This window comes from Streptomyces sp. NPDC087215 (assembly GCF_044744885.1).
Lineage (GTDB): Bacteria > Actinomycetota > Actinomycetes > Streptomycetales > Streptomycetaceae > Streptomyces.
Window position 1 is genome coordinate 458,452 of sequence record NZ_JBIUZD010000001.1, and the last position, 57,404, is coordinate 515,855.

Annotated in this window: 47 protein-coding genes, 3 pseudogenes and 1 CRISPR repeat array (1 of these 51 running past the window's edge); of the genes and pseudogenes, 28 read left to right on the top strand and 22 right to left on the bottom strand. The window is 72.3% G+C overall.

All coding sequences use genetic code 11. From position 1 onward, the window contains the following. The 5 genes from ACIO92_RS01925 to ACIO92_RS01945 form a co-directional block, all read left to right on the top strand. On the top strand, positions 1-168 hold the final stretch of the coding sequence (locus ACIO92_RS01925) for a DNA cytosine methyltransferase (protein WP_366444338.1). The gene continues 1,131 nt to the left of window position 1, outside the view; the window shows 168 of its 1,299 coding nt (coding positions 1,132-1,299); its start codon lies off the left edge, out of view; it ends in the stop codon at positions 166-168. Beyond that, positions 168-1,277, top strand: a complete 1,110-nt coding sequence (locus ACIO92_RS01930) for a DnaB-like helicase N-terminal domain-containing protein (RefSeq protein ID WP_366444337.1) — start codon at positions 168-170, stop codon at positions 1,275-1,277. The genes ACIO92_RS01925 and ACIO92_RS01930 overlap by 1 nt, the downstream gene beginning before the upstream one ends. 18 nt (positions 1,278-1,295) lie before the next feature. Beyond that, positions 1,296-2,582, top strand: coding sequence for a DUF317 domain-containing protein (locus ACIO92_RS01935; protein ID WP_366444336.1), 1,287 nt, complete (start codon positions 1,296-1,298; stop codon positions 2,580-2,582). Between the two features lie 303 nt (positions 2,583-2,885). Beyond that, on the top strand, positions 2,886-3,119 hold the full coding sequence (locus ACIO92_RS01940; RefSeq protein WP_366444335.1) for a DUF397 domain-containing protein: 234 nt from the start codon (positions 2,886-2,888) through the stop codon (positions 3,117-3,119). Positions 3,120-3,208: 89 nt separating this feature from the next. Continuing rightward, positions 3,209-4,138, top strand: coding sequence for a DUF5753 domain-containing protein (locus ACIO92_RS01945; protein ID WP_366444334.1), 930 nt, complete (start codon positions 3,209-3,211; stop codon positions 4,136-4,138). On the opposite strand, the gene ACIO92_RS01950 is transcribed toward ACIO92_RS01945, so the two are convergent. The 4 genes from ACIO92_RS01950 to ACIO92_RS01965 form a co-directional block, all read right to left on the bottom strand. Beyond that, positions 4,119-4,946 (bottom strand): SAM-dependent methyltransferase, encoded by an 828-nt coding sequence (locus tag ACIO92_RS01950; protein ID WP_366444429.1) that lies wholly within the window; start codon positions 4,944-4,946, stop codon positions 4,119-4,121. The two genes, ACIO92_RS01945 and ACIO92_RS01950, sit on opposite strands and share 20 nt — an antisense overlap. Positions 4,947-5,129: 183 nt before the next feature. Next, positions 5,130-5,645 (bottom strand): hypothetical protein, encoded by a 516-nt coding sequence (locus ACIO92_RS01955; RefSeq protein ID WP_366444333.1) that lies wholly within the window; start codon positions 5,643-5,645, stop codon positions 5,130-5,132. 169 nt (positions 5,646-5,814) lie between these two features. Further along, positions 5,815-5,976 (bottom strand): hypothetical protein, encoded by a 162-nt coding sequence (locus ACIO92_RS01960; RefSeq protein WP_366444332.1) that lies wholly within the window; start codon positions 5,974-5,976, stop codon positions 5,815-5,817. 798 nt (positions 5,977-6,774) lie between these two features. Beyond that, complete coding sequence (locus ACIO92_RS01965) at positions 6,775-7,653, bottom strand: DUF5655 domain-containing protein (protein WP_401236276.1); 879 nt, start codon at positions 7,651-7,653, stop codon at positions 6,775-6,777. An 813-nt stretch (positions 7,654-8,466) separates the two neighbouring features. On the opposite strand from ACIO92_RS01965, the gene ACIO92_RS01970 reads away from it, so the two are divergent. Continuing rightward, a complete protein-coding gene (locus ACIO92_RS01970; RefSeq protein ID WP_366444330.1) occupies positions 8,467-9,171 on the top strand; it encodes a hypothetical protein in 705 nt (234 codons plus the stop codon). A 35-nt stretch (positions 9,172-9,206) separates the two neighbouring features. Then, positions 9,207-9,294, top strand: a pseudogene (locus tag ACIO92_RS01975). Positions 9,295-9,965: 671 nt separating this feature from the next. Here the strand turns inward: ACIO92_RS01975 and ACIO92_RS01980 are convergent. Continuing rightward, positions 9,966-10,565: a hypothetical protein gene (locus ACIO92_RS01980; RefSeq protein ID WP_366444329.1), complete on the bottom strand. Its 600-nt coding sequence runs from the start codon at positions 10,563-10,565 to the stop codon at positions 9,966-9,968. A gap of 389 nt (positions 10,566-10,954) precedes the next feature. Continuing rightward, positions 10,955-12,691: a CRISPR direct-repeat array (repeat unit 29 nt; unit sequence GTGGTCCCCGCGCGAGCGGGGGTGTTCCG). 62 nt (positions 12,692-12,753) lie between these two features. Here ACIO92_RS01980 and ACIO92_RS01985 point away from each other — a divergent pair. Further along, positions 12,754-13,008: pseudogene (locus ACIO92_RS01985) on the top strand (hypothetical protein). Positions 13,009-13,105: 97 nt separating this feature from the next. Here the strand turns inward: ACIO92_RS01985 and ACIO92_RS01990 are convergent. Beyond that, positions 13,106-13,450 (bottom strand): DUF1870 family protein, encoded by a 345-nt coding sequence (locus ACIO92_RS01990; RefSeq protein WP_402280440.1) that lies wholly within the window; start codon positions 13,448-13,450, stop codon positions 13,106-13,108. 243 nt (positions 13,451-13,693) lie between these two features. Here ACIO92_RS01990 and ACIO92_RS01995 point away from each other — a divergent pair, with 243 nt between their 5' ends. Further along, complete coding sequence (locus ACIO92_RS01995) at positions 13,694-14,128, top strand: hypothetical protein (RefSeq protein WP_402056081.1); 435 nt, start codon at positions 13,694-13,696, stop codon at positions 14,126-14,128. A gap of 381 nt (positions 14,129-14,509) precedes the next feature. On the opposite strand, the gene ACIO92_RS02000 is transcribed toward ACIO92_RS01995, so the two are convergent. The 3 genes and pseudogenes from ACIO92_RS02000 to ACIO92_RS02010 form a co-directional block, all read right to left on the bottom strand. Then, positions 14,510-15,316, bottom strand: coding sequence for a hypothetical protein (locus tag ACIO92_RS02000; protein WP_402280439.1), 807 nt, complete (start codon positions 15,314-15,316; stop codon positions 14,510-14,512). A gap of 654 nt (positions 15,317-15,970) precedes the next feature. Then, positions 15,971-16,822 (bottom strand): annotated as a pseudogene (locus ACIO92_RS02005) (helix-turn-helix domain-containing protein). Between the two features lie 14 nt (positions 16,823-16,836). Beyond that, on the bottom strand, positions 16,837-17,580 hold the full coding sequence (locus ACIO92_RS02010) for a DUF6879 family protein (protein WP_402280437.1): 744 nt from the start codon (positions 17,578-17,580) through the stop codon (positions 16,837-16,839). Positions 17,581-17,766: 186 nt separating this feature from the next. Here ACIO92_RS02010 and ACIO92_RS02015 point away from each other — a divergent pair, with 186 nt between their 5' ends. Genes ACIO92_RS02015 through ACIO92_RS02025 form a run of 3 tightly spaced genes read left to right on the top strand, consistent with a single transcriptional unit; the run spans position 17,767 to position 18,364 of the window. After that, positions 17,767-17,961 carry a hypothetical protein gene (locus ACIO92_RS02015; RefSeq protein ID WP_402280435.1) on the top strand — a complete coding sequence of 65 codons (195 nt, stop codon included), beginning with the start codon at positions 17,767-17,769 and terminating at the stop codon, positions 17,959-17,961. Further along, a complete protein-coding gene (locus tag ACIO92_RS02020; protein ID WP_402280433.1) occupies positions 17,958-18,185 on the top strand; it encodes a hypothetical protein in 228 nt (75 codons plus the stop codon). Before ACIO92_RS02015 ends, ACIO92_RS02020 begins: the two co-directional genes overlap by 4 nt. Beyond that, positions 18,182-18,364 carry a hypothetical protein gene (locus tag ACIO92_RS02025; protein WP_402280431.1) on the top strand — a complete coding sequence of 61 codons (183 nt, stop codon included), beginning with the start codon at positions 18,182-18,184 and terminating at the stop codon, positions 18,362-18,364. The genes ACIO92_RS02020 and ACIO92_RS02025 overlap by 4 nt, the downstream gene beginning before the upstream one ends. Before the next feature lie 167 nt (positions 18,365-18,531). On the opposite strand, the gene ACIO92_RS02030 is transcribed toward ACIO92_RS02025, so the two are convergent. Beyond that, positions 18,532-18,777: a helix-turn-helix domain-containing protein gene (locus tag ACIO92_RS02030; RefSeq protein WP_402280429.1), complete on the bottom strand. Its 246-nt coding sequence runs from the start codon at positions 18,775-18,777 to the stop codon at positions 18,532-18,534. 15 nt (positions 18,778-18,792) lie between these two features. On the opposite strand from ACIO92_RS02030, the gene ACIO92_RS02035 reads away from it, so the two are divergent. From ACIO92_RS02035 to ACIO92_RS02045, 3 genes are all read left to right on the top strand, one after another. Continuing rightward, a complete protein-coding gene (locus ACIO92_RS02035; RefSeq protein WP_402280427.1) occupies positions 18,793-19,374 on the top strand; it encodes a hypothetical protein in 582 nt (193 codons plus the stop codon). Position 19,375: 1 nt separating this feature from the next. Further along, positions 19,376-19,714 (top strand): 4a-hydroxytetrahydrobiopterin dehydratase, encoded by a 339-nt coding sequence (locus ACIO92_RS02040; RefSeq protein WP_402280425.1) that lies wholly within the window; start codon positions 19,376-19,378, stop codon positions 19,712-19,714. An 842-nt stretch (positions 19,715-20,556) separates the two neighbouring features. Then, positions 20,557-21,750 (top strand): Clp protease N-terminal domain-containing protein, encoded by a 1,194-nt coding sequence (locus ACIO92_RS02045; RefSeq protein ID WP_402280423.1) that lies wholly within the window; start codon positions 20,557-20,559, stop codon positions 21,748-21,750. A gap of 48 nt (positions 21,751-21,798) precedes the next feature. Here the strand turns inward: ACIO92_RS02045 and corA are convergent, their stop codons facing one another. Beyond that, complete coding sequence (gene corA / locus ACIO92_RS02050; protein ID WP_366444427.1) at positions 21,799-22,881, bottom strand: magnesium/cobalt transporter CorA; 1,083 nt, start codon at positions 22,879-22,881, stop codon at positions 21,799-21,801. Positions 22,882-23,229: 348 nt separating this feature from the next. After that, positions 23,230-24,297: a polysaccharide deacetylase family protein gene (locus tag ACIO92_RS02055; protein ID WP_366444321.1), complete on the bottom strand. Its 1,068-nt coding sequence runs from the start codon at positions 24,295-24,297 to the stop codon at positions 23,230-23,232. Between the two features lie 639 nt (positions 24,298-24,936). Here ACIO92_RS02055 and ACIO92_RS02060 point away from each other — a divergent pair. The 5 genes from ACIO92_RS02060 to ACIO92_RS02080 all read left to right on the top strand — a co-directional run bounded on the left by ACIO92_RS02060 (position 24,937) and on the right by ACIO92_RS02080 (position 40,531). Then, positions 24,937-28,134 carry an AMP-binding protein gene (locus ACIO92_RS02060; protein ID WP_402280421.1) on the top strand — a complete coding sequence of 1,066 codons (3,198 nt, stop codon included), beginning with the start codon at positions 24,937-24,939 and terminating at the stop codon, positions 28,132-28,134. 319 nt (positions 28,135-28,453) lie between these two features. After that, on the top strand, positions 28,454-31,555 hold the full coding sequence (locus tag ACIO92_RS02065; protein ID WP_366444319.1) for an amino acid adenylation domain-containing protein: 3,102 nt from the start codon (positions 28,454-28,456) through the stop codon (positions 31,553-31,555). Between the two features lie 53 nt (positions 31,556-31,608). Next, positions 31,609-37,956 carry an amino acid adenylation domain-containing protein gene (locus ACIO92_RS02070; protein ID WP_402596678.1) on the top strand — a complete coding sequence of 2,116 codons (6,348 nt, stop codon included), beginning with the start codon at positions 31,609-31,611 and terminating at the stop codon, positions 37,954-37,956. Positions 37,957-38,881: 925 nt separating this feature from the next. Then, positions 38,882-40,108 carry a cytochrome P450 gene (locus ACIO92_RS02075; protein WP_402280415.1) on the top strand — a complete coding sequence of 409 codons (1,227 nt, stop codon included), beginning with the start codon at positions 38,882-38,884 and terminating at the stop codon, positions 40,106-40,108. A 99-nt stretch (positions 40,109-40,207) separates the two neighbouring features. Further along, complete coding sequence (locus ACIO92_RS02080; RefSeq protein ID WP_401236296.1) at positions 40,208-40,531, top strand: hypothetical protein; 324 nt, start codon at positions 40,208-40,210, stop codon at positions 40,529-40,531. A 152-nt stretch (positions 40,532-40,683) separates the two neighbouring features. On the opposite strand, the gene ACIO92_RS02085 is transcribed toward ACIO92_RS02080, so the two are convergent. The 4 genes from ACIO92_RS02085 to ACIO92_RS02100 form a co-directional block, all read right to left on the bottom strand. Further along, positions 40,684-41,352 (bottom strand): response regulator transcription factor, encoded by a 669-nt coding sequence (locus ACIO92_RS02085; RefSeq protein WP_366444315.1) that lies wholly within the window; start codon positions 41,350-41,352, stop codon positions 40,684-40,686. Next, positions 41,349-42,530 (bottom strand): histidine kinase, encoded by a 1,182-nt coding sequence (locus ACIO92_RS02090; RefSeq protein ID WP_366444314.1) that lies wholly within the window; start codon positions 42,528-42,530, stop codon positions 41,349-41,351. Before ACIO92_RS02090 ends, ACIO92_RS02085 begins: the two co-directional genes overlap by 4 nt. 20 nt (positions 42,531-42,550) lie before the next feature. Further along, positions 42,551-43,087, bottom strand: a complete 537-nt coding sequence (locus ACIO92_RS02095) for a hypothetical protein (RefSeq protein WP_401236299.1) — start codon at positions 43,085-43,087, stop codon at positions 42,551-42,553. A 462-nt stretch (positions 43,088-43,549) separates the two neighbouring features. Beyond that, positions 43,550-45,244 (bottom strand): RICIN domain-containing protein, encoded by a 1,695-nt coding sequence (locus tag ACIO92_RS02100; protein ID WP_402280412.1) that lies wholly within the window; start codon positions 45,242-45,244, stop codon positions 43,550-43,552. Between the two features lie 210 nt (positions 45,245-45,454). Here ACIO92_RS02100 and ACIO92_RS02105 point away from each other — a divergent pair, with 210 nt between their 5' ends. The 3 genes from ACIO92_RS02105 (at position 45,455) to ACIO92_RS02115 (ending at position 49,271) form a co-directional block, all read left to right on the top strand. Then, entirely contained in the window at positions 45,455-45,838 is a 384-nt protein-coding gene (locus tag ACIO92_RS02105) for a hypothetical protein (RefSeq protein ID WP_366444310.1), read from the top strand. Positions 45,839-46,453: 615 nt separating this feature from the next. Continuing rightward, entirely contained in the window at positions 46,454-47,191 is a 738-nt protein-coding gene (locus ACIO92_RS02110; protein ID WP_402056133.1) for a VOC family protein, read from the top strand. A gap of 868 nt (positions 47,192-48,059) precedes the next feature. Further along, on the top strand, positions 48,060-49,271 hold the full coding sequence (locus ACIO92_RS02115; RefSeq protein WP_366444308.1) for a hypothetical protein: 1,212 nt from the start codon (positions 48,060-48,062) through the stop codon (positions 49,269-49,271). A gap of 175 nt (positions 49,272-49,446) precedes the next feature. Here the strand turns inward: ACIO92_RS02115 and ACIO92_RS02120 are convergent, their stop codons facing one another. The 4 genes from ACIO92_RS02120 to ACIO92_RS02135 form a co-directional block, all read right to left on the bottom strand. Continuing rightward, positions 49,447-49,602 (bottom strand): DUF4157 domain-containing protein, encoded by a 156-nt coding sequence (locus tag ACIO92_RS02120; RefSeq protein WP_402280409.1) that lies wholly within the window; start codon positions 49,600-49,602, stop codon positions 49,447-49,449. 90 nt (positions 49,603-49,692) lie between these two features. Continuing rightward, positions 49,693-50,325 (bottom strand): TMEM175 family protein, encoded by a 633-nt coding sequence (locus ACIO92_RS02125; protein WP_402056135.1) that lies wholly within the window; start codon positions 50,323-50,325, stop codon positions 49,693-49,695. Between the two features lie 289 nt (positions 50,326-50,614). Beyond that, a complete protein-coding gene (locus ACIO92_RS02130) occupies positions 50,615-51,016 on the bottom strand; it encodes a peptidase inhibitor family I36 protein (protein WP_366444306.1) in 402 nt (133 codons plus the stop codon). 106 nt (positions 51,017-51,122) lie between these two features. Further along, the gene (locus ACIO92_RS02135; RefSeq protein ID WP_402280406.1) at positions 51,123-51,500 is read right to left on the bottom strand and encodes a hypothetical protein; all 378 of its coding nucleotides are present in this window, start codon (positions 51,498-51,500) and stop codon (positions 51,123-51,125) included. Positions 51,501-52,104: 604 nt separating this feature from the next. Here ACIO92_RS02135 and ACIO92_RS02140 point away from each other — a divergent pair. The 3 genes from ACIO92_RS02140 to ACIO92_RS02150 all read left to right on the top strand — a co-directional run bounded on the left by ACIO92_RS02140 (position 52,105) and on the right by ACIO92_RS02150 (position 53,688). Further along, complete coding sequence (locus tag ACIO92_RS02140) at positions 52,105-52,776, top strand: DUF998 domain-containing protein (protein WP_366444304.1); 672 nt, start codon at positions 52,105-52,107, stop codon at positions 52,774-52,776. Beyond that, positions 52,773-53,417, top strand: coding sequence for a TetR/AcrR family transcriptional regulator (locus ACIO92_RS02145; protein ID WP_366444303.1), 645 nt, complete (start codon positions 52,773-52,775; stop codon positions 53,415-53,417). The genes ACIO92_RS02140 and ACIO92_RS02145 overlap by 4 nt, the downstream gene beginning before the upstream one ends. Positions 53,418-53,517: 100 nt before the next feature. Then, the gene (locus ACIO92_RS02150; protein WP_402280404.1) at positions 53,518-53,688 is read left to right on the top strand and encodes a hypothetical protein; all 171 of its coding nucleotides are present in this window, start codon (positions 53,518-53,520) and stop codon (positions 53,686-53,688) included. Between the two features lie 167 nt (positions 53,689-53,855). Here ACIO92_RS02150 and ACIO92_RS02155 read toward each other — a convergent pair whose 3' ends face one another. After that, positions 53,856-54,326, bottom strand: coding sequence for a MarR family winged helix-turn-helix transcriptional regulator (locus tag ACIO92_RS02155; RefSeq protein ID WP_401236311.1), 471 nt, complete (start codon positions 54,324-54,326; stop codon positions 53,856-53,858). A gap of 201 nt (positions 54,327-54,527) precedes the next feature. On the opposite strand from ACIO92_RS02155, the gene ACIO92_RS02160 reads away from it, so the two are divergent. Then, positions 54,528-55,154 (top strand): isochorismatase family protein, encoded by a 627-nt coding sequence (locus tag ACIO92_RS02160; protein WP_402280401.1) that lies wholly within the window; start codon positions 54,528-54,530, stop codon positions 55,152-55,154. 328 nt (positions 55,155-55,482) lie between these two features. Here the strand turns inward: ACIO92_RS02160 and ACIO92_RS02165 are convergent, their stop codons facing one another. After that, on the bottom strand, positions 55,483-56,547 hold the full coding sequence (locus ACIO92_RS02165) for an alpha/beta fold hydrolase (protein ID WP_366444299.1): 1,065 nt from the start codon (positions 56,545-56,547) through the stop codon (positions 55,483-55,485). A gap of 100 nt (positions 56,548-56,647) precedes the next feature. On the opposite strand from ACIO92_RS02165, the gene ACIO92_RS02170 reads away from it, so the two are divergent. Then, positions 56,648-57,232 (top strand): TetR/AcrR family transcriptional regulator, encoded by a 585-nt coding sequence (locus ACIO92_RS02170; protein WP_366444298.1) that lies wholly within the window; start codon positions 56,648-56,650, stop codon positions 57,230-57,232. Positions 57,233-57,404: the final 172 nt, after the last annotated feature.

Below are 57,404 nucleotides of genomic sequence, written 5' to 3' on the forward strand. Positions count from 1 at the left end.
GAGGCTGGGGTCTTGCAGACCTTCCCCGCCGACTATCCGTGGGTGGGAAACAAGGGCCAGCAGTTCAGTCAGATCGGCAACGCGGTCCCTCCGCGGCTCGCCGCGCACCTGCTCGCCCCACACCTCGGTGTCACCCTCACCCGCGACGACTTCGACCTGGCCGCCTGATGCCGCACGGTCCTGATCCCGACGGCACGGCGCCGTACGAACCGGCAGCCGAACGCGGTCTCGCACACTACGCCGAGCAGGCTCTCCTCGGTGCCCTCCTCCTCGACCCCGGTCTCCTCAGCCAGACCACCAGCCTCTCCCCGGACCTCCTGGAGCACCCGGCGCACCAGGCCGTCCTCGCCGCAGTCCTGCGGGTGCCCGCCCCGGCCAACGGGACCCCCTTGGCCGGGGCGGAGTGGCTGCGAGCCGTTGAGGCGGAGGCGCGTACGCGGGTGCGGGGGCTGACGACTGTGTATCTTCATCAGCTGATCTCCGCCTGTCCCCGGACCGGGCACGTGGGCGCCTACGCGTCGATGGTCCGGTCCGAGCACGCCCGGCGCACTCTTCGTCTCGGTGCCGGGCTGCTCGCCCGGGCCGCCGGTGACGCCACGGTGCCCGACCGGGCCCGGCACGTCCTGGCCACGGCCGACGCCCTCACCCGCGAGCTCGACGGCCTCGCGTCCCGGTTCCCCCCGCACGCGGGCTCCCTTCCCCGCACCCAGGTCCCGCCGCCCCCGGTTCCGGACAACGCCGACGAAGCCCTCGACGAGGAACAGCTCCTTCTCGCGAGCGCCATCGCGACACCGGCCGCGGGCGAGATCCGCTGGCTCACACCCGACGACTTCACCCATCCCCCGTTCGGGGGCCTGTGGCAGTGCGTGACCGCGCTCATCCGCCGGGGCGAGCCCGTCGACCCGCTGACCGTGCTGTGGGAGGCGACGTCACGCGGGGTGCCCGGCATCGTCCCGTCGGATGTCCTGGCACTTCTGTCGGACCCCTTCGGCGACCCCCACTACTGGGGCACCCGGGTCGTCGAGCGCGCCCTGCTGCTCCGGGCCCGGCACACAGCCGCCCAGATCACGGCCTGCACCGACAACCCGGCGACCACCGGCCACCAGCTGATCACCGTCAGCCGCCGGGCCCTTGCCGACCTGACCTCCCTGCGCCACCGATGGGAAGCGGCCGTCCGACCGGCCGCCGCCCGCGCCGGCCCCCGCCACCCCTCGCCCTTCACCTCCCCCACCACGTCTCCCCCCAGCACCCGCTCCCCCGCCGGGCGCACCCTGTAGAACGAAGGAACCGCCGCGTTGCCCCACGCTCCCGCCGACGCCCACATCCGTCTCGCGCTCCACCCCGACCGCCCGCCCGCCGTGATCGCCACCTGCTCAGGGACGACCGCCGACGCCGCCGAACAGCGGCTGCACGGAGCCGGATTCCGTAAGGTAGGCGCCACGATGGTCCTGGCTCGCATCGACCAGGACGAGCCGTACTACGCCGTCCGTACCGCCGAGGTCCTGCGTTCCTACGGCTTCACCGTGACCGTCGACCCGGCCCTCCAGGAGGAGGCCGACACCGAGTGGGAGTGGGCCAACCACCCCTTCCCCTGGTGCACCCAGGAAGAGATCCGCGAGGTGAGCGCCGCCGCACAGGCCATCCACGACGACATCGCCGCAGGACGTCTGATCATCCGCTTCCACGCCCACGACGGCCACACCACCGTCGCCGTCGGCACCTACACGGCCGGCGTCCAGCGGCACATCCACCTCCACGGCGAGAACCACGTCCGCCAGGTGACGGAACGCTTCACCGACGAGACGCAGGCCATCGGCCTGTTCCACCGCCTCAACGGCGCCGCGGTACGCCCCGGCCCCGCCCCCCTCACCGACCAGGAGAAGGCTCTCCGAGACCTTCTCGCGCCCGCCCCTGAGCCAGCCTCCACGGAGCCGACCCCGCACCTCACACCCACGGTGGCTGTCGCCGGACCGGGCGATCACGAAGCGCTTCTCGCGACTCTCTTCGAGACGGGCTCCCCGTGGGAGCGGTACCGGCCCTTCGACGAGACAACCATCGCCTCTCACGAATCACTCACCGTGCGCGTCGAGTTCGACCACGAAGCCCTGCACCGCGCCGACATCGCCTGGACCATCGCCGAGTACGACGGGCCCGTCGGCGAACGGCTCTGGCACGCCACCATCACCGCCGGCACACCCGTAGCCTTGATCGAAACGATCCTCAGACACCTCGACAGGCCGCCGCACACCATCGCCGACCCGGCCACGGTCCTCCGGACCGCCTCGTGGACCCAAGCCGGGCACCACAACCACGAAGCCTGGACAGCACCGACCGGGCAGGCCACCGTGGCATGTCACGTGCTTCCCGCGCCGGAAGGCCGGTGGATCCTGCACGCGGGAGCAGACCTCGACCGGGCCGCCTGGACGATCCGCCTCTCCAGGAACGCCCCGCAAGACCTGGTCGGCGAGCTCATCAGCACGGTCGTCGACCTCGCACCTCTGGCGCCCGCCCCAGCACTACAGACACCCCCCGCTCTCCGGCTCCCGCCCGCCGGAGCCCAGAGGCACACCCATCACCGCTGACTACGTACTGTCGCTGCGGAGGGCATTCGTCGACGGCACCTCAGCACGGCTCACATCGACGCCCTTCGGCCATTCTTCATGGCCCACCCCCCTCTCGGTATTATTTTCATATTTATTATTTCCACCTCCCAGGGAGCGCCCATTCGAGGGACAGCGAAATCCCTCTCGCCGAGGCTAGAATCCTGATCACTTTCACCAGGCCGGGAAATTTTCGCCACCCGGTGAAAGTAGACGGACGGCCACGCATGCGGCCGTCGCGGGCAGAACATCGCTGCAGATCAGCAGCAGGAAGACGGGTGCGATGTGAGCAAGATCCCCAACGGTATTGCCGCCACCGAACTGACGGGCGTGCACTGGGTGAAGGCCAAGGCGAGCGATGCGATCGGCGAGTGCGTTCTACTTGCCGAGGTCGGCGAAAGTGTCGCCATGAGCAACTCTCGGGACCCGCAGGGCCCGGCCTTGATCTTCACAAAGGGCGAGCTTTCTGCTTTCCTGGACGGAGCGTCCAAGGGAGAATTTGACTGGATGACTGACTGAAATTCTCTGGCCAGGGGTTGCACTGGGCCGAACGGACGAATAATGCTGCTCGCAGGACGGCGAGAACGTCGGCCACGAGGAGTGAACACATGTCCGGACAACTGGCCCACTTTCCTGGCGGACAGGGAAAGAAGGCACCGAAGGCCGCGCCACACCCAGTGGCGCGGTCTGTCGGCGCCATGATGCGGTTCCATCGCAGGAACATGGGCTGGAGTCAGAGCGACGCCCTCCAGAGGGTGCCCAAGATGGGTTCCGTACCGACGCTGAGCAAGTACGAGACGGGCGCCATAAAGCAGGATCCCGCGAGGGTCACGGAGTTTCTCCGCGCGTGCGGCGCGCCGCCCTGGGCCATCGAAGAGGCCGAGCGCAGCCTCCGGCGTATCGACGGTGCGCCGGCCTGGGCGCAGTCGTCGGACATCGTGGACGAGCCGCTGGCTGGCCTGTTGGCCATGGAGGCCGTCTCCAAGGTGATCCGCACCTATCAGGAGAGCGGTATCCCCGGGATGCTCCAGACCCGCCTCTATGCCAAAGCCGTCATGACGGATTTCACCCGTGCCCAGCACAACCCCGAGCGCAAGCGCATACTTGAGAGCCTGATCGCCCGGCGGCTGGATGTCCGACTGCAGCGCCAGACCCTCCTGGAGGAGGAGGACGGCCCGATCTTCGAGGCGATGATCGCGGAGACCGTGCTGGCGATGGAGGTCGGCGGCAGGACGGTGTTCCGGGAACAGCTCCGGCACCTGTTCAACCTCGCCGAGAACCGGGCGGACGTCCATGTGCGGATCGTGCCCGGCTCGGGCGGAGCCCTCCATCCCTCGATCGTTCTACTCAAGCCGCACGAGGACTCGGACAGCCGCGCGGTCTACCTGGAGGCCAGGAACCGCGGCGGCGAGCTGCTCCTCGAAGAGGATGATGTCGAGATGTACCAGGCAGCTCTCGACGACCTGTGGGGGCGGGCTCTGGGCAAGCAGGACTCGATGGACACCATCGAGCGGTACATCAAGCGCCTCGTCGACTAGCCGCCGGGCCCCGTCGGCCGATTCTCGCGACTCCGCCGTACTCCACCCACTCCTTGCCTCGCTGCCTGGGCGTCAGGTCGCTGTCGGGCTTCCAGAGGGAGACTTCACGCGGCTGCTCATCGTCCAGCAGCTCGAAGCCTTCGAAGAGACGGTTGACCTCGCTTATCGAGCGGACCTGGCCCCATTTGCCTCCGGTGGTCTGCGCCATGAAGTCGGTGATCTGGGAACGGAGCTGAGCATCGTCGCTGGCGAGCTGCGAGACGACGAGGAAGCTGCCTGCGGGGAGGCGTTCGGCCACGCGCCGGACCAGGGCCCAGGGGTCGTCGCTGTCGGGAATGCAGTGCAGCACCGAGACGAAGAGCGCGGCCACCGGTTCGTCGTCCCGCAGCAGGCGCCTGGCCTCGGGGCTGTCGAAGATCTCGTCGGTATCGCGGAAGTCCGCCTTCAGTACGGCCGTCGTGGCCGGGTCCTCGGCGAGCATCCCGCGGCCGTGGGCATGGACGGTGGGATCGTTGTCGATGTAGACGACCTCACTCGACGGGTCGACCTCCTGGGCCACCTGGTGGACGTTGGGCCGGGTGGGTAACCCGGAGCCGTGATCGAGGAAACGGCGGATGCCGTGCGCGCGGGCGAGATACCGCACCACCCGCACGAGGAAGGCCCGGTTCACGAGCGCCAGTTCGCGTGTACTGGGCGCCATCGCGAGCAAGTCCCGAACGGCATCGCGGTCTACCCGGTAGTTGTCAGTGCCACCGAGAAGATGATCATACATCCGCGCGACGCTGGGCTTACTGATGTCAAGAATGATCTGCTCCCCACACTTACCCGGCCGCGCGCACCCCGCTAGTGCCGCCGTTTCCCGAGGGTGGAAGCGCCCATGCTAGGAGGCCGGTCCGGTCGACAGCTACCCGCTTTCGCCGACCAGTGAAACTTTAGGGAGCGGATCACTCTCCGGTCTGGCCGGAAGTGCTCCGGCGCACAACTCACCTGCTCAGAGCGCATCCGACGGAGGCATATGCGCAGTGGCGGGTATGGTCGCGGCTCGGCGCAGGGCACTGCGCCTGAGCAGTTCGAATGCGGCGGGGGTGAGTCCCATCGCGTGGGCCGCCTGTTGGGAAGTCAAGCCCAGCCGGTGACGCAGGACGAGGGCGTCCACCTGGCGTGAATCAAGGGCTCGCTCAAGCGCTCGCATGGTGACCGTTCGACTAGTCGCCGAGGTGGCGCACAGCAGGGTCCAGGCGAGAGCTGATGGCGCCGGGCTCCGCAGCGCGGTGAACCACTGGGCGCGGAGTTCAAGGAACGCCGCACGGACCACGCGCTCACCCGTCGCAGGATCGCCGGTGACGGCATCGGCATAGCGGCGGTAGACCTCTTCGTGCTCGCGGCAGAAGGTTGCGAAGGCAGCCTCGGCACCAGGCACCCGGCCGACACCGGGCAGGAGCGGACCGAGCCTCGGATACGGCGCAGTACCGGGCTGGAGGGAAGCGGGTCGCAGCATCGTGGTCATCTCGCAGCTGAGTAGGGCACGGAATGCAGGCCGGCGACGCAGGAGCGAGCGCCCGCGCGAACAGGCCCGACGCCTCGCGCGGGCAGAAGAGGGCGAGCGGAACCCGGCGGCGGGCCGCCGCCCCTGCGTTCGGGGCGACGGCCCGCCGCCGTGGACGAGCGAGGAGGCGTCAGCTGGAGCGCCGCACCTTGAGGCGCACCACCCCGCTGCGGTCCAGCGCGGCAGCGCAGCTCAGCCCGAGCAGGACCTGCGTGGGGACGGCCTGCTGCCAGTACACGGGGGCCACGATGACGCCGAGCGTCAGCAGAGAGCCGAACCGGAGCGTCGTCATGGTCACGCTCGCGCTCGCCACGCCTGTTTGCAGGACGACAGAAAGCGGAATGCTAATGTCTGGCGCCGCCGGGAGAATCCACGCGAGCTTTCGGCGGACGTGTTGCATCATGCCCTTTTCCTAACGTCAGGGTGCGTTGCGGCACGACGGCAAGGGCTCCGGTGCTGACACCACACCAACCCGGGGCCCTTTCCGGTGCCGCAACGAACGCTAGTCCCGCCCTGCGGAGCCCATCACGGGACAGAAACCATGAAAGTGGAGTCTGGAAATCCGCAGGGAGGCGTCCGCAACTCGCCCCCCGCCTTTTCATTCGAACCCACCGCGAACAAAAGGCATCACAATGCGAACCATTCTGGCCGCACTCCGTCACGAAATTATTCACTCACCACTGAAACAGGAATCAACACGCCGCACAGCCTTCACCCTTTCGAGTCTCCTGCTCGGATTGTTGCCGGAGGCATAGAAACTTTCCGCGCCTGCCCGTCGGATGCGAGCCCGCACCAGAGGTCGGTCTCGATCGTCCGAGCCCCCTCTCGGACAAGGCCGACGTCGGGCTCGCCATCCCGGATCCTCAGGAATTACGCCAGCACCCGTTGCACACGGGAGCGGTTCGCCACTCCCAGATTTCGTGAGCGGCGAAGGGTAGCGGGTAATCCCCGGTTAGCCTAACCGGGGATTACCCGGATGCTGGATACTCCACCGCCGTGTCCTGCCCGCACTCCGAAAGGACCCCATACAGCACAGAATCCGAAAACGGACAGCACCGAGGACGCTGTGCGCCCACACGGCTTTCGGTCTTCAGGCCGCCGTGTAGCTGGCGCGGAACAGTTCCCGGGCGCGCTCCAGGTCCGCTTCGGTTCGCAGTCGTACCTCCAGGTCGCCCGTTCCGTGATGGCCCAGGCCCCGCACGTTCCTGGTGAAGTCGGGGACGAGGTCGATCTCGGCCGGGTCGAGCGTGAGATAGACGTGGACCTTGGTCCGCTGGGGCGGGCAGACGCTCGCGAAGTTGCGCAGCCGCCGGTAGGCGTTGTAATGCTTGCGCTGCACCTTGGTGATGCCGTCACCAAGGCCGAGGAGGACTTCGTCCGCCGCTGCCGCCAGATCGGCCATCCTGCCACGCAGCGCACGCTCCAGGCCGGTACGCCGGACCGGTCTGCTCTGCGTCGGGCGCCCGGTGGCTGCGGCCAGGGTCTCCAGGCCGATGAAGTCGGCGCCGAAGAAACGGTAGCGGACGAGGTCGATGCTGCGCCTGTGCTCGCGTACGGCGTGGAGGTCGTAGCGGGTGTAGTCGCCGGCCACGCAGATCAGCCGGGGCCCGCTCCACAGCACCTGTGCCGCGGCGGTCGCCCCGAGCCGATCGCGGACCAGGTGCTCGAACTCGCTCCGGTGGTCCATCAGCCAGCTCAGGTAGAACAGCCCCTGGTTGATCACCCCCGGGTCCGTGCCGCGCTTGTACTCGACCACGACGGGCGCCCCGTTCGCGTCCAGACCCAGCGAATCGATCCTGCCCGCATGCACAGGGCCCGTGCTGTACTCCGACGCAAGAAACGTCACGCCGAGCAGCGTCTTCATGCTGGCCTCGACGAGCCGCTGCACGCAGGCCTCCGTGGCAGCGAGACGGGGCGCGATCTCGCGCGCTCCGCCATCCATCGCGTGGAACAACCGCAGCTCCAACACCTCCCCCTCGGTACGGACCAGGCTCAACGCCGAAGGGAGCTCGCCTATTTCCGCAGAGGTCACCCCGCAAGGCCATCACACCCCCGATGCCCTGCTACCAGTCACGCCTCCCGCCCGGATCCCCTCGTCACACACGAAGCGATCTCACAGCAGCCATGGGCCTCGCCACTGATGCCCCAGCCCAATCCCGACCAGTCCGCGTGCAAGTCCGCACTGACTGCGCCAGAAGCGGCTGCGAGCCAGATCCAGCACGAACCCAGCACGGTAGAGGTGAGCAGGGGTGATGACAGGTGACGAGGGGTCAGCCATCCCAGCACCATCCCAGCACGGGGAAAACAAAGGGGCCCGACCCCGAAGAGCCGGACCCCATTTGACCTGCATGTTTGCCAGATCAACAACGTGGTGGTATGTCAGCCACTACACATTGAAGCGGAACTCGCCGACGTCCCGCACAGGACAGTGCTTCACGTCACTCTGTGAGGTTCCACCAACGCCAGCAGGCGGCCCGCAGGCCGACACCAAGGCCCACGCCTTCGTCCACCGCCCAGCCTGCGAACCTGTCGCCGGTTCGTGTGAGCCCGCGCTCGACCCCGAACAGCACCACCGGGCCGTTCTCGGACTCACCGAGGAACTCGACGCCCGCACCCGCGTCCTGATCAACCCACCGCCCTCACCCCCGAACTCCGGAGACAATTTTGAGACGAGCCTCGCCGAGGCGAGGGCTCCAAGTTGATGTTCTCGCAGGTCAGACAGCTCGCACCAGCCTGAAGCGAATCACGCGATTCTCGAACGTCTCCGAACCAGATCATCGCCGTGGAGAAGGGCGTCAAGTCCCGGGCGCACCAGGATCTGACCTCGGCTCATCACGGCCTGCAGAAGCCCGCGTTGCTCGCGGGCATCTCCCGTACGTACCAGCCGAAGGACGAGGACGGCGAGCAGCTGCCGCCCGAGTCGACGCTGGTGCAGGTCAAGGCCGAGGACGCGCTGCGGGACACCGCGCGGGCGCTGACCCGGCTGTTCGACGTGACGGCCACCAAGGACTGGGCGAACTGCGACGCGCGGGCGGACGTCTCCGTGGACGGGCGCGTGCTCGTCGAAGGCGTACCCGTCTCGTATCTGCTGTTCCTGGAGAAGCAGTTGACGGACATCAACACCTTCGTCCGCAAGCTTCCGGTGCTCGACGCCGCCGAGTCGTGGACGCAGGACCCCTCGACGGACGCGTGGAAGACCGAGGTCGTCCGTACGGTCCGTACGAAGAAGGTGCCGCGCAACCATGTGAAGGCGGAGGCGACGGAGAAGCACCCGGCGCAGGTCGACGTGTACTACGAGGACGTGCCCGTCGGTTACTGGACCACGGTGAAGTTCTCGGGGGCGCTGCCCGCTCGCCGGGTCAACGAGCTGTTGGAACGGGTGGAGAAGCTCCAGCAGGCGGTGAAGTTCGCCCGCGAGGAGGCGAACGGCGCCGAGGTCACCGACCAGCGGGTCGGCGACGCCGTCTTCGGCTACCTCTTCGGGTAGCCGGGACACCACAGACTCCCCGGCCACGGATGACGGCCGGGGTGCGCGAGGAGCGCAAAGCTGAAGCTGAGCCTTGTCGTGACATCCGCGGTTCCAGTGGAGGTTCGAGTCCTCCTCCCGGCACTTCCCGCCGGGATGGCCCAACCAGGCAGAGGCAGACCGCGGTCAATCTCAGACTATTGCTCCAGACTCAGATGCGCCGCTCATCGCCGGATCGACCGGGCCCGGGCCCTGGTGCGTCGAAATGCCAGTTCGAATCTGGTCCGCCGAGCTCGATCGGCGGTGGTCCAAGGGCAGGACGCGACGCAATGACGAATGACCCGGGTCCTCAAGTGTGCCGGCGTGTGATGTGAGCGGCACCGACAGGGTCCGGGGGCAGGCTACGCCCCCGGACCCGCTCCTTTTCTCTCAGCCGACGCCACACTCCAGGTGAGCGCCCTCACCCTCACCCTCGTTCGCTCCGCGACCTCGAACAGATCGAGCAGATCGAGCAGATCGGAATGCCTCGGCGGGCCGCCATCCGCCGTATCGGCCGAGGACCGTCCTCAGCCGGTCCCAAGGTCGTCCCGTAGGGGTTCAGGACCCCATCAGAGCAGCCCTTGGAGCGGGTGCGTGCAGGTAGCGTCCAGCGCATCAGGCGCGCGTGAAGGATCCCTGCCGTATACGGGAGCAGGCACCCACCCCGTAATGCGGGATTCGGCGCCGGTCACCGGCCGGTGTCCGGGCGACGGGCCCCGGAAGGCCCGCACCCGGGTGGCACATCCGCCAGAGCCGGAGACGGACGAAGCAACCCGTCAACGCAGCTTGTTGACGGCCGTCCGCACGGTCTCCTTGAAGTCGGCGACCGGCGGGGCACCCCAGCCGCTCTCCCAGGTCACGAACGTCACGGTGTCACCGTCGCGCCCGACGCCGATCAACTGGTTCTGGTACCCCCAACCGCCTTGGAAACCGAGGCCGTAGACATGGGCGCCCTCTTCCACGACGACCGCACCGTGATCGGTGAACGTGTACGCGACACCAGGGTTCTCCTGCTCGCGGCGCGCCGCGCAGCCCGCCACCACCTGGTCGGCCTGCGCGGCGAACGCGACGGCCTCCGCCTCGGACGGCAGGACCACCGAGACCTGCCTGCCGCTCCCGGTCTCCGGGGTGGAGTAGGCGGCGCTCCACACACCTTGCTCGGGCAGCGGCAGGGTGTCCGTACAGAGGGCCTGGGCGAATCCCTCCGAGGGGTACCCCGACCAGTACCAGGCCGAGAACTGATCCGGCGGCATGTCGGCCGGGTCGAGGAACCCGGGCGCCACGACCGCCGAGGCGGGCCAGGCTCCGCCGAGCACGGCCGCGAGGGCGGCCACCCCCACGGCGGCCTTCCGCCATCCACCACGTCGACGCGTCATCCCGTACGTCCCCTCAATGATCGAAACGACCCCCGCCGCCCGGACGCCGCACGTCCACCGACCCTGCGGGGACTCCAAGCTCGGAGCAACCCGCCCACCGTCAGAATGTCTGATTCCGCACCCCACTTCTGCCGGAAACCATGCGGCTCAGCGCGGCTGCGACCGGACGACAGCATGAACGAACGAACGCGGAGGCGACATGTGCGCTCCCGCGAACACTCCAGGCCGCTACCCCCGGAGGCGGCCGAACCAACCGCCGCCAACCCGCGAGAGGCCTTCCCGAGCGGCCCACGACGAGACATCGAGTCTGCGAGGATAGCCACATGACCACCAGAGACCTCAAAAGCAAAGAACAAGCAAAGGCCCCCTGAAAGCCCAGCTCAGAAAGGGTGGTCCCCGCGCGAGCGGGGGTGTTCCGGAGCCCATGAGTTCCAGGCGGGTGGACTGGACGTGGTCCCCGCGCGAGCGGGGGTGTTCCGTTGCCCCCCTTGCAGGTCCAACACCGTATCTCGTGGTCCCCGCGCGAGCGGGGGTGTTCCGGGCATCGTGTGGTCCGGCGCCACTTCCGTTGCGTGGTCCCCGCGCGAGCGGGGGTGTTCCGCGGCCCGGCGGGCACGGGGGCGGGGGCCGGGCGTGGTCCCCGCGCGAGCGGGGGTGTTCCGCGCGGCAGAGGCGGGTCCGGTGGTGGTGGTCAGTGGTCCCCGCGCGAGCGGGGGTGTTCCGACGGTGTCACCGAGCTGCCCCAGCTCGTTGCGGTGGTCCCCGCGCGAGCGGGGGTGTTCCTTCACCGTCCTGGATCTGCTGGCGGAAGTGCGCGTGGTCCCCGCGCGAGCGGGGGTGTTCCGTTCTGCCGGAGCCCGTGCCGCTCGCGCCCCCTGTGGTCCCCGCGCGAGCGGGGGTGTTCCGGACGGCGTCGCGTTCATGCTGCCGCCTGCGTTGTGGTCCCCGCGCGAGCGGGGGTGTTCCGATGAGCATTTTCCTGGTCGACCTGGCGAAGGGGTGGTCCCCGCGCGAGCGGGGGTGTTCCGAACGAGGGCAGGAGTTGGGAGTCGTCCGGGTCGTGGTCCCCGCGCGAGCGGGGGTGTTCCGAACGTACTGGCCGAGCTTCGGCCCGAGGCCGTGTGGTCCCCGCGCGAGCGGGGGTGTTCCGGTCTTCGGCGCTGCGGGGCTCCGGCGAGCCGCGTGGTCCCCGCGCGAGCGGGGGTGTTCCGGTCTTCGGCGCTGCGGGGCTCCGGCGAGCCGCGTGGTCCCCGCGCGAGCGGGGGTGTTCCGGTGGCGTGGCTGGTCGTCTTGCCCGCGCTCGGGTGGTCCCCGCGCGAGCGGGGGTGTTCCGCTGCGGTCGGTGGCGTAGTGGGGGACGTTCTTGTGGTCCCCGCGCGAGCGGGGGTGTTCCGTGACGGCCGAACAGGCCGGAACCGTCCTCCAGGTGGTCCCCGCGCGAGCGGGGGTGTTCCGGGCGGGCTGCGGTACCGGGTGTTCAACCCGGCGTGGTCCCCGCGCGAGCGGGGGTGTTCCGGTGGTGCGGGTCATCGGGAGGGGCTCTCTTTCGTGGTCCCCGCGCGAGCGGGGGTGTTCCGCGGCTCCAGGAGCAGCGCGCCAGCCTGTGGGAGTGGTCCCCGCGCGAGCGGGGGTGTTCCCGGATCGCCGACACTGTCCGCCGCGCCCAGGCCGTGGTCCCCGCGCGAGCGGGGGTGTTCCGCCGCAGGCCCTGCTGCACGAACGCGCAAGCACGTGGTCCCCGCGCGAGCGGGGGTGTTCCGAAGCCGGGCTTGGGGGTCTTCTCCCGGCGGCCGTGGTCCCCGCGCGAGCGGGGGTGTTCCGGACCCTCCGGCCGCGTCGGTGACCGTGTAGGTGTGGTCCCCGCGCGAGCGGGGGTGTTCCGCCCCGCCGTCTCGGCGGAGGCGATGAGCGCGGGTGGTCCCCGCGCGAGCGGGGGTGTTCCGATGAGCGCAGAAACGCCTCAGGCCCCGCCGTGGTGGTCCCCGCGCGAGCGGGGGTGTTCCGAGATCGAGGCGGGCCGCGCTTCCCCCACGGTCGTGGTCCCCGCGCGAGCGGGGGTGTTCCGTTGAGAGACGAGGTCGAGGACGTCATGGCCGCGTGGTCCCCGCGCGAGCGGGGGTGTTCCGGCTGCGGTCGGCTCGCTGATCGGGGACCAGGGCACCGTCGGGTGGGTGCCCCGGGACCGGTCATGACGCCGACCGAGTCGGGACAGGGCGCCCTGGAACTGGAACGGATGCGCGGCACGATGGAGGCCGAGTTCGCCCGGGGCGACGGGTCGCTCGCTCTGCTGGCGCAGCGCTCGGACCAGACGGACAAGCAGCTCGCCGACCACGAGGCCCGTCTCGATGCCCTGGGGAAGAGCAGGTGACCGCTCGCGAGCATCGCCGCGGTCACGGCGGGCGGGGGGCTGCTGATCGCCGTGTGGCAGCTCGCCGCCCACTGAACGCCGGTACGCCCCCTCTCGCGCTGCGTGCGCGGGAGGGGGCCGCTTCGTCGTATCCAGGGTCAGCCTTCCGATGCGTCACTTTCGTACGCGATCCTCAGCCCGGGAACTTCCTGTGCGACGCGGGCGACGACGGCGCGGTTCCAGGAGGCCGGGAAGGGACGTCCGGGTGCGCGGTGTGGTACTCGGCGTCGTCCCGGTAGGTGAGGACGCCCGGGTCGGGCATGTCCATCAGCTTCTCCACGACGCCGCTGACGAACTCGCCGGTGCGACGCTCAAGGTCTTCGATCTCCAGACGCGCCCCGTCAGGGATGGGGTACTTGCCCTGCTCCCAGTGCCGGACGGTCCACGAGGAGACGCCGAGGTGGCCGCCAAGCCAGTCGTCGGCGCGGCCGGACCCTCCCGATCTCGCGGGAGGCCGACCGCTCGGGCCGGCGGCCACGTCACCAGAACGCGTCTGAGTTCGGCTACGTCCTTCGCCGCTGACATCGATGCGAGTGCGGCAGCTCCTTGCGTGGCCACTGACACAGCGTTCAGGCCATTCGGTGGCCGGAACCAGTAGAAGAACACCCTTTCCCCTCGGAATCCGGCGCTGCCCACCTCGATGCACTGGCATGATCCCCCCGTAAGGTATGTGACATTTCACATTGCTCTGAGATGAGAGCAAGGAAGAGGGAGGGACCCCATGAAGAGTCTTGCCACTGTTGCGGTCGCCGCTGCGACCCTGGCTACCCTGGCCACCGGCCAGGAAGCCGTCGCCGCGCCGACCGGGCCGGTCGGCGCCGTCGTCACCTGCGGCACCCCCGGTGCGCCCGGGATCCTGCTGACCAGGGCCTGTGTCGAGGTGACCGGCAACCAGGTCCGCTTCTACGGGGTCGCAGCCACGACCAACTCCGGGTGGCAGCCCCAGCAGGTCGGCTTCACGGTCTCCGGCACGGTCGTCGGCAGCGCCCCGATCGCGCCCATCAACCCGACCGTGCTCGTGCAGGCGGGCACGACCTCGGTCGGCAGCATCGTCACCACCGCGCCGTGCGGTTCGACGGTCACCGGCAACTTCTCCGTGGACCAGTGGGGCTGGCCCCCGTCGACCGCGACCGTCTCGGCAGTGGTGTCCTGCTGACCAGAGGCTCCACCCGGCTCCCGAGCCCGCACCAAGAGCGACTCGCCGCCACCCCGGTGACCCACGCACTCTGAGCCCCTGCGACAGCACCCCGCCCCGGGAACGGCACCGGAACCTCCGGACACAGACCGCCCGGGGGCCGCAAACTCAGAGTGCGTGTACGGGCCGGGCCGGAGAAGTCCCACCGAGGTCGGCCCGGCAGAGCCGGGCGACTGGTCCCGAGCATGACGGGCAGTCCTGGGCGGGGCCGCGACCAGTCCCGGCTTAGCCGGTCCGCCCTTACGGACGCTGAAAGCGGCCTGGCCGGGCGGACAGTCCCGTCGAGAACGACGACGGGGAGCAGGCTTGTCGCCAGACGGACCGCGACACCATCACGTTTGTTCAGAACGGCGGTGTGTGGTGCCAGGGGCCGGGTGACGGTGGGGGCGGCGTGGGTCGGTGCTGCTGGAGGACGGCTACGGCTTGCTCCACACGGCCGAGGTCGATGAGGTACCCGGCCAGGTCATGGCTGTTGGCCGGCGAGTGAGGTTCGAGTGCGGCAACGGCCTCCTCGAGACGTCCGGCGCCGGCCAGCAGCCTGGCAACGTGCGCCACCGCGTACGACGTCCCGCCCTCGGGATGATTCCTGGTCTGCTCAACCGCTTCGTCAACCCGGTCACAGGCGGCCATCAGCGGAAGCCGGATCCAGAAGAGTTCCCACTCCTCCTCGCCACGACGTGCCTTGAGGGCGTCGAGGCAGGCCAGGCCGTCCTGAGGGCGCCCCTGGTCGGCATAGAGGGTGCAGAGGACGTGGACGATCCAGTCCTCGGCACCGCCAGGAGCGTCGACCAGCGCGCGCATCACCTCAACCGCCTCTTCGACCCGGCCGTGGCGCGACAGGAGTTGCGCGAGATCCACCGCCACGTTTCCCGGGCAGACGGACACGTCACCGAACTGCCGATACACGGCGATCGCGCCCTCCACGTCGCCGCGTTCCTCCAGCAGTTCCGCCAGACGCCGAGCGGCGTGCCCGAGCGGCTCGCTTGCCGCGTATGCGTGCAGTTCCTCGGTCCGGCCTTGCCGGGCCAGCAGATCGGCCAGCTGGTCCCGGTTGTTGAGCGAGTTGTTGTCCCGGGTGCGCAGCAGGGCGATGGCGTCGTCGATGCGGCGTTGGCGGTCGCGGATCGTGGCGGGCAGTCCGATCGCCATGTCGGGGTCGAGGTCACGGCAGCACCATGGGTCGTCGCAACGATGCTCGTCGGGAGCGGCGGGATGCAGCCGGACTGCGTCCGGACCCGATAGTCAAGATCACCAATGTCCACGACGCCGTACCGTAGCCCCACCCCCTGACAGCGTCGGCAACTCTCGTGCAGTCCCCGTGGAAAGCGAGACTGCCGGTACGTCGGCGAATGGGTGGCCACGAAGCTCCGCTGGGGTCTGAGCGCGGACCAGCCGGAGGCGGACGCTCTGGGGGTGTACGCCGAGACGTGCGAGTCGACCGTCGTCCGGTACACCCTCGCTCTGTAAGAGCCTGGGAGCAGACGCCCCCTCCGTCGAGGCGGAGGGGGCTGCTTCGTTGCGCCCGGCTACTTCTTCGCGGCTTCGGCCTCCCGACGCTTCCGCTCGCGAGCCTCGTACGCCTCCGGATCCCGAACGCGGAACTCCAGCTCCAACTCCACGTCGCCGGGACCGCCCGCTCGCCTTCGCGTGCGCGGTGACAGCGGCCCGCACAGCAGCCGCCGTGTCCACGGTCAACGCCCTGGCCTGCATCTACTCCCAGGCCCGGGTCTTCAGCATGATCAGTTCGTCGGTCAGTTCAATCGCCACCGGCGGATCGTATGCCCCTGCTCCGACACTCCACGCTCACCGCACCGGCAGCGCCCGCCGGGCCCTCCCGATCACCGCCTGCGCCTCCGCTCCCACCACCGCCGAGCGGCGCAACGTCCGCCACACACGCGCGTACGAGGCCACCGTCTCCTCGTCGTCCAGCCACGACTCCGAGTGCCAGTCCTCCGTGATCACCAGCCGCTCATCCAGCACCCAGAACCCGTTCGCGGGCGGAATCCGCAGCGGGACACCGAGCGGGATCACGCCCAGCTCCACCGTGTCCATCCCGACGGTCCCGGACAGCCGGTCCAGTTGGCCGGCCAGCACGGGCGGCGGACAGATCAGGACCTGGAGAGCGGCCTCCCACACGAGGGCGTGGAGGCGGCGCCCGCTCTCGTACAACCAGTCCTGGCGCCGCATCCGGGAGCGGACCGCGGCCTCGGTGTCCGGCGTCGTGCCCTGGAGTTCGGCGTACCGAGGAACACGTGCCGGGCGTAGTCCGCGGTCTGGAGCATCCCCGGAATCACCGCCTCCTCCCAGACGTGGATCGTTCGGGCCTCGTTGACGGCGACGGCCCACTCGTCCTGGACGGGGCGGTGTCCGGATGCGAGCCGACGGCGCCAGGAACGGATCTGCGACTCGTACCCACGGAGCCGGGTGAGGAGTTCCGCCACCGCCCCGGGGTGGCCGACGGCGTCGGCCCAAGCCGTGAGGTCTGCAGGGCTGGGGGTCTGGCGGCCGTTCTCCAGTTTGTAGATCTTCGAGTGGGGCCAAGCCGCACCGCTGGCCGAGCTGGGGGCCGGTGAGGCGGCCGTCAGCGGCGTTGAGGCGTAGCTCCCGGAGGCGGATGCCGAGCGCCACGCGTGCCTGCTGGTAGTCCGTGCTCACCGGGGCGCCGCCTCCTACCGGTCGCCGTGCTGGGCCGCGAACACGTCGAACGGCTGAGAGGCCGCCGTGACCGCGTCCCGGACCTGGACGTACCGGAGCACCTGCGCGGGCTCGGTGATGACCTCGACGTCGTTCCAGGCGTCCGCCTCGTCGAAGCGGAGCACCGCGACGAGACGGCTGTCGAAGATCCAGAACTCCTCAGCGGGGAGCAGCAGGGCGTCGGCGTCGGTACGCGAGATGCTTCGGACGTCTTCGCCGGTGGCCGCGTTGCAGCGGGCGTAGGACTGGAGGAACAGCTGGCCGACGGTCGGCGGCGAGTCGACGACCCGGACGCGCCCGACGTACTTCCCGGCGGCGGTCTGTGCGGTGATGCTCCGGCACCAGTCGGTGTCGAGGTCCATCGGGGCCTCGCCGGTCTCCAGGAAGGCGCTGTAGTCCTCTTCGTCGCTGGCGTACCGGCGGCGGGTCTCCAGGTGCCACGCCGAGTACTCGAAGGTGTGGAACAGCTGGCCGAACTCGGCCGCGCTGATGATCGTGGGCACCCTCGGCATCTCCTTCGGGGCGTGGTGGACGAGCGGTTCGCGCGGCACGACGACGGCCGCGTCCTCCGGGCCGAAGTGCTGGAGCCGGTCGAGGTCTGCAGGGTCGGTGAGCGGACGGCCCTGGACGATGACCTCGCCGGTGGCGGTGTCCTCGTGCAGGGCGGGGCAGCCGCCGTTCTTGCTGTCGGTGCCGATGAAGCGCAGGCGTCGGGACATGGCGATCCTCCCCTTGGTCACGCTGTTGGCGCCCCAGCTTGGCCATGCAGGGAGCCCCCGCAGGGAGCCCCCGCCACGACCTTCGGGCACCCGAATGCGACCAGCCGCGACCAGCTGGAAGGTCCAGGAGAACATTCGAGAACATCCGCTCGCACACGCTGCCAACGGGCGCCTACGGTCCGGCACATGCTGACGAGGACCAGTGGAGCGCGGGCCCGTACCTCCTGCTCCACGACCGACCCCGAGGCCGACGCGTGCGTCCGAATCCAGCGCACCGCGTACGGCAGCGGCGCGCATATCTACGCCCACAAGGGCTGCGCGGCCAAGGCGGGGGTGTTCCCTCTCTACGAGTTCACCGACGGCCGGGAGGAAGACCAGTGACGCGCCTGCGCTTCGCCACGTGGACGATCGGCGCCGATCCCGACCGGCAGGCCCCGGCCCGCTACGCCTCGTGCCGGGAGTGCGAGCAGTGCTCGCCCGTCAGCACGATTCTCAGCGAGCCGGACCTGTGGGCCCTGGAGCACGCCGGGCGCACCGGCCACCGGGCCTACCGCGAGGTCGTCTCGGCCGACCTGATCGCCCGCCCGGCCGAGGAGGCATCGTGAGCAGCGCCTACGGCCCGCCGGTCTGTGCGACGTGCGACCGGCCGATCCGTGGCGTCCCTCGGCGGGTCGAGGTGTTGTCCTTCTCGGGGGCCCGGCCCGACGTCCTGGTCCACGCCACCCGCCTCGTGTGCCTGGACCCGTCCCTCGACAAGCCCCCGGCCCGGCCGGACACCCGGTGAGGGAGTGGCACCGCCAGGCCGTCTACCTGGTGACCGTGCTCGCCCTGCTCGCCGTCCTGGCCCTCAACATCCTCAGATAGCACCCCTGATCTCCTGCTCGCCCGGCCTACGGCGGACAACGGGCGAGCAGGGACGGGCCCCGGCCGGTACGCCAGTGACGGCCGGGGCTACCGCACCAGCTCCGCGAGAGGCACGCCGATGGCTCGGGCGATGAGCAGCAGGGTGTCGAGCGTCGCGGACGAGTGCCCCTGCTCGATCCGGTTGCAGGCGGCCCGGTCCATGGGAATCGCGTGAGCTACTGCCTCCTGCCGGAGGTTCGCCCGCTCTCGGGCGGCCCGGATCTGGGCGCCGATCGCCGACAGCGTTCTGGCGGGGCATCGCGGGAGATTGCGCTCCGGGCTCGTGACCCGCACCTCATCGGCTACGCCATGGTGAACTCGGCACAGGTCCGAACCGACCTCGGCGACGGGGCCAGCGGCGTCGACCTGTGCGAGGCCGCCCTCGACGAGCCGTCCGCCGTCGTGCCGACGGTCCGCATCCTGGCGATGCGGCAGCAGGCCCACGGCGTCGGCCTCCCGCGCGGCCGTGCCGCTGTCGACCGGCTCATCGACGCAGCCGACCGGCCTCGGGTCGACGATGAGCCGCTCTGGGGCAACGCCTGTCGGCGGACGCCCGGCTACCTGGAGGTGCGGCGCGCCACCTGCTACGGGTGCCTCGGCACCGAAGCGGGCCGCGCTGTGGACTCAGGTGCTCGCCGCCGTGCCGTCGACCGCCCGCCGGGACCGCGGTGTCCACATGGCCCGGTACGCCACGGCTGCGGAGGCCGTGGCGTAGAGCCGGAGCAGGCGGTGGAGATCGCGCGTGAGGTCGTGGAGATCGCGGTGGAGACGGGATCGGCCCGGGTGCGGCGGGAACTGGTCACCCTGGAGCGGGCGATGTGGCCGTGGCACGATGCGCCGGTGGGCCGGTGCCTGGCCGAGGCTCCGGCACCGGTGAGGGAGGGGAGCTGACGTGTCGGACGAGAAGACGCCGCTGGCGGAGGACGAGATCGAGGCCGCGCTCGCGGGCCTGCCTGGGTGGCGCCGGGACGGAGAGGAGATCACCCGCTCGTACGGGATCCGGTACCACGGCGGCGTCGCGATGATCGTGCACGTCGCGGACGTGGAGCGGCTGGTCGGGCACCACGCCGACATCGACCTGCGCTGGGGAAGGGTCCGCTTCGGGATCACGACTCACGATGTCGGCCACCGGCTCACCGAAGCTGATTTCGATCTCGCTCGTCGCATCGACTCGATCGCCGCCGCGCACCTTGCCGAGCCTCTCGGGCGAGTAGGCCATGGGGGCGTGTGATCCGGCTGTGGCAGCGCGCCCACCGCTCCGGCGAATCGGCTCCAACCTTGCCTGTCAAAAGCCTAGTTGGCGATCTGCGGCTGTCCGGGAGCGTCCGCGCGGCCGTAGGGTGGCGCTATGTCGGCTCTTTTGGTGACGCTGCTTCTGTTCGTCTTGATATTCATGATCCTTCTTGGCGTGAGCGTGCTGCGCGGCCCATTCCGGGTGGCTCTGCCGTGGCGGATCCTCTATGTGCTCCTGATGGCCGGACTCGTGGTCGCGCTTGTCACGTCCGTGCGGGCGGACCGAACGTCGTGTCGCACACAGCCAGAGGCCTGCACGTCGGTCCCGCCTGGTGAACGCGGGTTCTAGGTGTGCTCCCGCGCGAGCGGAGACCTGTTCCTCCTCGGCCCGGAGGTCGAGGTGCGGGCGGGGTCTCGGTGCTCCGCCAGCCTTGTGCCGCGAGGGTCGGGCCCGCACCTGTGGGGCGAAGCCGCCGTTCCCGGCCCCCGGCCGGGAGGAGTCAGACCGTCGGCGGGCCCGAGCGTGCGGGAGGCGTTCGCGGTGGGCGTCGGTGGCCTTCCGAAGTGGGGCGGGTTGCTCGTAGGAGGTGACGCGGGCTCGATGACATGGGCCCGGGGCCGCCATCCCCTGGACGGCGGGCCCGCCCGATCCGGCCACGGGTGTGGTGGGACACGGTCCGTTCCGTGCGGGCCCGGTTCTGGGCCTCGTACCCCGTGCCCACTTCCCGTACGCGCTGTGCGTCTCAGGGAGCAGGAGGAGATCGTTCCGTGGGGCGATGTGGTCTCCGCGCTGGTCGGGGAGGCTGTCGGGCAGGACCGGCGAGAAGAGGAATGGGCCGCATGGCAGCGACGACGTCACCCGACTGGAACACCGTGGGAATCCTCGGGGCCGCGCGCGGAGCGCGGTCGGGTGCCGGAGATCCCGTCGGCAGCGAGCACCTGCTGGCCGGGATCACCTCGGCCAAGGGAGCGGCACGCGAGGCGCTCGGGGCCGAAGGCGCGACCAAGGTCGTGCTCCTCGCGGTGCTCCGGGACCGGTTGGACCGGGACGGCGCGTGGAGTTCCGACGACGACGCGGAGCACGTCGTCACCGAGCAGGACGTCCTCGGAGCGGAGGGCGAACGGCGCACCCGCTACACGGGGGCGGCAGCCAGGGCGCTGACCGCCGCGATGGAACAGGCCCGACGGGAGGACGCCAAGAAGTTCGGCGCCGCGCATCTGCTGCGGGGTCTCCTCGAAGGGGACAACCGCGCAGTGGAGGCGCTGGGCGCGTGCGGGATCGCGCCGGGGGCCGTTCTCGCCCGTCTCGACGACGGAACCGGCCGGACCAGCACAACCGGCGGACCCGGCGGACCCGGCACAGCCAACACACCCGGCACACCCGGCGCACCCGGCGCACCCGGCGCACCCGGCCACATCCAAAGCATCAGCGGCACCGACCCCGCCGACAGCCGGACGGACGACCTCGACCCCCTGCTGCACGCCACCCGCGATGTCCTCCTCGGCCACGACCACTACCGCCGGGCGCCCTTCTGGATGCGGTGGCTGCTCAAGCTGGGAGGCGTCAACTGGGCTTCTCGGCCCGCCTTTTGGGTCAGGATGGAGACGTACGAGCAGGCCCGTCGGCTGGGCGGCGGAACGGCGGGCACGGAACACGTACTCCTGGCGGTCCTGGCCACCCACGAGGTCGCACTCCGCTACCCGCACCTGGCCGGGCGGAACTCCCCCGGCCCCGGCTCCCCTCACGCGGGCGGCGAGCGGCTGGCCCGTCTGGGCGTCGACTACATCTCTGCGCACCGTGCCCTCACCACCGGCCGGCTTCGTCTGACACCCGACGCCCGGCCCGTCGAGCAGTACCTCGGCAGGGCCGGGGGCCCGGACCCGACACGGACACCCGGTTCCGGAGCCGCCGCCCGTTCCGGCGGGGAACCGGCGGCCGATCCGGGTACGGGTCCCCTGGTCGAGGCCCTCCTGGCGGAAGGGACGCGCGCCCGGCAACTGGTCGACGCCCTGTCCTCGCCGGCGGGTGACTGACCGGGCGGGCGGCTCCGCGTCGCCGGGGTCCCCTCCCGGGGCGGACCGTCAGAGCCAGCCGTTGCGGCGGAAGCCCCGGTGGATGAAGACGCAGGCGGTGGCGATGACGCAGAGGACCAGGGGATAGCCGTAGGTCCAGCGCAGTTCGGGCATGTGCTCGAAGTTCATGCCGTAGACCCCGCAGACCATGGTGGGGACGGCAACGATCGCGGCCCAGGCGGTGATCTTGCGCATGTCCTCGTTCTGGGCGACGGTGACCTGTGCGAGGTGGGCCTGGAGGATCGAGTCGAGCAGGGTGTCGTACGAGGCGATCTGCTCGGTGACCCGGGCCAGATGGTCGCTCACGTCACGGAAGTACGCGCGGAACTCCGGCGCGATGATCGCGACCGGCTCGGTCGAGAGCCGCTGGAGCGGTCTGCCGAGCGGTGTCACCGCCCTTCGCAGTTCCAGGAGTTCACGCTTGAGCTGATAGATGCGGCCCGCGTCGGCACGGTCGCCCTGCGGGGAGAAGACAGCGGTCTCGATCGCGTCCAGGTCGTCCTGGACCTCCTCGGCGACGGCGAGGTAGTCGTCGACGACATGGTCCGCTATGGCGTGCAGGACGGCGGAGGGTCCCTTCGCCAGCTGCTCGGGCTCCGCCTCCAGGGCCTCGCGGAGCGGGCCGAGCGATCCGTGGCCCCCGTGGCGGATGGTGATGACGAAGCCGGGGCCGGTGAAGGCCATCAGCTCTCCGGTGTCGACGACCTCGCTCGTGGCGGTCAGCTCCTCGTGCTCCACGTAGCAGACGGTCTTGAAGACCGCGAAGAGCACGTCGCCGTACTGCTCCAGCTTCGGCCGCTGGTGGGCGTGGACGGCGTCCTCGACCGCCAGCGGATGCAGTCCGAACAGCTCGGCCAGTCCCGCGAACTCCTTCTCCGTCGGCTCGTGCAGACCGATCCACACGAAGGAGCCGTCCTTCTTGTGGACGTGCCGCACGGCCTCCTCGGCGGACCTGACGCCGTCCTGCCGCACCCCGTCGTCGTAGACCACGCAGTTGACGACGGCGCTGCCGAGCGGTGAACGCGCCGGGTGGCTCAGATCGACCGTCCGCCGGTACGTCCGGCTGACGGCACTGCGCAGACGGCGAATCATGGACAACTGGGGCTCCTTCGGCAGACCGGCGGTCAGTCTGCCAGTCCCTTCTGACACGCGACAGACATTCACGGCGCGCCGACGGCGCCGGTCCGGACCGGACGACCGACCGGACCGGACCGGACCGGAGCAGGGTGCGACGCGAGGGGCGGCCCCCGCGTGCGCGCGGGCTCGCCGTAAGGGGAAGGTCCCCATTACCGGCGGAAGGCGAAGGGCACCTCACGGGCCGCCGGACACAAGGGAGTCCAGCCCCGGACGCGCCAGGTGCGCACGGGCAGGAAGCCCCTCACGAGTCACGTGTGCTGGAAGGAGAAAGCTCCGGTGCGAGCCGGGGGCCTGTCGTACCCCTCACCCCTCGTGGCTCGCTCCCGCGCCCTCCGTCCGCGCCCCGCCCCTCAGTGCCTCCGCCGCCACGAAGCGCAGGTTCCTCTCCAGCAGTCCCTCGATCACGGCGGGCAGGGCCGCCACGCTCTGGCGGCGGTCGCCGCCGCCGTCGTGCATCAGGATCAGGGAGCCCGGCCGGGTGTGGTCCAGGACCGTCCGGGCGATCTCCTCCGGGCCTGGGCGGGCCCAGTCCCAGGAGTCGACGTCCCACAGGGCCAGCGCGGGCCCACCGGGCAGGAGCTCTCCCAGGACCTCCGGGGTGCGCGCGCCGTACGGTGGACGGAAGACCGCCGGGACCCGGCCCACCGCACGCATGAACGCCTCGTCGGTGCGCTCCAGTTGCAGCCGGAACTGGCGAGGAGTCAGATCGGGCAGGAACGGGTGCGACCAGGTGTGGTTGCCGAGGTCGTGTCCCGCGTCCACGATCCGCCGCACCTCGTCGGGGAGCGCGTGCACGTGGAGGCCCACGCAGAAGAAGGTGGCGCGCACCTCGTAGCGGGCCAGGATGTCGAGCACCTGGCGGGTGAAGACCGGGTCGGGACCGTCGTCGAAGGTCAGGGCGATCTCGTCACGGTCGCGCGGACCGTGGCGGAACCAGCGTCCCTCCCGCGCGAGTTCGGCCTCGCGCCCGGCGCTGCGCTCGATGCCTCCGTGGTAGTCGTCGTCACGGCCGGTCTGACCACCGCCCTCCGCCGTCAGCGGGGCGAGGGACGCGAGATCGGTCCTGGCCCGCTCGGCGAGGGCCCGCGCCGGTACGGAGCCGAAGTCGGGGCGCTCGGGGAGCACCCAGGGGTCGGCGCGGTAGACCGTGAGGCCGGCCGCCGTGAGGAGGCCGTCCACGAGGCCGTTGGTGCTCTCCACGACGACGGCGCGGGGCGGTTCGGAGGCGGGTCCTGGCGCTTCGAGCCAGGTGGTCATCTCCGGTACGCGCTCCGCGTCCCAGCGGGTCGGAGCCGTTGCCCGGTTCCCTTCGGCGTCGATGACCTCCACCTCGTAACCGTCGGCCGACCAGGCGATTCCCGCGTACAACATGCGTTCTCCTCGGGATGGGTGATGAGGGGTGGGGGTGGGGGTGGGGGTGGGGGTGGGAGTGGTGATGGGGATCGGGGTGGGGACAGGGGCCGGCATGTCTGCGGGTCAGAAGGCCAGGACGCCCGCACGGACGGTGAGCCCGAGACGGTGCGGGCGGACGGTGGATGCGCCTCGGGGGACGGAGGGGGACGGAGGGGGACGGAGGGCACCACGACAAGCGGCACGGGCGGCGCAGGCGCTACGCCCGGACGGCGGCCGCGCGGCTACGCCACCGGCGCGCGTGGCCGGTTCCCACCCCCGTCCGACAGGCGCGTCTCGCAGTGCGGATGGTGCGAGAACAGAGCTGATCCACGGCCAACTGGCTTCGGTTTTCCGAAGGGTTGACCGTTCCATGCCCCCTGACGAGCGGTTTTGCCGCCGCGCCGCGGTTCCGGTGAGGTGCGGCCAACGCTCCCGATCCCCACCGATGTCCACGAACTCTCCATCATTGCGACACAAGTACGACAGTGGCGCGCTATGGTTCCCATGCCCTGCCGAAGGTCCAGACCATACCTAAGGGCAACAACCGTGCGCCATGCCCGTGAACCCTCTCCTGTGCCACCGCATCCCCCGGCTCGACGACCAGCGGGGGACACGCTCTTGGAGGACATCATCAACGCCAGGACCGCACCGCTGACCGTCCCCGACCTTCTCGACTCCCGGGCCGCGAAACAGCCCGACCGGGTCGCGATCGAGGTGCGCGGCGGTGGCTCGCTCACCTACGGCGAGTGGCGCGAGCGGGCCGTCCGTGCGTCACGGGGGCTGGCCGGGGCGGGCGTCCGCCCCGGCGAACTCGTGGCCCTGCGCTTCACCGACCGGGAGTGGGACGGCTACGCGGTCGCCGTCCTCGCCGTCCACTACGCCGGAGCCGCGGTGCTGCCGCTGCGCGCCGACCTGACCGCACCGGAGGCCGTACGGCTCGCCGGGGTCTGCGGTGCCACCAAGGTCCTTCGCGGCGCCGAACTGCCGCCGCTGGAAGGCCTCCCGGGCGGCACGGACCTGTCGCTGACCGACGCCGAGGCGGCCGGTGGCGTTCCCGGCGGGGCACTCGACCGGGAACTCACGGGTCCCGCCCCCGACGACCTCGCCCAAGTCGTCGGCACCTCCGGCACCACCGGTGACTCCAAGGGCGTCCGCGCCTCCCACGCCAACCTCACGGCGGGCCTGCGCCTCGACCCCCGCCCCCGGCCCTACGCCCACTCGCGCCACGCCCTGCACTCCTTCCCCCTCGGCACCAACGCCGGGCAGGTGATGCTCATCAGCGCCCTCACCGGCGCGCCCACCACCGTGGTCCTCCCCCGCTTCGACGCCGACGAGTTCGGCCGGGCCATCGAGGAACGGGACATCGGGACCGTCTTCCTCGTCCCGTCGATGGCGATCGAACTGCTCAACTCCGGGGTGCCCGACCGGTACGACCTCTCCGGCGTCCTGCTGCTCAGCTCCTCGGCCGCCGCCCTGCCCGCGCCCGTCGCCCGCGCCCTCACCGAGGCGCTGCCGAAGGCCACCGTCGTCAACGTCTACACCTCGTCCGAGTCCGCCCCCGCGCAGCTCTCCGCCGTCGTCGGCCAGGCTCCGCCGGGCGCGGTGGGCCGCCCCACCGATCCCCGGGACCTGCGGATCCTCACCCAGGACGGCGCCCCCGTACCGGCCGGAGAGACGGGGGAGATCTGGCTGCGCCAGCCCGGCCCCCCGCGCTCGTACGCCGGGGACCCGACCGCCGGTACCACGGTCTTCCGCGACGGCTGGGTGCGGATGGGCGACCTCGGGCGGCTCGACGAGGACGGCTATCTGCACCTGGTGGACCGCGAGAGCGATGTCATCAAGTCCGGGGCGCTCAAGGTCTCCACCCTCCGGATCGAGGACGCGCTGCACGAGCACCCGGACGTCGCGGACGCGGCGGCGCTCGGCGTGCCGCACCCGGTCATGGGGTCCGTACCGGTCGCCGTCGTGGTCCCCGCCGCCCACGGTCTGGACCTCGACGCGCTACGGCTCTTCCTCAGCACCCGTCTCGCCCGCGCCGAACTGCCCGTGCGCGTCCTGCTCGCCGACGACCTGCCGCGCAACGCCTCCGGCAAGGTCCTCAAGCGCCGACTGCGCCCGCTCTTCACGACGGACGAAAAAGCCAGCGCGGACGAAACGGCCACCGCGGGCGAGGCAGCCGCCACGGGTGAGGAGCCCGGCGCGGGCACGGCGGGCACGGCCCCCGCCAGGCCGCCCGGCACCCCCACCGAACTGCGCCTCGCCGCCCTCTGGCAGGAGGTCCTCGGCCGCCCGGTACGGGACACGGCGGACGAGTTCTTCGCCCTCGGCGGCGACTCCTTCCGCGCGGTGCACCTCGCCACCGCCGTCGCCGACCGGTTCGGGGTCGACACCGGCGTCGACCTCGTCTTCGGCCGTCCGTCGCTGCGCGCCCAGGCGGCCTGGCTCGACGGGGAGAAGGCCCGGGAGGGGAAGGCGGACGCCGATACCTCCGGGGACCGGGCGCCCGGTCCGGCGCTCCCGCCCTATCTGCGCGCCCTGCGGGCCCAGCACCACGAGGTCCCGCTCACCAGCCAGCAGGAGAACTTCCTCTGCTGGATGGCCGAGGCGGACGGCCGGGACGTCGGCGCCGTCACCGCCCTGTTCCGGGTCACCGGCCCGCTGGACCGGGACGCCCTCGGCCGCGCCCTGGTCGCGCTGGTGCTCCGCCACCCGGCCCTGCGGACCCGGTTCGTCGCGGTTCCCGGCGAGGTGAGGGGCCTGGCCCGTACCGTCCTCGACGAGGAGCCCCGCGCCCGGGTCACCCTGCGGGACGCTCACGGCGCCACCGACGAGGACGTGAACGCCCTGCTCGTCGCGGAGCGCGACCGGCTCACCGACCTCGCGGTGGATCCGACGGCCCGGCTGCTCGTCGTCTCCCGGGGACCCGAGGACCACGTCGTCCTGCTCGCCGTGCACCACATGGTCGCGGACGGCTGGTCGATCGGTGTCCTGCTCCGCGAACTCGGCCTGGCCTACGACGCGTTGCGCCGGGGCCGGGTCCCCCGGCTGCCCGACCCCGGCCTGCCCTACCCGGAGCTGGTGCGCCGGTCCAACGACCGCTGGGAGAGCGGCCGACGGCACTTCGCCACGATGCTCGCGGGCGCCCCGTCCGCGCTGGACCCCTTCCCCGGACGGCGCGCCGTCGACCGCGTGCACACCGTCGCGCACCCCTTCACCGTGGCGTCCGGTCCCGCCGGACGGCTGCGGGAGCGGGCGGGCTCGCTCGGCGTCACCCCCTTCATGGCGGTCGCCGCCCTGTGGAGCGGACTGCTCACGGCCCGCGCGGACCGCTCCGACCTGGTCCTCATGACTCCCGTCCCCGGCCGGACCAGCGCGGAGGCCGAGCAGGCCGTCGGCTGTCTGGTGCAGTCCCTGCTGGTGCGCGTGGACTGCTCCGGAGGACCCGGCTTCGCCGAACTGGCCGAGCGGGTCAGGCGGGCCGCCACCGGGGCGCTCGACCACCAGATGTACCCGTACGCCGAGTTCAGCCCGCACGTCGTGGCCTTCCCGGCCTGGCTGCGGTACGAGAGCTGGGCCGCCGGGGCCCATCTGCCGGGCCTGCGCTGCGAGCCGTGGGAGCTGCCGCGCGGCACCACCGTGCCCTGGCCGCTGCCCGGCGGGGACCTCGGAGTGCCCGAACTGACCGTGGTGGAACAGCCGGACGGTTCGCTGAACTGCTGGATCCAGTACAACGCGCTCGCCTTCGAGGAGCCCCTGATCGCCACGCTGGCCGAGGAGTTCCGCGCGGCCCTCATCACGGCCGCCGCCGCTCCCTGACCGCCCCGGGTCCCGCACGTCACCGTCCCGACACCGGCCACCGACCACCGGCGTCCACCGACGACCGCGGTCCACCTCCGCCGCACCCGCCCGCCGTCAGCGCCGACGCCGGCCCCGTAACCGTGCCGTCGTGCCGCCCTGCCCGCTCCGCGTCGATCCGCGCCGGGCAGGGGCGCGGGCCCATCAGGCTCCCGTCCGACCGCACCGCACCGCCACACCACATCGCACCGCACCGCACCGCACCGCACCGCACCGACCGTTCTCTCTCCCGTTCCACTCGCGCCACGCCCCCCGGCGCCGCACAGACCGAGGAAGACCCGTGACCAGCACCCCCGCCAGCGCCGCCCAACAGGGCATCTGGATCAACGAGCGGATCGCGCCGCTCGGCTCCGTCCACCACATGCCCTTCACCGTCCGCTTCGAAGGCCCCCTGGACGCCGACGCGCTCGCCGCCGCCTGCGCCGACGTGGCCGACCGGCACCCGGCCCTGACCCTGACGGTCCGGGAGGAGGACGGCGTCCCCCTGCTCGCCCCCGGCCCGGCACCCTCGCTGACCGTGCGCGACACCGCACCGGACGAGCTGCCCGCCGCGCTGGCCGCCGCGAGCGCGGAACCGTTCGACCTCACGGCGGGACCCCCCGTACGGTTCACCCTGCTGCGCACGGACCCGGACCACGCCACCCTGCTGGTCGTCGCGCACCACATCGCCTTCGACGGCACCTCCACCGACGTGTTCCTGACCGACCTCGCCGCCTGCTACGCCCACCGCACCGGAGCGGCACCGGCCCCGGCCGCCCCCGAGAGCCCCACGCTCCTCCACGCCTCCGACCTCCCCGGGCCCGACGCCGACGCGGTCGCGGAGGCGTCCGCCCACTGGGCCGACCGCCCGCTGCCCGGCCCCACGGTGCTGCTGCCCGGTCTCGGCACCGCACCCGAAGGCGCCGAAGGCGCGGGTCCGGGCGCGGCCGTCGACTTCGACCTCGACCCCGCGCTCCGCGCCGACCTCACCGACACCGCCCGGAAGCTCGGCGTCACCTTCTTCGAACTCCTCCTCACCGCCGTGCACACCCTCCTCCTGCGGTACGGGAACGAGCGCCCCGCCGTCACCGTCGGACTCGGCACCCGCGCACCCGGCACCACCGACCGGATCGGGATGCACGCCAACGAGCTGCCCGTGGTCACCGCGCCCGAACCGGGCACGTCCTTCGGCGAGTTCGCCCACGCGGTCCGCGACGAACTGCGCGGCCTCTACCCGCACCGCCGGGTCCCGCTGTCCCGCGCCGTCCGGGGCCTGCGGCCCGGCCCCTCGCTCGCGCCCGTCATCCTGACGTACCGCGGCCGGATCGCGCCCGTCGTCTTCCCGGGAGTCCGCGCCACCGTCGACTGGACGCTCTTCCCCGGGACCGCGCGCGGCGCCCTCCGGTTCCACGTCCTCGACGGTCCCGACCGGCTCCGCGTCCTGCTCACCCACCGTACGGACCTGCCGTCCCCGGTCCGCGCCGACCGGGTCGGCGCCCATCTGCGCCGACTGCTCGCCTCGATCGCCGCCGCCCCCGGCACCGCGCTCGCGGACCTGCCGCTCCTGGACGAGGCGGAACGCGCCCCGCTGCGCGGCCCCGCGCCCGCCGCCGAGGCCCCCGCCGCCACCCTGCCCGCGCTGCTCGCCCGGTCCTTCGCCGCGCACCCCACGCGGCCCGCCGTCACGGACGGCGAACGGACCCTGGACTACGCGGCCCTGGCCACCGCCGCCACCGGCCTCGCCCAGCGGCTCACCGCCGCCGGGGCCGGTCCCGGGACCGTGGTCGCCGTCTGCGCGGAGCGGTCCGCCGAGATGCTGACCGCCGTCCTCGCCGTCACCCTCGCCGGGGGCACGTACCTGCCCGTCGACCCGTCCTACCCCGCGGAGCGCGTCTCCCTGGTGCTCGCGGACGCCGGAGCCCCGTTCGCGCTGGCCCGACGGAGCACCGCCCACCTGGTCGAGGGCCACGGCCACACCCTCCTGCTCGACGACCTGTTCACCGGTCGGGCGACCGACGCGGGCGAAGGGTCGCCGCTGCCGCTGCCCGCGCCCGACGACCTCGCCTACCTCATCTACACCTCCGGCTCCACCGGCCGCCCCAAGGGGGTCGAGGTCCCCCACGGCGCACTCGCCCACCTCCTCCTCGCCTTCCGCGACACCCTGTCCTCGGGTCCCGAGGACAGCTGGCTCGCCGTCACCTCGCTCTCCTTCGACATCTCGGCCCTGGAACTCCTGCTGCCGCTGATCACGGGCGGCCGGGTGGTGATCGCGAGCGAGACGGAGACCCGCGACGGCCGCGCCCTCGCCGCCCTGGTCGAGCGGCACGGCGTCACCCACGCGCAGGCCACCCCCTCGGGCTGGCGGCTCATGCTGGACGGCGGACTCGACGCCCCCGCCCTCACCGCCCTCACCGGCGGCGAGGCGCTCCCCCTCCCGCTCGCCCGCCGGCTGCGCGCCCGCGTCGCACGGCTCTGGAACGTCTACGGGCCGACCGAGACCACCATCTGGTCCACCGCCGCCGAAGTGCCGCCCGCACCCGACGAGGTCTCCATCGGCCGCCCCATCGCGGGCACCACCGCCCTGGTGGTCGACCCGGCGGGACAGCCCGTACCGCACGGTGTCACCGGAGAACTGGCCCTGGGCGGCGCGGGACTCGCCCGGGGTTACCGCGGCCTGCCCGAGCGCACCGCCGAACGCTTCGTCACCGACCCGGCCACCGGCGCCCGCCACTACCGCACCGGCGACCTCGCCCGGGTCAGGCCCGACGGCGCGCTCGACTGCCTCGGCCGCCTCGACGACCAGATCAAGCTGCGGGGCCACCGGATCGAACTCGGAGAGATCGAGGCCCGGCTCCAGGAGCACCCGGCCGTGGCGTCCGCCGCCGTCTCCGTCCGGGGCGAGGACGGCGACCCGGTCGGCCGGATGCTCGTCGCGTACCCGGTCTGGCGCCCGGAGGCGCCCGCGCCGACCAGCGCCGAGCTGCGCGCCTTCCTCGCCCTGACCCTGCCGGACGCGATGATCCCCGGAGTCGTCCAGCCGCTCCCGGCCCTCCCCCTCACCCCCAACGGCAAGACGGACCGCGCGGCCCTGCCGGAACCCGTCCGGGGCACCCCGGAGACCGCTCCCCCGGGTGACGCGCAGGACTCGGACGACGGCTGGGAGGAGCTGGCCGCCGAGATCGCCGCCATCTGGTGCGAGGTGCTGGGCCTGCCCGCCATCGGCCACCACGACGACGTCGTCGACCTCGGCGCGCACTCCCTGACGATCACCCAGGTCGCCGCCCGCATCCGGGACCGTCTGGGCGTCGACGTCCCCCTGCACGTGTTCTACGAGGAGCCCACCACGGTGGCCACGGTCACCGACGAGGTCGTGCGCGAGCTGCTGACGGAGGAGGAGGCGTGATGAACCCCCCGCACTCCCCCGCTCCGGGAACGCAGACAGCCCCAGGAGCCCCCATGACCACGCCCGCCACACCCATACCGGGCGCCTCCATACCGGCCGCCCCTGTACCGGGCGCCTCTCTGCCGGGCGCCTCCGCGCTGTCCGCCTCCGTACCGGCCGTCACCGCGTCCGCGGTCTCCTCGGTCTCCGCGGTCTCCCCGGTCTCCGCCGCCGCGTCCGCGTCCACCGTCGCCGCACCGGCGGGACCCGCGCCCGCCGTCTCCGTACGAGCCTCGGCGACGGCGGCCCCGGAGCGGCCCCGGGCGACGGGCGACCGGCCCGTACCGTCCGCGTCGCAGCCCACCGCACCGGCCCCGACACCCCCCGACACCCTGCCCGGGTCCGCCGCGCCGCCGTTCCGGCGGACGCTCAGCGGTGATCAGCGCGCCCTGCTCGCCCGGCGGCTGCGGGAGCGCACCGCCGCCGCGGCCGCCCGGCCCACCGGCATCCCGGCGCGCCCGGACGACGCCGTCCCGCCACTCTCCCTCGCGCAGGAACGCCTGTGGTTCGTCGAGCAGTTGACCCCCGGCACCGCCTCGTACGTGCTGCCCACCGCCGGGCGGCTGCGCGGCCCGCTCCGGGCCGAAGCCCTCGCCGAGGCGCTGCGCCTGACCGCCGTACGCCACGACACCCTCCGCAGTTCCTTCCCCGTCGACGAGGACGGAGCGCCCCGGGTGCGGATCGCGCCCGCCGAGGGCTTCACCGTGCCCTGGCACACCCGGGACCTGGCGGACGTCCCGGCCGGGGAACGGGAGGCCGCCGCCCGCACCGCCGTCGAGGACGAGGTGGCGCGCCCCTTCGACCTCGCGGACGGCCCCCTGCTGCGGGCCCTGCTGCTGCGCCTCGCCGACGACGACCACGTCCTGGTGATCTGCCAGCACCACCTCGTCGGTGACGGCTGGTCCGCCGGAGTGCTCCTGGACGAACTCCTGGGCGGATACGGGGAACTGGCCCGGGGCGCCACCCCGACCCCGCCCCCGCTGCCCGTCCGCTACGGCGATTTCGCCCACTGGCAGCGCGAGCGACAGGAGTTGCCCCGCGCCGACGACGAACTGCGGTACTGGCGAGAGGCCATGACCGGGGTCCCGCCGCTCGATCTGCCCACCGACCGGCCGCGTCCCGCCCTGCCCGGCCCCGGCGGGGCGACCCACGCCTTCCGGCTCGACGAGGACACCCACCGGGCCGTCCGCGCGCTCTCCCGGGCCCGGGGCGCCACCCTCTACATGACCCTGCTCGCCGCCTTCCAGGTGGTGCTCGGACGCTGGTCGGGACAGCGGGACTTCGCCGTCGGCACCCCGTTCGCGGGCCGTCCCACCGAGGAGACCGAGGGCCTGATCGGTCTGTTCAGCACGATGCTGCCGATCCGGGCCGATCTCGGCGCACCGGAGCCCCGGTCCGAAGCAGAGTCCGGGTCCGAAGCCGAGTCCCAGCCCGGGTCCGCACCGGATCTCACGTCCACATCCGCGCCGGGGACTTCGCCGGGGAGCGGGTCAGCGGCCGACGACGACGGCGCGGGACCCGACTTCGCCACCGTCCTCGACCGTGTCCGTACGGCTTCGCTCGGTGCCCAGCAGCACCGCGAGACGCCGTTCGAGCGGCTGGTCGAGGCCCTGGACCTGCCGCGCGACCTCGGCCGTCCGCCGCTCTTCCAGGTCTCCTTCGCGCTCCAGAACCACCGTGCCCAGGCCGTCCGTCCGCACGACCTGGAATGGCGGACCTTCCCCTTCGAGGGCAGCGGCGTCCATCTCGACCTGGGGTTGTACTGCACCGAGACCGAGGACGGTCTCGACGCCTTCGTCACCTACCGCACGGACCTCTGGGACGCCGACACGATCGCCCGTCTCGCCGGGCACTGGCAGCGCGTCCTGGCCGGGGCCGCCGCCGCGCCGCACACCCCCGTCGGCGCCCTCGGCCTCCTCACCCCGGGCGAACGCGACCGGGTGCTGTACGAGTGGAACGACTCCGGCACGGCCCGCCCGGCCGCCGCGACCCTCGCCGAAGCCGTCACCGCGCAGGCCGACCGCACCCCCGACGCGGTCGCCCTGGTCCACGAGGACCGCACCCTCACGTACGCCGAACTCGACCGCCGGGCCAACCGGCTCGCCCGGCTCCTCCGTGCCTCCGGCGCCGGACCCGACCGGCTCGTCGGTGTCTGTCTCGACCAGGGTCTCGACCAGGCCGTCTGCCTGCTCGCGGTCATGAAGTCCGGTGCCGCGTACGTGCCGCTCGACCCCGAGCAGCCCCGCGAACGCCTCGCCCACATGCTGACCGACTCCGCGCCGGTCGCCCTCGTCACCACCTCCGTACGACGGTCGCTGCTGACCGCGTCCGACGCCCCCGTCCTGCTGCTCGACGGACTGGCGGACCGGCTCGCGGCCGTCCCCGACACCCCGCCCGGCGACGGCGCGGGCCCCGACCACCTCGCGTACGTGATCTACACCTCGGGCTCCACCGGCACCCCCAAGGGCGTGGCCGTGCAGCACCGCCAGGTGCTCACCTACCTCGCCGGGGTCCGGCAGCGCTTCGCGGAGGCGGGGCTGCCGGACGGCGCCCGTTACGTCCTGCTCCAGTCGCTCGCCTTCGATTTCGGGCTCACCACCCTCTATCTCTCGCTCACCACCGGCGGCACCCTGCATCTGCTGCCCCCGCGCACCCCGGGCCCCGAGCTGGCCGCCTATCTGGCGGGGCGGCGCATCGACTGCGTCAAGCTCACCCCCTCCCATCTGGCCGCGCTGAGCGCGGAGGTGGACGACCCGGCGGAGCTGCTGCCCCGGCGGCTGCTCGTCCTCGGCGGGGAGGCGTCCGGCTGGGAGTGGGCACGGCTGCTCGCGGTGGCGGGAGCCCGTACGGGCTGCCGGGTGATCAACCACTACGGGCCGACCGAGGCCACCGTGGGCGCCACCACCCACCTCGTGGACCCGGACCGGCCCGCTGGGGGACCCACCACGCCCATCGGGCGTCCGCTGCCGGGCGCCCGGGTCTATCTGCTCGACGCCCGGCGGCAGCCGGTGCCCGCCGGGGTGCCGGGGGAACTGTGGATCGGCGGCGACCGGCTGGCGCGCGGCTATCTGGGGCTGCCGGAACTGACCGCCGACCGCTTCCGCGTCGACCCGTTCGCCCCGGGCGGAGATGTCGAAGGTGCCGGAGAAGCGGCGGCGGGGGGCGTTCCACCCCGTATGTACCGCACCGGGGACCTCGCCCGGCACCGCTCCGACGGTACGGTCGAGTTCCTCGGCCGCGACGACCATCAGGTCAAGATCCGTGGCTACCGGGTCGAACTGGGCGAGGTCGAGGCCCATCTCGCCCGGCTCCCCGGAGTGGCCCAGGCCGTCGCCGCCGCCCGGGGACCCGCCGGGGAACTCGTCCTCGTCGGCTATCTCGTCCCGGCCACGGACGAGACCCCGCCCCCGGTGGCCGAACTGCGCCGACTGCTGGCCGAGAAGCTGCCCGACTACCTCGTCCCCTCCCGCTTCGTCGTCCTGCCCGATCTGCCCCGGCAGGCCCACGGCAAGGTCGACCGGCGGGCCCTGCCCGAGCCCGGCGCGCCGGAACCCGGCGAGGGAGCCGTCTGGACGGCCCCCTCCACCCCCACCGAGGAGGCCGTCGCGGCCTGCTGGTCGGAGCTCCTGGGGCTGGAACGCGTCGGCGCGCACGACGACTTCTTCGACCTGGGCGGCCACTCGCTCCTCGCGATGCGGATGGTGGCCGCGCTGCGGAAGCTGCTCGGCGGCGAGGCCGGGATCACCCTCGTGGACGTCTTCCGGGAGCGGACCGTCGCGGCGCTCGCCGCGCTCGCCGACCGCTCCGAGTCCGAGCGCGGACCGAGCAGGCTCCTCCATGAGCTGACCCCCCGGCAACCCGCCGACCGGGTCACGCTCTCCCTGGTCTGTCTGCCGTACGGCGGTGGCAGCGCCGTCGCCTACCAGCCCCTCGCGGACGCCCTGCCGCCCGGCGTCGCCCTGCACGCCGTCGCCGTTCCCGGGCACGACCTCGGCATGTCCGAGGAGTCGCTGCCGCTGGAGGAGGTGGCCCGCCGCTGCGTCGAGGAGGTGCTGAGCGGGGTCAGCGGACCGGTCGCGGTGTACGGCCACTGCGGGGTGGGCGCGGCGCTCGGCGTCGAGGTCGCCCAGTTGCTGGCGGCGGCCGGACGGGAGCCCACCGCCCTCTATCTGGGCGGGATCTTCCCCTTCGCCCGGCCCACCGAGGGCCTGCTCGGGCTCCTCGCCCGGTTCTCCGTGCTCGACCGGCGGCGCAGCGGACGGCTCCATCTGAACTGGCTCCGCTCGATGGGCGCCGATCTGGAGGGACTGGATCCGGAGCAGCTGGCCACGATCGTGCGGAACGTGCGGGAGGACTCCCGTGCGGCCGAGGCGTACTTCACGGAGCGTCTGGCACGGCCCGCGCCGCCGCTGGCGTCCCCGGTGGTCTCGGTGATCGGTTCGGCCGACCCGGGGACGGAGTTCCACCGCGAGCGGTACCGGGAGTGGGGCTTCGTCGGCTCCACCACCGCCGTGGCCGTGCTCGACGAGGGCGGCCACTACTTCCTCAAGCACCGTGCCGGGGAACTGGCCGAGATCGTCACCACCGTCCACCCGGCGGTGGCCGCGTCGCTCCCGGCGTACGACCCGGAGGACACGGCCGGCGGGGTGCTGGAGGCCGACGGGACCGCAGGGGTCACGGCGACGGAAGCCCCCGCAGGGGTCGCTGGGGCCACGCGGGCCGGGAAGGCCGCCGGGGCCCCGGACGCCACCCACGTCATGGGCGCCACTCCCGTCCCGGAGCCCGAGGGGGCCGAGGGGGCCGAGGGGGCCGAGGGGGCCGAGGGGGCCGAGGGGGCCGAGGGGGCCGAGGGGGCCGAGGGGGCCGAGGGGGCCGAGCACCCCGACGTCACCGCCCTCACCCGGGCCCGGCGCCCCGCGCGCGCCACCTGGTGGCTGGACGGTGTGCACCACGCTCCCGCCGCCGGTGAGCGCGCCGCCGTTCCGGCGACCCGCCGCGACACGCGCCGGTTCGTGGCCGTCGCCGCCTCCCAGATGATCTCGCAGACCGGCTCGGCGCTGACCGAGTTCGCCCTGCCGCTGTGGATCTACCTGTCGACGGACTCCATCGCCTGGTTCGGCCTCTTCGCCGTCCTCGGCATCGTGCCGGGGCTGCTCGCCGCCCCCGTCCTCGGGAGTCTGGTCGACCGGGTCGACCGCCGCCGGGTGATGCTGGTCTCGACCCTGGTCTGCGGCACGTCCGAGTCGGTGCTGGCCGTGCTCCATCTGTTCGGGAACCTGCGGCCCTGGCACGTCGGGGTGCTGATGGCGATCCTCTCCGTCTCCCTCACCGGGCAACGGCTCGCCTTCCAGTCGGCGATCCCGCAGCTCGTGCCGAAGCGCTATCTCGGCCATGCCAACGGTGTCGTCCAGATATCCGGCGGCATCGCCCAGGTGGTCGCCCCGCTCGCGGCGGTCGGTATGCTCGCCGCCATCGGTCTGGGCGGAGTGCTGCTGATCGACGTGATCAGCTGTGTGGTGGCGGCGCTGGTCCTGCTGACCGTCCGCTTCCCCCGGACGCTGGCAGCGCGGCGGCGCGAGACCCTGAAGCAGGAGATCACGGCCGGGTTCCAACTGGTCTGGCGGCGGCCCGGCTTCCGGGCGATGCTGATCTTCTTCGCGGTGCTCAACCTCTTCCTGCCGGTCCTCTTCCAGATGGTCTCGCCGCTGGTGCTCGGCTTCTCCGGGCTCGGCACGGTGGCCACGGTCTCCCTCGCGGGCGGACTCGGCGCGATCGGCGGCGGGCTCGCGATGGGCATCTGGGGCGGACCGCGCCACCGCCGGATGCGCGGGATGCTGCTCGTGGTGCCGGTGCTCGCGTTCTTCTCCGTCCTGACCGGGCTGCGTCCCGACCTCCTGGTGGTCTGCGCCGGGGTGTTCGGGATGTCGGCGTCGCTCTCGCTGCTCAACGGCATCTATCTGACGATCATTCAGGTGAAGGTGCCGCAGCGGTTCCACGGCCGGGTGATGGCGCTGAACCAGTTGGTGGCGTGGTCCACGCTGCCGGTCGGCTTCCTGTTGATCGCACCGTTCGGCAGCCGGTTCCTTGAGCCGCTGATGGCGTCCGGCGGCGGTCTCGCCGACACCGTCGGCGCCGTCCTGGGCGTGGGCGAGGGCCGGGGCACCGGGCTGCTCTACGTCCTGCTCGGGGCCGCGATCCTGCTCCTGGCGGCGGTGTCGCTACGGGTTCGGGTGCTGGCCCGGTTCGACCGGGAGGTGCCGGACGCGCAGGCGGACGACCTGGTGGGCCTGGCCGCCCTCACCTCAGGCCGCGCCACCGACACCCCCGCAACCGCCATGGCCCTGACCGGCCGAACCGACTGAACGACCGCTCAGGACAAGGAAGTACGGGTACGGGGCCGCTCGCCGCACGGTGAGCGGCCCCGTACCGCGTCCCGTACCAGGGAGTGCCGGGCGGCAGTCGCGGGGCGAAGCGGCGGAAGGCGGTTCGAGGGAGACGCATCCGCCGAGGGAGTGCCCGGCGACCAGCGCGGGCCCGTGCCCGAGCGCGTCCACCGCGCGGGCGATGGTCTCCGTCGCCGCGTCCGGACTCCGGGCCTGACCGGAACGCGCCCCATGACCCGGCGGCTCGACGACGCCCACCGGGAAGTCCTCCCGGAGCGGGGCGAGTCGTGAGCCCCGTCGACCGGCACCGGAACCGCGTGCCGCGCACGAGGACGACGGGTGGCACGTCGACAGCCGTCACCAACCCCCGCACCCACGGCCGTCCACAGCCATCCACGGCTGTACGAGGTCCCTTCGGCCCGGCTCCACCGACGGCGACCCCGGCGCGGCCTCTCGGCCGCCGACACCGGACGGACCGTCAGGTGCGGGTGGCCGGGGCCGGTCGTGCCACTGGACGCGCCGCCGGACGACCGTCGGCAGCCCGACACCGGCACGTCTTCCCTGCCATGGGCGCCGGTCGAACCACACGGCCCGTCGGAGTCCGGCCCTCCTGCTCCCCGCACCGCCGTGGGCGCCGTCCGCCGCCGTACCCGGGCGGAAGGCCCGGTGCTCGGTACATCCCGTCCGCCCGGACCGGACCGAGCCGTTACGCCGGATAGCGGGGCGCGTCGACGGGGTATGTGTTGCCGGGCGGCCACGGAGATCTCGACGGCCCTCCCCCCGTGGTCCGTCGTCGTCCGCGACCCGATCGCCGACGGGTACCCGGCCCGGCCCCTCGGGGCCGTACCCGCACCACGGTCCGCCCCGTCCCCGCACCCGCACGCACACCCCGAGGAGCACCCGAGTGAGCACCCAGCCCCCGCCGATCGTCCTCGACCCCACCGGTGCCACCCGTCAGGCCGAGAGCGCCCTGCTGCGCTCCCACGGCTCCGCGGTCCGCGTCGACATCCTCGGGGTGACCGCCTGGTCCGTCACCGACCCCGATCTCCTCAAGAAGCTCCTGACCAGTGACGACGTCTCCAAGGACGCGCGCGCCCACTGGCCCGCGTTCGGCGAGGTCGTACAGTCCTGGCCGCTGGCCCTGTGGGTCGCGGTGAACAACATGTTCACCGCCTACGGCCACGCCCACGCCCGGTTGCGGCGCATGATCGCCCCCGCGTTCTCGGCCCGCCGTGTCCAGGCCCTCGCTCCGTTCGTCGACGCCACCGTCGACTCCCTGCTCGACGAACTCGAAGCGCTCCCGGGCGGCGGGACCGTGGACCTCCGCGACCGCCTCGCCCACCCGCTGCCCATCGCCGTCATCTGCCGTCTCATGGGCGTCCCCACCGAGCGGCGCGAGGCCTTCCGCACCGTCGTCGACGGTGTCTTCGCCACGACGCTCACCATCGAGCAGGCCACCGTCAACGCCGGGGCGCTGCGCGGGATGCTCGACGAGCTCATCGCGGCCCGCCGCGCCGAACCCGGGGACGACCTGACGTCCCTGCTCGTCTCCGCCCGTGACGAAGAGGCCGCGGACGGACGGGGACTGAGCGACGACGAACTCCGGGACACCCTGCTGCTGATGATCAGCGCCGGGTACGAGACCACCGTCAACGTCATCGACCAGGCCGTCAGCCTCCTGCTCGCCCACCCGGAACAGCTCGACCACGTCCGCGAGGGCCGCGCCGACTGGAGCGACGTGGTCGAGGAGACCCTCCGTCTGGAACCCGCCATCACACACCTGCCGATGCGGTACGCCGTCCGGGACGTCCACCTGCCCGACGGCGGGGTCATCCCCGAGGGCGAGGCGATCCTCGCCTCCTACGCCGCCGCCAACCGTCACCCCGCCTGGCACGCCGACGCCGACACCTTCGACATCACACGGGTGACGAAGGAGCACCTGGCCTTCGGTCACGGCGTCCACTTCTGTCTCGGCGCGCCCCTGGCCCGCATGGAGCTGGCCGCCGCGCTCAAGGGTCTCTTCGGCCGCTTCCCCCAGATCGAACTCGCCGTCCCCGCAGAGGAGCTGGAGCCGCTCGGTTCCCTGCTCAGCAACGGGCACAAGTCCCTGCCGGTCCGCCTCCGCCCCTAGGCCGACTCCCTCCGGCGCAGACGGCCAGCGCTCTGACCGCACAGGTTCGCCGGGTTGACCGGCTGCGACCGGTCGCGAGTCCGCGCGTACCCTCACCAGGTGAACGATCAGGAGCAGTACGTCAGGTATCAGGAAGACTCGAAGGTGCTGGCGGCGATCGGTGCCCGTGTCGAAGCTCAGGTCGGCCGGGTCACCGTGCGCCTGCCGAGGGCCTTGGCCGAGGCCGCGGTCGCCGCCTGGGATCGTGACGAGCTGGGTGAACTCGGTGAGGAGACCCACGAGCAGTACGCCCTGCGCGACCGTGCAGGGGAACTGGCGCTGATCGGCCTCGCGATCTCACAGCACGGCCGCTGGGAGAACGAGGAGCTCGTCGTCGACCTGGATGTCGCCTCCGCGGGAACAGCTCTGCGCGCCTCGCAGTAGCCGGGCAGCCGCGGCCACTGGTCGGCCACTCCGGCGGACGCCCCTCCTCCGCTCCCCGGTCCGGTCCGCCACCACGGCAGGGGCGTCCCGGCGGCGCGGGGGGCGAACCGGCGCCGGGCGCCCCTCCCCCGTGCCGGGCACAGCCTCCGCGATCACGTGAGACCGGCGGCGATGGCCCGCCGTACGGCATCGGCCCGGTCCCTGATCCGGGCCTTGGCGAACAGGTTGTTGATGTGCGTCTTGACCGTGGCCTCGCTGATGAAGAGCTGTTCGGCGATCGCACGGTTCGGGAGACCCCGTCCGATCAGAGCCAGGACCTCGCGCTCGCGCGGAGTCAGGTCCTCGGGCAGGGGTTCCTCCGGTGCGGAGCGCTGCGCCCCGGTCACGGCGGCGAGCAGCCGGGCGCGCACCTCGTGGTCCAGGACCGACTGACCGGCCGCGGCGGCACGGATCGCGCGGGCGATGTCCTCACGGCCCGCGTTCTTCGTCAGATAGCCGCGGGCGCCCGCGGCCAGCGCGGCCATGATCGAGTCGTCGTCGGCGAACGTCGTCAGCACCACCACGGCCACGTCAGGATGTGTCTCGCCCAGTCGGCGGATCGCTTCCGTCCCGTCCATCACGGGCATTCGCAGATCCATCAGCACCACGTCGACCGGCCGTCCGGCGACGATGTCCAGCACTTCGCGCCCGTTGGACGCGGTTCCGACGACGTCGATGTCCCCGGCCAGGGCGAGGACCATCGCCAGCGGCTCGCGGACCGCCGTCTGGTCATCGGCGACGACCACGTTGATCAGGGGAGAGTCCGTCACTGACCCGGTCATGCCGGAATCACCACCTCGACCTTCCAGTACCCCCGCCGGGGGCCGGACGGTACGAGACCGGTCGTCACCGTTCCGTCCATGAGGGCGACGCGCTCACGGATACCGATCAGTCCCATCCCGCTGCCCGTACCCGCGGGCAGCGGCAGTGTGCCCGGCCCGTTGAGGATGCTCAAGGTGGTCCTCCTCTCGTCGTACGACAGTGTCACGCGGACCGGTCCTCCGGGGGCGTGGCGCGTGGCGTTGGTCAGGGCCTCCTGCGCGATCCGCAGGAGGTCGTGCGCGGTCCGTGTCGGCAGCTCGCGTACCGTCCCGGTCACCGTGAGCGCCTGATGGTGCCCGGACGACTCCAGCATGGCCGTCAGGCTCTCCAGGAAGGGAAGGGTCTCCTCGCGCAGCGCGCGGACCGTCCACTGCGCCTGTTCCAGGCTCTCCCGCACCAGGCTCCGCGCCTTGGCGGTCGCCTGCCGGGCCTGCTCCGGCTCTCCGACCTCGATGAGCGCGTCCGCCAATTCCAGTTGCATTCCGATACCGGCCAGGGAGTGCGCGAGAACGTCGTGGACGTCCCGCGCCACCCGGCTCCGTTCGGTCAGCACCAGCGCCCGTGCTTCGGCCCGCGCGGCCCGCTCGGCCGATGCGGCGGCCTCGATCGCCGCTTCGACGGCCTGGGCCCGGCTCCGCCCCGACATCCCCGCGAGGACCGGCGCCCCGGTGGACAGCCCGGCCATGAGGAGCAGCGCGTGCTGGCCCGGCTCGGCGCGGAACGACAGGGCCGCGCCGCACAGCAGGCTCAGCGACACCGCGAGGACCGTGGCAGGTCCGGTGCTCAGCCGGTAGCCGATGAAGGCGGCGAGGAAGAAGGCGAAGAGCCACGCGGTCCCCGTGTCGGCGACGGCCATCAGGGCCGCCGCGGCGGCGACGCCGAACACCATCAGGGGCAGGAAGAGCCGCTGGGGGACGAGCCTCGCGGGCACGAGCCGCAGGGCGAAGACGCCGAAGTTGACCAGGAAGAGCAGGGCCACGGCGAGACCACGGCCGCTGGGGCCCAGCGGCCGTAGCGTGAACACCTCGACGAGGAAGAGGACCGCCGCCCACGCGACCTGCCCGAACCGGCCGCGCCCCGTGGACCAAGGATCGGCTCCCCCTGTCTCGCGGGGGAGCCTCCAGTTCCTCACTGGCATGGTGTGACGATACGCCATGATCACCCCAGTCGGCCGGTGAGCGGCGCGCTCACCGTCTCGGGCCGCGTCGTGCGGGCGACCGTCCGGCTGCGGACGAAGATCGTGGCCAGCCGGGTGACGACCTCGGTCACCGCCATCAGCAGGAGCGCGGTGACCCACACCTGCTCGCTGGTGATCTGGTGCTGGACGCTGAACCTGCCGACCACGGCGGCGCCGCCGTGGTCGACCCATAGCTGGAAGGCCATCCGGGAGCCCATGCCGAGCACCCACAGGGCCGCCGAGACGGCCCCTGCCTTGATCATCAGGTCGCCGTTCAGCGAGCGGACGCGGGTGAAGATTCCCCCGGCGATGCCGAGCGCGGCGCCCACCGCGACCGTCGCACCGATCAGGACGAGGTCGTTGCCTTCCGTGGGCAGACCGTGCAGATAGCGGGAGGCGAAGAACGCCACGATGCCCAGGGGCAGCAGATAGGACCTGAGTCCCAGCCGTCCTTCCCGCAGCTGCCTGAACACGACGAGGAGGAGAGCGATGTCTACGAGCCAGTCGGTGAAAGTCATGCCTCCAGCATGTGGACGCTCGCCTTCTGGCACCTGCACCCACGGGTGGAGGTACGGGTGGAGATGGCGGTCACGGGGTCCTGCGGGCTGTTCCCGAGGCGGTGAGTGCGGCGGCAGGGCCGCGGCGCCCACGGTGGCCGGTGCGGGTGCGCCGCCGGTCCCGGTCCCGGTCCTGGTCCTGGTCCCGGTCCTGGTCCCGGCCCGCGTCCGGTGATCCGGCCGGTCGTGGCGGCGGCACCGTCGTGCGGTCGAAGAGCCCGCCCGTAGCAGGGGTGCCGATGACCTGGCCACCGTACGGGGACGAGCGCCACGGACCGTCGAGGAGGACGTCGTACGGGCCGGGGTGGCGGACGCGCGGCCTGAGCGGTGGGCCCGGCGCCCGCTCCCCCGGCCACAGCCGCCCGGTCGACCCCGCGCCGGGCTCCGGCTCGGCGCCGACCGGGCGACCCGATCAGCCACTGCTCACGTCCGCCACAACAGACCGGGGGCGGTGACGCAGTCCGTCTGAAGGGCCTGTTCCATGTCTCCGGCGCCCGCGCGGACCGAGACGCACCTCCCGCTGTTGCTGTTGACGAGCTGCCAGGCGCGATGGCCCGCGTGGTAGCGGAACGTCCAGAGCTGATCGGCGAACAGTCCGTCCTCGTCCCCGCACGGATACTGGGTGATGATGGCGTCGTTGTCGGTCTCCGCCGCGTCGACGGACAGGCACTGTTCCGTGCTCCGGTTGCGGAGCGCGTACCGCTGGGCCCCCTCGTGCGTGAGTCGCCAGAACTGCTCGGTGGCGGGCTCGCAGCCCGTCTGCACCAGCCCTGTCGCCGCTGGCGCCGCGCCACCGCCCGGTACGGCGAGGCACATGCGGCTCGACGCGTTGGTGAGGCGGAACCAGCGGTCCGGAAGCGGTGGCGGTTCCGTGGTGCGCGGCTCGGGCGGGGGCGGGACCGGAGCAGGGGCGGAGGTGCGTGGCGGGACCGACGGGCTGTCCGCCGGAGCGGAGCGCTTCTCCGGGACAGGGGTACGGGTGCCCGGGGTGTTCGTCGTGGCGGCGGGCGGCGGGCCGACATCGGCCGGAGGGGAGTTCCGGGGAGCGGAAGGGCTCCGGCTGTCGGGGGCGGGCAGCACCCGCACCGTGATCGGCGCCGAACCGGCGGCCGGAGCGACGTCCTGCCGCGCGCCCAGCACGACCACCGCGGTCGTGGCGACCATGGCGACGCTGATCAGGGCCACGGTGGCGAGAGCGATGAGCGGTACGGAGGCTCCGGCGGGACGACCGTGGACACCGATCCGAGCCGCCCCTGTCACGGGCACGGGGACGGGCATGGGCACGGGTGCAGACACGGGCACGGGTGCAGACACGGGTACGGGCACGGGCGCGGCGGGCCTGACGGCGACCGTCGGCGGCCTGTCCAACCGCTCCAGTACGACGCCCGCGAGCGGTTCGCCGCCCGTCACCGCTCCGGAGCGGCCCGTCCGTACGTCCGCCCACAACCGGACGGCCTCCGCGCGCCGTTCCTCAAGTGCGCTGCCGACCCGCGCGACCGCCAGGACCAGTTCGGCTCCCGCCGCCGTGCCGTGCTCCTCCCGCGTCCCGGACGCCACGTCTCGGGTCGCCGCGACCGCGTCGCCGTACGCCCGGCGGGCCGCGGCCCGCACGTCCCATGCCGATCCGAGCTCGTCGTAGGCGGCGTGCAGGTGCGCGTCGGCGCGGTCGGGTTCCGTCTCCCGCGCCGGGAGGGGCGTGTCCGTGTCCGGCCCGGTCGGCAGGAGCGCGGTGATCAGCGCGAGCAGGCTCCGGACCAGTCGTCCCGCCTCCGCGAGGTCCGTCTCCGCCCGCCGCAGGGCCTCTTCCAGCCGTGGCGGGGGTTCCCTCTCCACCTCGGCGACGAGCGCCGCGTCGTGCAGCCTTCGGGCCCGTGCCAGCAGATCCCGCTGTCCCCTGCTGTCGCGCACCCGGTCGCGGACCACCCCGCCGAGCCGCCCGAGCGGAATGATCCTCGCGCCCGAGCGGTACTCGCTCCACAGCGTCCGACCTCCTCCGTAGCGCTCCGCGAGTTCCCGCACGGTCAGTGTGCCGGTCAGTTCCCGGAGGAACCGGGCGAGCTCGTTCGCCGCACCCGTCGCTCCCTTCATCGCCCCCTGCCGTCTGCCCGCTCTGGCCATCGGCTCCCCTCCTCGTGTCCACGGACAACGTGTGTTGTCCGCCCCCTTCACCGCGTGGACCTGCGGATGTCCCCCGGTCCTCCTCCGGTCAACGCGGGCCGCCGCACAGTCTGGTTCTCGCTTCAGGAGGACCCAACCTCCGCCGCCCGACCGGCACAAGCCGGTTTCGGGCCGGTTGCATCCGACTCACCGGGAGACACCTTGATCGGCGTGAACATCATGAAGAGCACCAGCGGTCGCCGCGCGGGCCGCACACTGGCGGCGCTCGCCCTGGGCGTGTCGGCGGTCACGATCGCGGCGGCACCGGCACCGGCCTCCTCGGCCGGCGCCGCCCTGGCGTGCACCCCCTGGAACGAGACCCGCGGCGAAGGCGGCGGCAGCGGCGACATCTGCGACGGCGCGCGGGCCACCGGGACCATCTTCGACGCCAAGGCGGACGGCCGGTGCCCCTTCATCAAGTTCTACTACGCGGGCGGCGGCTCCAAGTCCAGCCCGAGCGTCGGCCCCTCGGGCACGTCCAAGTGGATCGACGTCCCGGCGGACCCGGGCAAGTACTTCAACGGCTCGGCCTCCGCCGAGTGGCGCTCCTGCTGATCCACCCCGAGGGGTGAGCGACGGGCCGGACGGGGGCGGCCCGTCGCCGGAAGACGTCGGCGGGGAAGGGGGAGAGCCTCCTTCCCCGCCGACCGCCCGCCCGCGTCCCCTTCCACGACGCTCGATGTACGGGTGCCCGCGCGTCGCTCGGTCGACTGCCGTGGTCTCGGTGTCCAGGTGTCGGCCCGGACCGAATCCGGCGAGTGTCCGATCGCCGTCGGCGCCGTCGGCTCCCTGGCCTGGCGTTGCGGCGAAGGGGCCGATGGCAGCGGCCCCCACCACCGGAGAACGGCGACTTCCCTGAGCCGCCCGGAAATGGTGACGGCCGACCGGACGTCAAGGCCCGGCCGAGAGCCGGAAGCGCAGCCCGTCGGCCCACCCCCCTCACGTGCGACGGGCCGCCGCACCCGACTCCACGGATTCCCGCTCGGCGGGTCTGGCTCACGCGCTCCGGGTCCTCGCCGGTCGTACGCCGGGCATCCCGCCTACCGCCGGGAACGGCGGCTATGAGCCTTCGAGGAGACGGTTCCTCGTTCGGCCGCCAGGAGGCCCCTGTCGTCCGCTCCGCTCAGGGCGGACCGGGCCGGGCCCGCGGGAACTCCTAGGATCTGCGGCATGGCGACACGACTTGTACAGATCAACATGAAGGCCCGGAACGACTCGGCGCTCGGCCGGTTCTGGGCGGAGGCGCTCGGTTGGGGTGTCGACAGCGAGGGCCCCGGCGTGACCAACCTCGAACCCGTGGGCTTCGCCTATCCCGACCCCGCCGCCGTCTGCGTCGACATCATCGCCCGCCCGGAACCCAAGACGGTGAAGAACCGGGTGCACCTCGACCTCGCCACCACCTCGCCCGCCCATCAGGCGGAGCTGATCACACGGCTGAGGGAGCTCGGCGCGACGCTCGCCGACGTGGGTCAGGGCGACGTCCCCTGGACGGTCCTGGCCGACCCGGAGGGCAACGAGTTCTGTGTCCTGGAGCCCCGTCCGGTCTACCAGGACACCGGCCCGATCGCCGCGGTGGTGGTCGACTGCGTCGACCCGCGGGAGATGGCCCGGTTCTGGGGCCGGGCGACGGACTGGACGGTGCACGAGGTCACCGACGAGCACGCGACCCTGCGCTCCGCCCAAGGCGTCGGCCCCTACCTGGAGTTCCTCCGCGGCCCCGACACCAAGAGCGGATGGAACCGCGTCCACCTCGATGTCCGCCCCTACCCCGGCGACGACCTGAAGACGGAGGAAGCCCGGCTGCGCGCCCTGGGCGCCACCGACACCGGCATCGACCGGTCCGCGATCTCCTGGACGGTCCTGGCCGACCCGGAAGGCAACGAGTTCTGCCTCCTCGCCCCTCGCTGACCCCGCCCATGGGCTCCGGCCGGTTCACACCGCGCGGGGTCACACGGCGGACCGGCCGGACCGGCGGCGGCGTTGTCCGTCGGGTAGGACGGATGCGGAACGGGCGGCGGTGCGTGCGGTCGCCGCTGCCGGTGGCGGCCCGGTCGGAGGGCCGGGTCGGGAAGCCCGAGGGACACTGCCACCGGCAGATGATCGACGCCGTCCGCCACGTCGTCGTCGGCAACGGCGTCGAGTGGCGGTCCGCGCCCGCCGACTTCCCGGTCCGGGACCGCGTCGACTCCTTCTTCCACCACCGGCGTACGGCGGGTCCGGTCGCCTGGTTCCGTTCCCGGCTGGGGGTCCGGGCCCGCGAGGCTCTGGAGCCCAGCAAGGCGGCCGGTTCCCTGGCCCGCGCTCCGCCCCCGGCCGCCTTCGACTCCAGTACCGCCGCGATCTGCCGGTGGTCCGGCGCGAGCACACCCGACGGCAGTCCCTCACGACGGTGCGGAACCCAACGACCGAGAGTGGTAGGACAACGGCTCCTCAGGCCGAGCGGATGGCCGGAAACCGCCGCGGTCTCCTGCCGCGCTCGGGCGGGCGGAGGGGCTCGCCGACCGTCGGACGCGATCGTCGCCGTGGGGCCAGAAGTGCTGCTGGGACTCCTTCGCTCGGGGGCCGAACTCGTCCGTGGAGCGGGCAGACGTGTGGGACAGCGGGTGGAACGGAGCGTGAACGGAGTACGAATCCAGTCGTTTCGAAGATCGGGCTGCCAAGAGGTCAGCAGAATCGGAAAATTGAACTGCAGTGCGGGCCCTCCGTCGGCCTGGAAGAGACCGAAATGCCCATGCACGTGTACGTCGATGTCATTGACGAGAGCAGGAGTGTCCGGATGGCCCGCTTGCGCGTTCCCCGACCTGTAACCCTCGCCGCCGCGGCGGCAACCGCCCTGCTCCTTCTGAGCCCGACGACCGTGGCGGTGGCCGAACCCGCCGGACAACTGCCGACCGCACGGCTGCTCCCGGTGCCGTCGGGAGGGGTTCACAGTTTCGTCAGGGGGCTGAACAGCAGCGGCACGGTCATCGGCGAGTACTACGGGCAGGACTGGGTCGGTCCATTCGCGCTCCGGTGGAACGCCGGCCGCTCCGGCTACACCCGCCTGGCACCGCTGCCCGGTGAGCGGTTCAGCCGCGCGACCGGGCTCAGCGACGGCGGATGGGGGGTCGGCCTCTCCTACGACGACCCGGCCTCCTCCCACCCCGTCCGCTGGACACCGGGCGGAACCCCGACACGGTTGACGCTTCCCGACGGGTCTCGCGGCGGTAACACGTCGGCCGTCAACGACTCCGGGGTCGCGGTCGGCGACGCGTCCGAGGAGAACAACCGCTCCCACCCCCTGCGCTGGAAGTCCGACGGCAGCAGGACCGACCTGCCCGTGCTGCCCGGCGACGACAGCGGCACCGCGACGTCGATCAACAACGCGGGCACGGCGGTCGGGTGGACCGAGAAGCGTGACGGCACCGATGGCCCCGCGCACCCCGTGCGCTGGAACGCGGCGGGTGCCGTGAGGGCGCTGCCCCTCCCGGCGGGGTTCGTCGGAGCCAAGACGCGCCAGATCACCGACAACGGCGTGGTCCTCGGTCACGGACGGCTCGCCGGGAGCACGGAGTACGACCGGGTCCTGGTGTGGGCGGCCGACGGCACCGTCCGCGACGCCGGGCGCGGGCGGGGATACGACGTCAACCGGGCGGGCACCGCCGTGGGGGCTTCGCTGGAGGACAACCCGAACGGCGACACGGCCCGCTGGAACGCGAACGGCACCAGGACAGTGCTCGCCAATCCCGCGGAAGCCGCCGGGGAGGTGCTGGCGATCAACAACCGGGGGACGGCCGTCGGGTACGCGTGGCCGGCCGCTAACCCCGCCCTGGACAAGGCCCTGTTGTGGAAGCCCGACGGTACGGTCGTCCCGCTGCCGCCGTCGCCTCTCGGTCCCTACGCCGCGGCGTTCGCGATCAACGACGCCGGAGTGATCGCCGGATTCGCCGTCGGCACCGACGGCGTCGGCAACGCGACGGCCTGGCGTGCGACCGTCTGGAAGCGCTGACGCCCGCCGCCGCCTCGACGGGGGCTCCGGCAAGAGGATCGGGTGAAGGAATGCCTCCCGGGGTCCCCGGCGCATCGTCCGCGAGGCGCCGGGGACCCCGGGCTGGAGCCGCCACCCGACCGCGGTCGGGACAGGCCGGCCTTCGACCGCCTTCGAAAGGACCGGTCGCCTGCGGTCAGGGGCCCGCCACCGGCCCCTGGCGCTGCTGGCTGACGTGGGTCAGCTCATGCGCCAGTGTGTGCCGGTCGCCACCGCCTTCCCGATGACGACATGGCTGCCGGAGGTGGAGGCGCGCGCACCGACCTCGGCGGCGGCCGGGAGCGCGCAGCACGTCATGGGCGGTGGAGCGCCGAGCCGAGCCGGGGCGTCCCGGTGCGGTCGCGGTGGTGGGCGTCGACCGTCCCGGATTCCCCCGGGCGGTTCACCGCTGTGGAAGCCGGAGTCGGTGCCGGGCGAGGACGTGGTGGGCGGGGACGAGCGTGAGCCAGAACCACATGGCCGCCGTGGTGCTGACGAACGCCAGGGGAATGGAGAGGCAGAAGATCAGGACCCTGGAACCGAGCTGGGCGGTGAGACGGCGTCGGGCCATGTCAGTGGCGGACAGGGGGCGTACGAGGCTCCGCGTGAGCAGCAGCAAGGTCGCGTGCACCGCGTGGATCGCGGCCATGGCACCCGCGTAGAGGGCGACGGCTTCGGGCTGTGAGGCGTACGCCGCCAGGAGCCCGGTGGGGAAGGGCAGCAGCGCGACCAGACCGAGGCCGAGCAGGACCAGTCGGGTGACCACGATCGTCTCGGCGGGCGGTCCGATGAGAATACGGCGGTGGTCGCGCCAGAACCCGGCGATGAGGGTGAAGCTGAGCGCGAAGGCACCGAGGCTGGGCAGCACGTTCCTCAGGGCCTGGTGGAACGCGGCGTCGTCCAGATGCGCGGGAACCGCCACGTTGATGACGAGCAGGGTCATCGAGATGGCGTACACCCCGTCGGAGAGAGCGATCAGACGCGCCGTGCCCTGAGCGTTCTCATGTGGATGCGCCTCTGCCCGTGGCTCCGTCATGTCGACGACAGTAAGGCGTCGTGCCCCGACCGCGGCGCATCGACCACGGCATGGGCGACCTCACTTGCCGAGTTCACTTGCCGAGCAGCCGAGGTTCCGGCGTCCGGCACCCGGCACCCGGCGTCCACAGGATCACCGTCGCCCGCCGACGATCCGGGGAAGTCGGCCCTCCTCCGGATCGGGGTGCCTTCGGGATCGGTCCGTCTGTGGCGGCGGCCCCGCCGCTCACGGTCCCCATGACCACATCCGGGTCACGGGGACCGACGTCACGCGAGCCGGTCCCGCCTTCTCAGCACGGGCGGAAGGAACTGATCCTGTCGTTGATCCACCCCGGAAGGGTGGGCCACCACTCCCAGGGGCCGATCCTGAACTCAAGCCCTCCGTAGCCGGGGTGCTCGTAGAAACAGATGGAGTACTGCGAGTCGTTGACGATGGAGGAGACCTGGTCCTGGTACTGGCCGAGGTTCGAGTCGACGTTGGGCATGTTGAAGGGGAGGGAGTAGCCCCCGTAGTTGTCGTGCTGCCGGAGGCACAGGCTGCGCCCGTTCCCCATGCAGCCGGCGGCCTCGGCGGGGGCCGCGTTCGTGAGAACACCGGCCGAGGCCGCGAGGGTGACGACAGCGCCGAGAAGTGCCAGCCGACGCTTGGTGTGCGAGAGGACGGAGATCCTGACTTCGGCTCCGGGACGCATGGCTGCCTTTCTGGTCGGTGCGCTGTCCGCTCCCTCCGTTCCGGCACCGGAACGAGCGGCTCGGCCAGCGCGCGGAGTGCGGTGGACGCCGTGCGGATCGCCTTCGTCAGCAGGGGCGGTAGGACGAGATCTTGTCGTTGATCCACCCGGGCAGCGTGGCCCACCACTCGCCGGGGCCGATCCTGAACTCCAGACCGCCGTAGTTCCCGTGCTCGTAGAAGCACATGCGGAGGTCCGTGCTGTTGCCTATGGAGGAGACGCTGTCCTGCGCCGGGCCGCTGAGGTTCGCGACCTGTACGGGGGCGCCGCCGGGGTACACCGGGATCGAGTAGTTGGGGTTGGCGTAGATGAAGACGCCGGCCAGTGCGCGGGCAGGCGCGGCGGTCGCCGGGGGCGCGGTCGCCACCAGGCCCGCCGACACGGCCAGGACTCCCACGGCACCCGCTGCGGCCAGCCGCCGCCTGATCTTCCTCGACAACGACATGAACGTGTCCTTTCCTTGGGGGAAGGAGCCCGACGTCGGAGTGCGTCGGGCCCGTGTGCGGACGTGCCTCATGACGCGATGCCGCATGTTCTTGCTGAAAGCATCAGAAAGAATTTTCTCCAAGTGGGCCTCCGAAGACAAGAGTTCGGACGGCGTGGACACGCCCGCACAGCGGAGGGGTGGCGGGGCGGGCCGTCCGGTCAGGGGGTCCGGCCGGGGCCCAGGATGCGCCGGACACCGTCCTCGAACCGGGCGGAGAAGGTGCCGTCGGCAAGGACGGCCCGGGACGCGCGCGGCGCGGGGCAGGGGGCCGCTCTCCACAGCCTCCCGGAAGCGGGCCCCGCCCCTGTCGCCCACGGCCCGCACGTCCCGCACGTCCCGTCCCGGACGACCGGAAGGCCGTGCGCGCCGCCCCGATCCGGACGGACGGGCATGTCGTCCGAGCCGGAACGGAAGAGGAGGGCACGAAGCCGTCGGCGCCGACGGACGCCGCCGTCGCCTTGGGCCGTCACCAGGGCCCGCCGAGCAGGCATCCGATTAACTGGATAAATCTATCCGCTTATGGTGGACTGGAGACCTCACACCCCCTGCAGAAGGAGTTCCCATGTCACGCGGGACCTGGCTCTCCGTGGGCGCGGTCGTCCTGATCGTCGACGCCGTGCAGTGGGTGGTCTCCGAGGCCGTCACGGCGGGCGCCTGGAAGAACCCGGTGTACAGCTACGCGACGAACTACATCAGCGACCTGGGCGTGCCCGACTGCGGCACGCAGTTCCAGGGGCGTGAGTTGTGTTCGCCGAGACATGCCCTGATGAACACCTCGTTCATGGTGGAGGGCGTGCTGTTCGCGATCGGCGTCGTGCTGCTCGCCCGGCTGCTCGACGGGCGTGCCCGGCGCGTGGTGATGGCGCTGGCCGTCGCGCACGGCGTCGGCATGGTCGCGGTCGGCCTGTTCCACGGTTCCCCCGGCGGCCCGAGCCACGGACTCGCCCTGCACATCGGGGGCGCGGGCGTCGGCATCCTGAGCGCCAACACCGTCGTCATCCTGGCCGGTGCGCTCAGGAGCCTTCGACCACCCACCGCGTACCGCGTGTTCAGCGTGGTGGTCGGCGCGCTCGGCATCGCCGGTGTCGCCCTGGTGGGGATGTCCGAGAGCACCGCGGGGATCTTCGAGCGGGCCGGTGTCTACTCGTGGCTGCTGTGGAGCGTCGTCACCGGCGTGCTCCTGCTCACCCGCCGTGCCCGGCGGCCCTCGATGCCGGAGAATGTCCCGGCATGACCCCAGAGACTCACCGCCCGCTGCGCGCGGACGCGGAACGCAACCGTCAGCTGGTCCTGGCGACCGCCGGTCTCCTGCTGGCGGAGCGGGGCGCCACCGTGACCCTCAACGAGATCGCACGGGAGGCGGGACTGGGCGTCGGCACCGTCTACCGCCGGTTCCCCGACCTCCAGACGGTGATCGACGCCCTGTACACCGAGCGGTTCACCGCCTTCCTGCGGCTGGCGGCGGACGCGGAGCGACAGGACGGTGCGGGCCCCGCGCTGCGGCACTACCTGCTGGCGGCGGCCACACGGCGGGCCGAGGACCCCGCCCTCGAAGTGATCATCGGGCAGGCGAGCCGGGACCGGCACGAGATCGCGGAGATGCGGGACGAACTCGGCCGCCGGATGGACGGGCTCGTGGAGCGGGCGGTGGCGGCCGGGGCCGTACGGGCGGACTTCACCAGCTCGGACGCGTACAACGTGCTCTACATGCTCGGGACCGTCGCCGACCGGACCGAGAAGCTCGCCCCCGGCAACTGGCGCCGGTACGCCGAGGTACTGCTCGCCGGATTCGGGCTCGAAGGTGACCCCGTGGAGCGGACCGGGGCGATGACCGACGAGCAGATGCGACGGGCCGTCTGGCCCGAGCACCCCTGACCCGCCCCCGCCCGTGCCGCCCGACTCCCTGACCCCTGCCCCCTGACCCCTGCCCCCTCATCCCTCACCCCTCGGACGACCGATGAGAACGGTCCCGGCCTTGTCACAACCGACCTTGTGCACCGAACGGCTTCACCTGGTCCCGCTGCCCGAGGAGCACCTTGAGCATCGGATCGCGCTCGACGCCGACCCCGGCCGCTTCCCGCCGAACACCGGCCTTCGTGGGGTCGAGTACGCCATCGCCGAGGAGCAGTGGCGCCGTCGGCACTGACGCGAGGGCGGCGGCGATGGAGCCCGTCGGTTCGACCCCCGCCGGGGCCGGTCGCTTCCCCGGGCCGCGGGAGTCGACACGGCCGGAGCCGACAGCCCGTTCGCCGCTGTGGCCATGTCGCGCACCGACGCCCACCGCCTCCGGACCGACGACGCCCCGGCTCCGGCTCAGCCCGGCTCTTCGGCCGTCGCGCCCCGGGTCCGCGCCACCTGACCGAGCGCGTCCTTGAAGGTGGCGTACGCCTCCTCGCCAAGGGACTCCGCGTGCCGTCCCTCGATCGCGCGCATGATGGCGGTGGCCGTCTCCATCTGGAGCAGACCGCGTTCGGTGGGGCGGACCAGCTTGGCTCGCCGGTCGGCGGGGTCGGGGACGCGTTCGACGTAGCCGAGGCGTTCCAGGTCGTCGACGAGCGTGCCGACGACCTGCTTGTGCTGCCCGGACAGCCGGGCCAGCTCACTGGCGCGGATCCCGTCGGGACGCAGATGGGCGAGGACGGCTCCCGAGCGCGGCAGGATGTCGTCGAAGCCCCGCTCGGCCAGCGTGGCGAACAGCTCGCGCTGTACGGAGAACAGGATCCGGGCGGTGAGCACCCCCAGGTCCGGCCCCGATTCCGGTTCCGGCTGCCGGTGGCCGGTCAACGCCCCCACCTTCCCTTCGTCTTCCGTCCCGCCTCCGCCGTTCCACCCCGGCGGCCCGACCGGCGAGTTTACCCGCCCGGCCGCCCGTGGCCCGCACCGCGCCAACTCCCCCTTGCAATACGGGTGATGCTCCCCTAGATTCAAAGTCGTCACTAAAACTGACTATCAAGGTCAGTGACTAAATCCTTCCGAGGAGAAGACATGAGCGCGCGCAGCAAGTACCTGGAGCCGGTCACCCGCGAGAACGCCGCCGTGATCCTGGTCGACCATCAGGTCGGCCTGCTCTCGGGCGTACGGGACATCCCGGTGGCCGAGCTGAAGCACAACGTGGCGGCGCTCGCACGGGCGGCGACCGCGCTCGGCATCCCGCTGGTGGTGACCACCACGGCGGCCGACAGCATGTGGGGACCCACCGCACCCGAACTGGTCGAGGCGCTTCCCGCCGGGCAGAAGATCATCGACCGCAGCTCGGTCAACGCCTGGCACGACGACCGGGTCCGCGAGGCCATCGAGGCCACCGGCCGCCGGAAGCTCATCTTCGCCGGGGTGTCCCTGGAGGTGTGCGCGGCGCTGCCCGCGTACGCCGCGACCGCGGCGGGCTACGACGCGTACGTGGCGGTGGACGCCTCCGGCACCTTCAGCCGTACCAAGCGGGAGGCCGGGCTTGCGCGTATGCAGCAGGCAGGCGTCATCCTCAGCGACTACGCGACCCTCGTCGTCGAGGCCCTCGGGGACAACACCGCCCCCGAGTCGGTCGCCGTCTACGCCGCCCTCGACATGCCGTTCGCCGTCCTGGTCGGCCAGATCTCGGCCGCCCACCGGTCCTGACGGCCACGGCGGACGGCCGGGGGCGACGCCCAAGGCTTCCCTCCTCGACGCCCCGTGGCCGGTGGCCCAGCGCCTGGCCGCACGGCCCGGCATCGGGCACTCGCCGCCGACGGAGCGGTACGACGAGCGGCCGAGGAGGGCGTACGGGCGGGCGCGGGGAGGCGGGACGCCACGTGTGCCACGCGTACGGCACCGTCGGCCCCGCGGGAGACCGTCTCGACGAGAGCGGACGGCATCCGGCCACCCGGCGGTCACGGCAGAAGGCGTGGCCCTCGGCGGGGAGTCCTGCCACGGCGCGGGAGGGAGGCGGCGGAAATCGCGTCGGCGGTCACCGCGCCGCCCGGAGCGTGGACAGGGTCCGCGGGAGCCACTCGGAGACGATCCGCAGGACCTCGGGGAGTTCGGTGACCGCGCAGTGCCCGGTCCCGGGCAGCAGATGGACCTCGGTGTCGCGGCGGCCTTCGAACACGAGGGTGTCCTCCTGCGGGACGTGGACGTCGTCGGCGCCGTTGACGACGAGCATCGGCGTCTGACCGTCCAGGTCCAGCAGGGGCCTCAGCGAGAACGCGGCCAGCGCGGCGAACAGATCGTCGCGGCTCGGCGGGCGGTCGTAGCCCAGGGCGTTGCCGACGATGCCGTCCATCCCGAACCGGGCGAGGCGCCCGTGAGAGAACGCCGCCTCGACGGGGCCACCGAGCACGACGGCCGCGTCGGCCTCTCCCGCCAGACCGGAGCGGGCGGAGTAGTGGCCTCCCATCGAGACACCCACGTGCACGACGATGCCGTCGCCCAGGGTCCGGGCGTGGCCGATCAGGCCACGGACGATCTCCGCGCCGTCCGGGGCCATCGGCACCCGCGAGTCACCGGTCCCGGGGATGTCGAAGGCGACGACCGGCAGACCGGTGTGCGAGCAGAGCGTCACCAGAAGACCGTGCAGATCCATCTTCCAGCTGTCGACACCGCCGCTGACCAGCAGCACCGGCTCCTTCCCCGTGGCGGCGGGCGGGGTGAAGACGTGCACCGGCACCCGCGTGGCACCGCCCCGGTAGGGCAGGTCGAGGACGTCCCGGCGAAAGGCCACCTCGAATCCGGGCGCCGCGAGCAGGTACTGCTCGGTCTGGCGGGCCAGCGCGGCCCGCTTGGCCTCGTCGGCCGGCGCCGGGAACCGCGCCCATCCGTAGGCGAGCGCCGAGAGGCCGTGCGCTCCGGCCGTGGCGTACCGCGCCGCGAGCGCCGACCACTCGTGCGCCCATCCGCCGGGCTCGTCCGCCCACATGTCCGTGATCGCGGCGCGCACCGCGTCCACGTCCGGGATCGGCAGACCGGCACCGGCCATCTGCGGGTACCGCTCCGCGAACAGCTCCTTCGCCTCCAGCGGCCACTGGTACGACATCACGCCTCCTCCGAGGATCATTAACGCAGTAATGCTGCGTTAACTCGGAAAGTAGCGCCCCTCATCGACTAACGCAAGTGTCCTGCGATAACCTGCGGGGGTGAGCGACGAGCAAGTCCGCCGGAGGACCGGCGGCCGGTCCGCGCGGGTCCGCCGGGCCGTCCTGGACGCGACCCTGCGGGCCGTGGCCGAGCACGGCCCCGACGCGGTCGGAATCCCCGAGATCGCCCGTCGGGCGGGCGTGCACGAGACCTCGGTCTACCGGCGATGGGGCACCCGTGAACACCTCGTCGTCGACGCGCTCCTGGCCTACAGCGAGGAACAGCTCCGCATCCCGGACACCGGGATCCTGCGCGAGGACCTCATCGCCTTCTCGGATTCGCTGGCCGCCTACCTGGACAGCCCCTTCGGCAAGGCCCTCGTCCGCTCCCTGGCCGCCGCAGCCGACGGCCAGGCCCTGGCCGAAAGCCGCGAGGAGTTCTGGAGGTCGCGGTTCGACCTGGCGCGGATCATGATCGACCGGGCCGTCACGCGCGGAGAGCTCCCCGGGGACACCGATCCCGCGTTCCTCCTCGAAACCCTCATCGCCCCCCTGCACTTCCGGGCCCTGCTCACCCGCCGGCCCGTCGACGACCGCCTCACCGCCCGGCTCGTCGACCTGCTTCTGGCCGACCCCACGCCCTGACGACCGCACCGGGCCGCACACCCGGCGGAGGAGTCGCGCCCGGAACGCCGGACCGTGATGGACCGGGACCCACGACACGCACCGGCCCGTCGTCGCGGAGACCGACGGTGAGGGCGAAGGCGAAGACCACCGGAGAGAGCCGGGCGAAGGCGATCGATCGCCGTCGCGGCCA

What these genes read in the sequence shown, in the direction of transcription:
- ACIO92_RS01930 (WP_366444337.1), top strand. Translation starts at nt 168, where the DNA reads ATGCCGCACGGTCCTGATCCCGACGGCACGGCGCCGTACGAACCGGCA.
- ACIO92_RS01945 (WP_366444334.1), top strand. Translation starts at nt 3,209, where the DNA reads ATGTCCGGACAACTGGCCCACTTTCCTGGCGGACAGGGAAAGAAGGCA.
- ACIO92_RS01955 (WP_366444333.1), bottom strand. Translation starts at nt 5,645, where the DNA reads ATGACCACGATGCTGCGACCCGCTTCCCTCCAGCCCGGTACTGCGCCG.
- ACIO92_RS01960 (WP_366444332.1), bottom strand. Translation starts at nt 5,976, where the DNA reads ATGACGACGCTCCGGTTCGGCTCTCTGCTGACGCTCGGCGTCATCGTG.
- ACIO92_RS01980 (WP_366444329.1), bottom strand. Translation starts at nt 10,565, where the DNA reads ATGACGCGTCGACGTGGTGGATGGCGGAAGGCCGCCGTGGGGGTGGCC.
- ACIO92_RS01995 (WP_402056081.1), top strand. Translation starts at nt 13,694, where the DNA reads ATGAAGAGTCTTGCCACTGTTGCGGTCGCCGCTGCGACCCTGGCTACC.
- ACIO92_RS02000 (WP_402280439.1), bottom strand. Translation starts at nt 15,316, where the DNA reads ATGGCGATCGGACTGCCCGCCACGATCCGCGACCGCCAACGCCGCATC.
- ACIO92_RS02010 (WP_402280437.1), bottom strand. Translation starts at nt 17,580, where the DNA reads ATGTCCCGACGCCTGCGCTTCATCGGCACCGACAGCAAGAACGGCGGC.
- ACIO92_RS02015 (WP_402280435.1), top strand. Translation starts at nt 17,767, where the DNA reads ATGCTGACGAGGACCAGTGGAGCGCGGGCCCGTACCTCCTGCTCCACG.
- ACIO92_RS02035 (WP_402280427.1), top strand. Translation starts at nt 18,793, where the DNA reads ATGGTGAACTCGGCACAGGTCCGAACCGACCTCGGCGACGGGGCCAGC.
- ACIO92_RS02045 (WP_402280423.1), top strand. Translation starts at nt 20,557, where the DNA reads ATGGCAGCGACGACGTCACCCGACTGGAACACCGTGGGAATCCTCGGG.
- corA (WP_366444427.1), bottom strand. Translation starts at nt 22,881, where the DNA reads ATGATTCGCCGTCTGCGCAGTGCCGTCAGCCGGACGTACCGGCGGACG.
- ACIO92_RS02055 (WP_366444321.1), bottom strand. Translation starts at nt 24,297, where the DNA reads ATGTTGTACGCGGGAATCGCCTGGTCGGCCGACGGTTACGAGGTGGAG.
- ACIO92_RS02070 (WP_402596678.1), top strand. Translation starts at nt 31,609, where the DNA reads ATGACCACGCCCGCCACACCCATACCGGGCGCCTCCATACCGGCCGCC.
- ACIO92_RS02085 (WP_366444315.1), bottom strand. Translation starts at nt 41,352, where the DNA reads ATGACCGGGTCAGTGACGGACTCTCCCCTGATCAACGTGGTCGTCGCC.
- ACIO92_RS02090 (WP_366444314.1), bottom strand. Translation starts at nt 42,530, where the DNA reads ATGCCAGTGAGGAACTGGAGGCTCCCCCGCGAGACAGGGGGAGCCGAT.
- ACIO92_RS02095 (WP_401236299.1), bottom strand. Translation starts at nt 43,087, where the DNA reads ATGACTTTCACCGACTGGCTCGTAGACATCGCTCTCCTCCTCGTCGTG.
- ACIO92_RS02100 (WP_402280412.1), bottom strand. Translation starts at nt 45,244, where the DNA reads ATGGCCAGAGCGGGCAGACGGCAGGGGGCGATGAAGGGAGCGACGGGT.
- ACIO92_RS02110 (WP_402056133.1), top strand. Translation starts at nt 46,454, where the DNA reads ATGGCGACACGACTTGTACAGATCAACATGAAGGCCCGGAACGACTCG.
- ACIO92_RS02115 (WP_366444308.1), top strand. Translation starts at nt 48,060, where the DNA reads ATGGCCCGCTTGCGCGTTCCCCGACCTGTAACCCTCGCCGCCGCGGCG.
- ACIO92_RS02125 (WP_402056135.1), bottom strand. Translation starts at nt 50,325, where the DNA reads ATGACGGAGCCACGGGCAGAGGCGCATCCACATGAGAACGCTCAGGGC.
- ACIO92_RS02130 (WP_366444306.1), bottom strand. Translation starts at nt 51,016, where the DNA reads ATGCGTCCCGGAGCCGAAGTCAGGATCTCCGTCCTCTCGCACACCAAG.
- ACIO92_RS02135 (WP_402280406.1), bottom strand. Translation starts at nt 51,500, where the DNA reads ATGTCGTTGTCGAGGAAGATCAGGCGGCGGCTGGCCGCAGCGGGTGCC.
- ACIO92_RS02140 (WP_366444304.1), top strand. Translation starts at nt 52,105, where the DNA reads ATGTCACGCGGGACCTGGCTCTCCGTGGGCGCGGTCGTCCTGATCGTC.
- ACIO92_RS02145 (WP_366444303.1), top strand. Translation starts at nt 52,773, where the DNA reads ATGACCCCAGAGACTCACCGCCCGCTGCGCGCGGACGCGGAACGCAAC.
- ACIO92_RS02160 (WP_402280401.1), top strand. Translation starts at nt 54,528, where the DNA reads ATGAGCGCGCGCAGCAAGTACCTGGAGCCGGTCACCCGCGAGAACGCC.
- ACIO92_RS02165 (WP_366444299.1), bottom strand. Translation starts at nt 56,547, where the DNA reads ATGTCGTACCAGTGGCCGCTGGAGGCGAAGGAGCTGTTCGCGGAGCGG.